The sequence below is a fragment of the Duganella rhizosphaerae genome, assembly GCF_040364205.1.
Classification (GTDB): domain Bacteria; phylum Pseudomonadota; class Gammaproteobacteria; order Burkholderiales; family Burkholderiaceae_D; genus Rugamonas; species Rugamonas rhizosphaerae.
In genome coordinates this window covers 505891-563561 of sequence record NZ_BPWK01000002.1, presented here as the reverse complement: position 1 = coordinate 563561, position 57671 = coordinate 505891, and the positions used below count along the sequence as shown (strand labels likewise).

Annotated in this window: 40 protein-coding genes (2 of these 40 only partly in view); 8 read left to right on the top strand and 32 right to left on the bottom strand. The window is 63.4% G+C overall.

Going from position 1 to position 57671, the window contains the following annotated elements; all coding sequences use genetic code 11:
• The 7 genes from tssF to RUGAMON1_RS06310 all read right to left on the bottom strand — a co-directional run.
• On the bottom strand, window positions 1–1507 hold the 5' portion of the coding sequence (gene tssF, locus RUGAMON1_RS06340) for a type VI secretion system baseplate subunit TssF (protein WP_445229693.1). Its footprint begins 245 nt before the window's first position; the window shows 1507 of its 1752 coding nt (coding positions 1–1507); it begins with the start codon at window positions 1505–1507; its stop codon lies off the left edge, out of view.
• A gap of 25 nt (window positions 1508–1532) precedes the next feature.
• The gene (tssE, locus tag RUGAMON1_RS06335; protein ID WP_445229692.1) at window positions 1533–1991 is read right to left on the bottom strand and encodes a type VI secretion system baseplate subunit TssE; all 459 of its coding nucleotides are present in this window, start codon (window positions 1989–1991) and stop codon (window positions 1533–1535) included.
• 72 nt (window positions 1992–2063) lie between these two features.
• Window positions 2064–2549, bottom strand: coding sequence for an Hcp family type VI secretion system effector (locus RUGAMON1_RS06330; protein WP_036623157.1), 486 nt, complete (start codon window positions 2547–2549; stop codon window positions 2064–2066).
• An 84-nt stretch (window positions 2550–2633) separates the two neighbouring features.
• Entirely contained in the window at window positions 2634–4127 is a 1494-nt protein-coding gene (tssC, locus tag RUGAMON1_RS06325; RefSeq protein ID WP_445229691.1) for a type VI secretion system contractile sheath large subunit, read from the bottom strand.
• Window positions 4128–4176: 49 nt separating this feature from the next.
• Window positions 4177–4710, bottom strand: coding sequence for a type VI secretion system contractile sheath small subunit (gene tssB / locus RUGAMON1_RS06320; RefSeq protein WP_445229690.1), 534 nt, complete (start codon window positions 4708–4710; stop codon window positions 4177–4179).
• Window positions 4711–4965: 255 nt separating this feature from the next.
• Window positions 4966–8961, bottom strand: a complete 3996-nt coding sequence (locus tag RUGAMON1_RS06315) for a coiled-coil domain-containing protein (protein WP_445229689.1) — start codon at window positions 8959–8961, stop codon at window positions 4966–4968.
• Window positions 8962–9600, bottom strand: a complete 639-nt coding sequence (locus tag RUGAMON1_RS06310) for a hypothetical protein (protein WP_445229688.1) — start codon at window positions 9598–9600, stop codon at window positions 8962–8964. It lies immediately after the preceding gene.
• Window positions 9601–9763: 163 nt separating this feature from the next.
• On the opposite strand from RUGAMON1_RS06310, the gene RUGAMON1_RS06305 reads away from it, so the two are divergent.
• Genes RUGAMON1_RS06305 through RUGAMON1_RS06295 form a run of 3 tightly spaced genes read left to right on the top strand, consistent with a single transcriptional unit; the run spans window position 9764 to window position 13608 of the window.
• Window positions 9764–11371, top strand: a complete 1608-nt coding sequence (locus tag RUGAMON1_RS06305) for a transporter substrate-binding domain-containing protein (protein WP_445229687.1) — start codon at window positions 9764–9766, stop codon at window positions 11369–11371.
• Window positions 11364–12032, top strand: coding sequence for an ABC transporter permease subunit (locus RUGAMON1_RS06300; RefSeq protein ID WP_445229686.1), 669 nt, complete (start codon window positions 11364–11366; stop codon window positions 12030–12032). The genes RUGAMON1_RS06305 and RUGAMON1_RS06300 overlap by 8 nt, the downstream gene beginning before the upstream one ends.
• Before the next feature lie 13 nt (window positions 12033–12045).
• Window positions 12046–13608 carry a hypothetical protein gene (locus RUGAMON1_RS06295; protein ID WP_445229685.1) on the top strand — a complete coding sequence of 521 codons (1563 nt, stop codon included), beginning with the start codon at window positions 12046–12048 and terminating at the stop codon, window positions 13606–13608.
• 14 nt (window positions 13609–13622) lie between these two features.
• On the opposite strand, the gene RUGAMON1_RS06290 is transcribed toward RUGAMON1_RS06295, so the two are convergent.
• The 7 genes from RUGAMON1_RS06290 to RUGAMON1_RS06260 all read right to left on the bottom strand — a co-directional run bounded on the left by RUGAMON1_RS06290 (window position 13623) and on the right by RUGAMON1_RS06260 (window position 19603).
• Window positions 13623–14012 carry a hypothetical protein gene (locus tag RUGAMON1_RS06290; protein WP_445229684.1) on the bottom strand — a complete coding sequence of 130 codons (390 nt, stop codon included), beginning with the start codon at window positions 14010–14012 and terminating at the stop codon, window positions 13623–13625.
• A 138-nt stretch (window positions 14013–14150) separates the two neighbouring features.
• Window positions 14151–14498, bottom strand: coding sequence for an energy transducer TonB (locus RUGAMON1_RS06285; RefSeq protein ID WP_445229683.1), 348 nt, complete (start codon window positions 14496–14498; stop codon window positions 14151–14153).
• Between the two features lie 66 nt (window positions 14499–14564).
• The gene (locus RUGAMON1_RS06280) at window positions 14565–14903 is read right to left on the bottom strand and encodes an energy transducer TonB (RefSeq protein ID WP_116993398.1); all 339 of its coding nucleotides are present in this window, start codon (window positions 14901–14903) and stop codon (window positions 14565–14567) included.
• 103 nt (window positions 14904–15006) lie between these two features.
• Entirely contained in the window at window positions 15007–16755 is a 1749-nt protein-coding gene (locus RUGAMON1_RS06275) for a methyl-accepting chemotaxis protein (RefSeq protein ID WP_445229682.1), read from the bottom strand.
• Window positions 16756–17102: 347 nt separating this feature from the next.
• Window positions 17103–18128 (bottom strand): tRNA dihydrouridine(20/20a) synthase DusA, encoded by a 1026-nt coding sequence (dusA, locus tag RUGAMON1_RS06270; protein WP_445229681.1) that lies wholly within the window; start codon window positions 18126–18128, stop codon window positions 17103–17105.
• Window positions 18129–18449: 321 nt separating this feature from the next.
• Window positions 18450–18935, bottom strand: a complete 486-nt coding sequence (locus tag RUGAMON1_RS06265) for a GNAT family N-acetyltransferase (RefSeq protein ID WP_445229680.1) — start codon at window positions 18933–18935, stop codon at window positions 18450–18452.
• Between the two features lie 92 nt (window positions 18936–19027).
• On the bottom strand, window positions 19028–19603 hold the full coding sequence (locus tag RUGAMON1_RS06260; protein WP_445229679.1) for a helix-turn-helix domain-containing protein: 576 nt from the start codon (window positions 19601–19603) through the stop codon (window positions 19028–19030).
• Between the two features lie 53 nt (window positions 19604–19656).
• Here RUGAMON1_RS06260 and RUGAMON1_RS06255 point away from each other — a divergent pair, with 53 nt between their 5' ends.
• Entirely contained in the window at window positions 19657–20112 is a 456-nt protein-coding gene (locus tag RUGAMON1_RS06255) for a GNAT family N-acetyltransferase (protein ID WP_445229886.1), read from the top strand.
• Here RUGAMON1_RS06255 and RUGAMON1_RS06250 read toward each other — a convergent pair whose 3' ends face one another.
• The 11 genes from RUGAMON1_RS06250 to RUGAMON1_RS06200 all read right to left on the bottom strand — a co-directional run bounded on the left by RUGAMON1_RS06250 (window position 20113) and on the right by RUGAMON1_RS06200 (window position 39331).
• Window positions 20113–22350, bottom strand: coding sequence for a DUF3141 domain-containing protein (locus RUGAMON1_RS06250; protein ID WP_445229678.1), 2238 nt, complete (start codon window positions 22348–22350; stop codon window positions 20113–20115). It lies immediately after the preceding gene.
• A gap of 142 nt (window positions 22351–22492) precedes the next feature.
• Window positions 22493–25609, bottom strand: coding sequence for a TonB-dependent receptor (locus tag RUGAMON1_RS06245; protein ID WP_445229677.1), 3117 nt, complete (start codon window positions 25607–25609; stop codon window positions 22493–22495).
• A 574-nt stretch (window positions 25610–26183) separates the two neighbouring features.
• Window positions 26184–28016 carry a translational GTPase TypA gene (gene typA / locus RUGAMON1_RS06240; protein ID WP_445229676.1) on the bottom strand — a complete coding sequence of 611 codons (1833 nt, stop codon included), beginning with the start codon at window positions 28014–28016 and terminating at the stop codon, window positions 26184–26186.
• Between the two features lie 190 nt (window positions 28017–28206).
• Window positions 28207–29130: a tRNA pseudouridine(55) synthase TruB gene (gene truB / locus RUGAMON1_RS06235; RefSeq protein WP_445229675.1), complete on the bottom strand. Its 924-nt coding sequence runs from the start codon at window positions 29128–29130 to the stop codon at window positions 28207–28209.
• A 13-nt stretch (window positions 29131–29143) separates the two neighbouring features.
• On the bottom strand, window positions 29144–29560 hold the full coding sequence (gene rbfA / locus RUGAMON1_RS06230) for a 30S ribosome-binding factor RbfA (protein ID WP_116993391.1): 417 nt from the start codon (window positions 29558–29560) through the stop codon (window positions 29144–29146).
• 90 nt (window positions 29561–29650) lie between these two features.
• Window positions 29651–32521 (bottom strand): translation initiation factor IF-2, encoded by a 2871-nt coding sequence (gene infB, locus RUGAMON1_RS06225; protein ID WP_445229674.1) that lies wholly within the window; start codon window positions 32519–32521, stop codon window positions 29651–29653.
• Window positions 32522–32567: 46 nt separating this feature from the next.
• Window positions 32568–34133 (bottom strand): transcription termination factor NusA, encoded by a 1566-nt coding sequence (nusA, locus tag RUGAMON1_RS06220; RefSeq protein WP_116993389.1) that lies wholly within the window; start codon window positions 34131–34133, stop codon window positions 32568–32570.
• Complete coding sequence (gene rimP / locus RUGAMON1_RS06215; protein ID WP_445229885.1) at window positions 34130–34618, bottom strand: ribosome maturation factor RimP; 489 nt, start codon at window positions 34616–34618, stop codon at window positions 34130–34132. Before rimP ends, nusA begins: the two co-directional genes overlap by 4 nt.
• A 353-nt stretch (window positions 34619–34971) precedes the next feature.
• Entirely contained in the window at window positions 34972–37218 is a 2247-nt protein-coding gene (locus RUGAMON1_RS06210; RefSeq protein ID WP_445229673.1) for a pseudouridine synthase, read from the bottom strand.
• Window positions 37205–37984 carry an SMC-Scp complex subunit ScpB gene (gene scpB / locus RUGAMON1_RS06205; RefSeq protein WP_116993387.1) on the bottom strand — a complete coding sequence of 260 codons (780 nt, stop codon included), beginning with the start codon at window positions 37982–37984 and terminating at the stop codon, window positions 37205–37207. Before scpB ends, RUGAMON1_RS06210 begins: the two co-directional genes overlap by 14 nt.
• 321 nt (window positions 37985–38305) lie before the next feature.
• Window positions 38306–39331 carry a glucokinase gene (locus tag RUGAMON1_RS06200; RefSeq protein WP_445229672.1) on the bottom strand — a complete coding sequence of 342 codons (1026 nt, stop codon included), beginning with the start codon at window positions 39329–39331 and terminating at the stop codon, window positions 38306–38308.
• A gap of 250 nt (window positions 39332–39581) precedes the next feature.
• On the opposite strand from RUGAMON1_RS06200, the gene RUGAMON1_RS32800 reads away from it, so the two are divergent.
• Together RUGAMON1_RS32800 and RUGAMON1_RS06195 are read left to right on the top strand one after the other, a co-directional pair.
• Window positions 39582–39959, top strand: coding sequence for an aggregation-promoting factor C-terminal-like domain-containing protein (locus tag RUGAMON1_RS32800; protein WP_510167296.1), 378 nt, complete (start codon window positions 39582–39584; stop codon window positions 39957–39959).
• An 11-nt stretch (window positions 39960–39970) separates the two neighbouring features.
• The gene (locus tag RUGAMON1_RS06195; RefSeq protein WP_445229671.1) at window positions 39971–40441 is read left to right on the top strand and encodes a hypothetical protein; all 471 of its coding nucleotides are present in this window, start codon (window positions 39971–39973) and stop codon (window positions 40439–40441) included.
• On the opposite strand, the gene RUGAMON1_RS06190 is transcribed toward RUGAMON1_RS06195, so the two are convergent.
• Genes RUGAMON1_RS06190 through RUGAMON1_RS06170 form a run of 5 tightly spaced genes read right to left on the bottom strand, consistent with a single transcriptional unit; the run spans window position 40438 to window position 46987 of the window.
• Window positions 40438–41394, bottom strand: coding sequence for a VTT domain-containing protein (locus RUGAMON1_RS06190; RefSeq protein WP_445229670.1), 957 nt, complete (start codon window positions 41392–41394; stop codon window positions 40438–40440). The genes RUGAMON1_RS06195 and RUGAMON1_RS06190 overlap by 4 nt on opposite strands.
• A gap of 25 nt (window positions 41395–41419) precedes the next feature.
• Entirely contained in the window at window positions 41420–43159 is a 1740-nt protein-coding gene (locus RUGAMON1_RS06185; protein ID WP_445229669.1) for an ABC transporter ATP-binding protein, read from the bottom strand.
• Window positions 43159–44265, bottom strand: a complete 1107-nt coding sequence (locus tag RUGAMON1_RS06180) for an ABC transporter permease (protein ID WP_445229668.1) — start codon at window positions 44263–44265, stop codon at window positions 43159–43161. The genes RUGAMON1_RS06185 and RUGAMON1_RS06180 overlap by 1 nt, the downstream gene beginning before the upstream one ends.
• A complete protein-coding gene (locus tag RUGAMON1_RS06175) occupies window positions 44262–45200 on the bottom strand; it encodes an ABC transporter permease (protein ID WP_445229667.1) in 939 nt (312 codons plus the stop codon). Before RUGAMON1_RS06175 ends, RUGAMON1_RS06180 begins: the two co-directional genes overlap by 4 nt.
• Before the next feature lie 2 nt (window positions 45201–45202).
• Window positions 45203–46987, bottom strand: a complete 1785-nt coding sequence (locus RUGAMON1_RS06170) for an ABC transporter substrate-binding protein (protein WP_445229666.1) — start codon at window positions 46985–46987, stop codon at window positions 45203–45205.
• A gap of 558 nt (window positions 46988–47545) precedes the next feature.
• Here RUGAMON1_RS06170 and RUGAMON1_RS06165 point away from each other — a divergent pair.
• The gene (locus RUGAMON1_RS06165; RefSeq protein WP_445229665.1) at window positions 47546–50350 is read left to right on the top strand and encodes a TonB-dependent receptor domain-containing protein; all 2805 of its coding nucleotides are present in this window, start codon (window positions 47546–47548) and stop codon (window positions 50348–50350) included.
• 448 nt (window positions 50351–50798) lie between these two features.
• A complete protein-coding gene (locus tag RUGAMON1_RS06160) occupies window positions 50799–53468 on the top strand; it encodes a TonB-dependent receptor (protein WP_445229664.1) in 2670 nt (889 codons plus the stop codon).
• Between the two features lie 80 nt (window positions 53469–53548).
• On the opposite strand, the gene RUGAMON1_RS06155 is transcribed toward RUGAMON1_RS06160, so the two are convergent.
• On the bottom strand, window positions 53549–56461 hold the full coding sequence (locus RUGAMON1_RS06155; RefSeq protein WP_445229663.1) for a TonB-dependent receptor domain-containing protein: 2913 nt from the start codon (window positions 56459–56461) through the stop codon (window positions 53549–53551).
• 279 nt (window positions 56462–56740) lie between these two features.
• A protein-coding gene (gene aroG / locus RUGAMON1_RS06150) for a 3-deoxy-7-phosphoheptulonate synthase AroG (protein ID WP_445229662.1) crosses the window boundary here: on the bottom strand, window positions 56741–57671 show its 3' portion. The gene runs 149 nt beyond the window's last position; 931 of the gene's 1080 nt are visible here — the last part of the coding sequence; its start codon lies off the right edge, out of view; the stop codon is at window positions 56741–56743.

Here is a 57671-nt window from a genome sequence, read left to right as displayed (position 1 = left end):
CCGCCATGCTCTTGACGCCGCGCACCTGCGCCTGGTCGCGCGCGCTGTCGCCTGCGAACAACATCAGCATCTGCTGCAAGGTCTGGACGCCGGTGGTGCCGTCCACCAGCGAGCGGTGGTTCAGCCTCAGCAACGCCACCAGCGACCACAGGGCCTTGGCTTCCATCACCGGCGGCCGCTGGGCGCTGGGCTGATACAGCGCGCGGATGTCGGTCGAGGTGGAAATGCCTTCGCCGTAGAAACGGGTGCCGGGCGCGATCTGCTCGGCCAGGCCGCGATTGGTGCACAGCAGCTGCGCGTACACCACCGGCTCGTCCGGCGTGCTGTGGACGTCGGTGCGGTCGACAAAGCTCAGGTAGACGTCGGTGCCGGTGATGCCCTTGCGCATGCTCATCTCGCGCCGCAGCGACCAGAACACCTTGGCGTCCTCGACATCGGCGGACGATTCGGCGAACACGCTGGGGATGATGGTGGGCCGTTCGGCGCGCGGATCGGAGGCCGTGACCGACACCACCGAGTGCACTTCCATCACCGCCTCGCGCTGGTAGTCCGGCACCAGGATGTACTCGTAGTGGCGGCGGTGCAGGCGGATCGGCTCGCTGGTGACGGGGAACAGGTTGACGGCGGGCACGCAGCCGAGCAGGAAGTTGTCGGCGCTCAGCTGCGACAGCACGCGCGCGCTGCGGTTGAACACGAAGCGCAGCGAAAAGCCCTCGCCCTGCCCCAGCAGGCCGCGCAGGCCGCTCAGGTCGAAGAACTGGAACTTGCGCGGGAAGGCGAAGTATTCCTGCAGCAGCGCGTAGGCCGGATGGGCGTGCGCCGGCTGTGCCAGGATCGCTTCGTTTTCGTCGAAGCCCACTTCGCTCAGGCTGTTGGGGCCGAGGCGGTGCAGCGCGCCGCCGCCGGCCAGCAGTTCGATGCGCTCCAGGCCGCTGATCAGCAGCTCGTGCAGCGGCATGGTCGTCATCAGGTCGCCGGACAGGTGCAGGCGCAGGCGGTCCAGTTCCAGTTCGGAGACGTCGAGGCCGGCGTCGCAGCGCAGGTCGAGGCGCAGGGTGCGCGTGTCTTCCATCTTGATCGCCGCCACTTTCAACGGCCACAGCGTGGTGCTCCACGCCACCTGGAAGCGGCAGTTCTCGCCGCTGGCGGCGGTGGTCGACAGCATGGCGCCGCGCGCCACCGGCATGCCGGCCATGACCTTGCCTTGCGAGGAGTCCAGCTTCATCTGCACCACCGTCATGGCCGGCACCGGCTGCGTCAGGCTCGGGCACAGGTTGTCCAGCATGGCGCCGGCGATGGTGGGGAAATCGCGGTCGAGGTCGCGGTGCACGCGGGCCGTCAGGAAGGCCACCGATTCGATCAGGCGTTCGGTGTGCGGATCGGCCGATTCGCCGCCGCTCAGCACCAGCCGCTGCGCCACCTTGGGATAGCGCGTGGCGAAGTCGGCCGACTGGGTGCGCAGGTAGGACAGTTCGCGCCGGTAGTATTCCAGGATGTCGTCGCTCACGGCATGGCCTCCCGCTGCCCGACCGTCATGCGGCCGCCTGCATGGCGGCGGAACGGGCATCGAGCGCGACGTCGAAATTGACCCGGCACAGCTGCTGCCCCAGCAGCACCACGGCGGCGATCGCGGCGCGCGCGGCGAAGGGCTTGGCCGGATCGGCGCTGACGTGCACCTTGACGTGCGACAGCCGCGGCTCGTACAGCGCCAGGCTGCGCTCGAGCACCTGCGACCAGATGAACAGGTCCTGGTCCGATTGCGGCGACAGGCCCAGCATGTCGGGCAGGCCGTAGTCGAGCACGGTGGGATCGCCTTCCAGATACGCGCGGATGCTCAGGGCATTGCGCACGTTGAACAAGCGCATCAGGTCCAGTTGCAGCGAGTGCTGCAAGCCGCCGCCATCGAGCAACCTGCCGTCCGGCGAGGCGTGCAGCACGCCGGTCAACCGGTCAAACAGAGGCACAAGCGACGCCGTGATGGCTTTAGACATAGTTTTCTATACGAGCAGCGGTCGGGATGGGATGACAGGCGGGCCTCCTCGGACGCCCGCCGCAATGCCGCATCAATCCGCTTTCATCGTCTCCAGGTTCCAGTTCCAGGTGCCGGTGCCCTTCGCGGTCGAATCCGACTGCTGCTGGGTGTAGTCGCACTTGATCTTGGTGAAGCTGATCGAGAACGAATCCGATGGAATGCCGCCGCCGCCGGAGGTGCTGATGTTCGAGATCATGGCGTTGGTCATCTCGTACGTGAAGAAATTCATGTACTTGCCGTTTTCCACGCGCCCCACATGCAGCTTGGCGGAGCCGATCTTGGTGCCCTGGGTACAGGCCTTGTACATTTCCGTGGTCGACAGGTCGGACATTTTCGAGAACGAAATCTCGGAAAACACCGGACGGCCGGAGGTACGCTCGGTGTTCGAAGCGTCCATTTGCAGCGGCATCGAGGCGCTGTGCGAATACGACAGCACGATCACCTTGTCGGCATAGCCGGTGACCATGCAGTTGCCCTTGATGGTGGTGCCCAAATCCAAAATGAGTACGTCAGACATTGCTGGCTCCAAATTTTATGGGCCCACCCGGCGCTTGCGCCGGATGGGCGGGGACATCAGTGTAGTGTGTAGCCTGGCCCGGCATCAACCGACGGCGGCCGGCAGTTCGGCCACCAGGCGGATCGACGTGGTCAGTTCCTCCATCTGGAAGTGCGGCTTCAGGAACACGGTGGCCGAATAGGCGCCCGGCTTGCCCGGCTTCTCGGTGACGTCGACCCGGCCTTCGGCCAGCGGGAAGCGGGCCTTCTCGCCCTGCGTCGCGTTCGGGCTCAGCAGCACGTAGCCGCTCAGCCACGAGTTCAGGTAGTTCTCCACGCTCTGGCGGGTCTGGAAGCTGCCGACCTTGTCGCGCATGATGACCTTGATGTAGTGCGCGAAGCGCGAGGCCGCCAGCACGTACGGCAGGCGCGACGACAGCGCCGCGTTGGCGTTGGCCGCATCGAGGTTGTAGAGCTTGGGCTTGTTGACGGTCTGGCCGCCGAAGAAGGCGGCGAAGTCCGAACCCTTGGAGTTGACCACGGCGATGAAGCCGAGGTCGTTGAGCTCTTTCTCGCGGCGGTCGGTGATCGCCACCTCGGTCGGGCACTTGAGCACCACGTCGCCTTCGTCGGTCTTGAAGGTGTGGGCGGTCATGCCCTCGATCTTGCCGCCGCCTTCGACGCCGCGGATCGCGGTGGTCCAGCTGTGCTTGGCGTAGGCGTCGGTGATGCGCAGGCCCAGCTGGTAGGCCGAGTTGGCCCACAGGTATTTGCTGTGGTCGCGGCCGTCGACGTCTTCCTCGAAGCTGAAGCTTTCCACCGGGTTGGTCTTGGCGCCGTACGGCAGGCGCGCGGAGTAGCGCGGCAGCACCATGGCGATGTAGCGCGAGTCTTCCGATTCGCGGAAGCCGCGCCACGAGGCCAGCTCGGCGCTTTCGAAGATCTTCGACATGTCGCGCGGCACGCCCAGCTCGGTGAACTCGGTCATGTCGAACAGCGACGGCGCGGCGGCCGTGATGAACGGCGCGTGCGCGGCGGCGGCCACCTTGGACAGGCGCTGCAACAACGCCACGTCCTGCGGATGGCGGCCGAAGTAGTAGTCGCCGATCAGCACCGAGTACGGGGCGCCGCCGAAGGTGCCGTACTCTTCTTCGTAGATTTTCTTGAACAGCACGCTCATGTCGTGGTCGACCGCGCTCTCCAGGTCTTTCAGCAGTTCCTTCTTCGACACGTTCAGCAGCCGCAGCTTGAGGGTGGTGCTGGTTTCGGTGCCGTACACCATGTCGTGCAGGCCGCGCCAGGAGCCTTCCAGTTTCTGGAATTCCTCGTGGTGCATGATGGCGTTGAGCTGGTCGCTGAGGATGCGGTCGATCTCGGCTACGCGTTCGTTGATCATTGCGACCACCCCCTTGTCGGGGGCGGTCTTCATGCCTTCGTCCAGCACCTGCGTGGCGAACTGGCCCAGCAGTTTTTTGGCGTAGGCGTTTTGCGACGGTTCGACCGCCATCTTGCCTTCCTGGACGATGCGGTCCAGTAAGCTCAGCTCGCCGGCGGATTCCGTCGACTTGGCGCCGCCCTTGGCGGATTGACTAGTAGCCATGATTTAGCTCTCTCTTAAACGATGAGGGGAAGCACGCGCGGGCGTGCTATCAGGATGGGGTCGCTTCCGCGTCCGCTGCCGGCGCCGCGTCGGCGGCCGGTTCCTGGTCCTTGAGTGTTTTCAGCTCTTGCGTGTTCTGGACGATGTCTTCCAGCAGCGCATCGAGCTCATCGTTGCCATCGAGCTTGCCCAGCAGGTCGCGCAATTGCTGGCGCACTTCCAGCAGCTTGGCCAGGCGCGGCACTTGCGTGACGATGGATTCGGGATGGAAGTGGTCGAACTCGGTGAAGTTGAGCTCCACCTTGAGATTGCCTTCGCCCTTGAGCGTGTCCGGCACGGACAGGTCCAGGCGCGGGGCGATCTTGCCCATGACTTCGTTGAAGTTGTCGCGATCGATTTCGATCAGGCGTCGGGCCTTGAGCTTGGGCGGCGCCACCAGCGGCTGGCCGGACAGGTCGGCTAGCAAGCCGACCACCAGGGGCAGCTCTTTTTTTTCAGTGGCGTCACCAATTTCGACGTCGTACGTGATTTGCACACGAGGGGGACGATTGCGTCCTACCCATTTTTGTAAGCTATCTGACATTCACATCCTCACATTATGGTGACTAGCGGCCGACGATACATCTATTTCAAAAACAGGCGGACTGAGCTCTAAGCTACTTCTCGTGTTACCACCATTTCGCGGAGCCGCAACGTAATTGATAGGTACAAAGATTTCCGATACTCAATTGATATTAAATGTAAATTCTTTTGCTCACAAGCTTTTTCAAAATTTGACGCGTTATATTTTCGCCACGGAGACAAGGAACATCAACGTGACAAATTCGTGACGTCGTAATCAGCCGGCAGGCGGCGTGGTTGGCGGCGGGGAGATTGCATCCTTGAAGTTTTGCAGTGCCGCATTCGGATCGTGGCCGGGGAGTTTGGCGGCGGCTTCTTTTGCGGCATTGAGTTTGTCAGCCAGCGCTTTTGCTGAACTTGCCTTATCGGCTGCGGCGGCGCTGCCTGCAGCGTCGGCGGCTTTGGCTTTGGCGGCGGCCTCGGCGGCGGCTGCTGCTTTGTCGGCGGCGGCTTTGGCGATCGTGGCGGCATCGGTGGCGGCTTTGCTTGCTGCGGCTTGCTCGCGCGCGGCAGCGAGTGGGTCGAGTTCTTTTGCGGCGTCTGCAGGCTGGATAGTTGGAGCTGCCATGCCGTCGGGAGTCGCTGGCATCTTGCCAGTTGCGGCGTCAGCGCCAGCAGGCATTGCGGCGCCGGCTTTCGGACGCGGCGCCGGTGCGGCAGGCGAAGGCGGTTTGGCGGGGTCGATCGCTGACGTGGATGCCGTCGCGGCCGGTGCTGTTGCGGCGACATCGGCGGCAGGCGCGGCATCGGGTTTGGCGGCGTCTGCTTTCGCGTCGGCGGTTGGCGCGGCTTTAGATTTCGTTGCGTCCGCAGGTGGCGTTTCGGCTGCTGGCACATCGGCTGCCGGCGCGGCGGCTTTCGGTGCGTCCGCAGCAGATGGTTCGCCTGTCGGCGCATCGGCTTTGGGCGCGTCCGCTGCTGGCGTATCGCCTGTTGGCGTAGCAGCTTTGGCGGCGTCCGCAGAAGGCGCGTCGCCTGTTGGTGTTTCGGACTTCGGCGCAGCTGCGGTGGAGGCTTCGGTAGATGGCGCGTCTGCGGTTGCGGGCTTGTCTCCAGTTGCTTGTTGAGTGTCGGTGGCGGTAGCGCCTGGCGCGCTGGCTGCATCTTTGTCTGCGGGCGCTTTTGCCGACGCGTTCGCGGCCTCATCGGCCGATCCGGCTGGGGTGGCAGCGGCGGACGTCGCATCGCCTGCGGCAGTGTCACCCTTCGCAACAGCGGCTGGCGCTGCGCCTGAAGCGGCGGCGCTGGCGGCTGCGTCGGTGGTGGCGGCCGCAGCGGTCGCGTCAGCGTCGGTGGCGGCGGCGGTCGGGGCGGCAGCGTCGGCGGCGTCGCTCTTGGCGGCGTTGGTCGCGGTTGCGTCGGCTGCGGCGGCTGCGGCGGCGGCTTTGGCATCGGCGTTCGCTGATGTGCCGCCGTGCTTGACCACTTCCGCATCGACGATCGACTCCGCCTTGATCGCCTCGCTGCGCGCCGCGTTGACTTGCGCTTGCACCGCCTCCACCTGCGCCACCGTCTTGTTGATGCCTGCCTGCGCCTCATCCTTCATCGCCGTCGTGCGCGATGCCGCGTCGTCCGCCGCCGCGCCCACGTCCTTCTCGCTGGCCACCACCTGCGCCGCCAACGCCTGCTCCGACTCCTTGGCCGCGTTGGCCGCCTGCTCAGCCTTGTCCGCCTCCGCCTTCACATCGGCCAGCATGGCGTCGGTATCGGGTACGTACGGATCGGTCGCCGTTTCCGATTCCTTCTGCGCATCGTCCAGCGAACCGGACATGTCCGCCAACGCCGCATCGGAGTCCGCCGCCACGCTCTGCGCATCCTGCTTCATGCCATCGAAAGAAGCCTGCACCTGCTCCGATACCGGGCTATCCACGATGGACTCGCCCGCACTCTGCGCGCCGGACGCCGTGTTGTCGGCCGCCGTCTGCACCTCGCTCGCGCCCTGCTTCGCCTCGTCCGCCGCCTGGCGCACGCGATCCAGCAGATCATTGGCCGACTGCTGCGCATCGCTCTTCCAGCTGTCCACTTTGCCGGCCACATCGGCGGCGCTCTGCACCTGCGATTGCACCTGGCTGAACGTGCCCGCCACGTCGTCGTAGAACTGCGCATACGGCGCGATCTGGTCACCCACCGCGCGGATGTTCAAGCCGGAGATCGCCTGCGACGCCTGGTCCACATACGACAAGGCCTGGTCCGCCGCCTGCCGCACCTGCTGGCGCGCGGCGCCGCTCACCGTATCCACCTGGCCGCGCGCCGAGGTCAGCGTATCGGTCAGCTTCTGCAATGGCTGCATGGCCTGCTGCTTCACCGACGTCAATGCCGCGCTGAGCTTGCCCAAGCCATCCTGCGCCATCGCCGCCGCCTTGCCGACCTCCGCCTTGCCCTGTTGCAGGACATTTTGCAACGGCGCGCCGGCGGCCTGGATCTGCGCCTCCAGCGGCTTGAAGGTACGGTCCAGCAAATCCGACAGCTCCTGCTGCAAACGCTTGACCAGCGGTTCGCATTGCAGCTTGGCCAGGCACTGCTCGGCGGCCGCGCGCACCTTGTCCAGGATTTGCTGGAGCGCCGCGCCGGCCTTGTCCAGCTGCTCCTGCATCTGCGGCGGGATTTTCCCGGCGGCGTCCGACACTTGCTGCAAGGCCGCCTGCATCTGCTCCAGCAATTTCACCAGCGCGTCGATGGCCTCCTGCACTTTGGCGATGGCCTGGTCCAGCAAGGGATTGAGGGAATCGACCAGCGTGATGGCCTGCTCCATCAAGCCGGTGGCCTGGTCGCCCGCCGCCTTCACCGCCGTGCGCGCGCCGGCGATCGCCGTCTTCACGCCGGGGATCATGGCCTTGACGCCGACGAACAGCGTGCGCGCCATCATCAGCGGCGGCGCCTTCATCATGTAGCGGGTGCAGATTTCTATCGCGCCGGTACACAGCGCGTCGGCCTGATCGAGCTCGCTGGAGGCGGCGTCCAGCGTGCTATTGGCCTCGGAAACGAACACGGGAATGTTGTCCTTCACCTGCGTCAGCATGGCGATGGCGTCCGCGATCATGGTGCGCACCGGAACGAAATTCTCCGGCAGCTGGCGCAGCACGGTCTTGGCGTTTTCCGCCTCCCCGTCCAGCTCGGTCATCAGTTGCAGCACCTTCTCCACTTCGGCGCGGACCGCGTCCAGCACTTCCTGCAAGGCTTGCTTGATGGCTTCCACCCGCCGCTCCAGCGCGTCCAGCGGCTCCATCGCCTTCTTCACCATGCCGTCCACCGTGGCGGCCGCCGCGGCCAGCTGGTCGATCACGGCGTCGACCTGCGCGCGGGCGGCGGCCAGCGGCTTGATCAGGATGTCGCTCAAGTGACTCAGCTGCGACGACGCTTCATCAAACAGCGCATCGCAGTTGCTCGCCTCGTCGCCCAGTGCGCTGTTGAGCTGGTCCACCAGATCGATCTGCGCCTGCAACGGCGCCAGCAGCGCATTGCCTTTCTCGTTGAGCAGGTCGGATATGCCGCCGATGGCTTGCGTGGCCTGCGCGGTGGCGTCCTGCATCGCCGTATCGAGATCGCCGACGTTGCCGTCCAGCGTAGCGCGCAGCGCCTTCACCTGCGCCAGGCTGTCGTTTTGCAGCTGTTCGGCGCGCGCCAGCACCGCCTGCATGGCGTCGTTGCCGGCGCCGGGACCACCCTGCATGGTGGCCAGCTGCTGCAGCTGCCTGGACAGCGGCAGCAGATCGCGCCCGTATTGCTCGACCATGACGCCGGTGCGCTTGGCCAGCTCGGCCAGCGCCTGGCCCCGTCCCGGCAGGCTGTTGAAGAAGGTCATCTGCGCGCCGAAGTCCGGCACCAGGCCGGACAGTTCAGGCAGCAAGGTGCTCATCGCTTGGACCGCGCCGTTGGCCGAGTCGACCACCGTCTGCACGCCGGCCGTCTGCGCCAGCAGGCGCTGCGGAATGGCGGCGGCGTCGCTGGCCAGCCTGCGCAGGTCGCTGGCGGCCTGCTCCAGCACGCCGGTGCAGCAGTCGATGATGGGCTGCGGATTGAGCAGGTCCGGGATGGCCTTCATCTGCTCCGCCACCTTCTGCATGTCCTGGTTCAGCGAGGTGGCGGTGGCCGTGACTTCGGTGGCGAAGATCTTGCCCTGGTCGACGATGGTGTCGGCCGCCTTCTGCACCGCCTTGGCGATGTTGACCGGGCATTGCGGCAGCACTTCGATGGAGTGGTCGATGACTTTCATCTACAGCGCGCCCAGCGTGGAGGTGGTGCGCGAGGTGGCGTCGCTGAGCGCCGTCTTGATCGCCGCCACTTTGCTCGGCGCCGGCTCCAGCGACAGCGAGGCCGAGCCCACCGTCGAGATGGTCGCGTTGACCTCGGCCAGTGCCTGGTTCAACTCCGGCAGCACCTCGGCGCCTTCGATGCGGATGTCCTCCAGCACCGGCAGCAGGTCGGGCACCACCGGGATGGCCGGCGCCGCGCTCAGCGCCGGCAGGGCCGACAGCGCGGCGGCCGACGCCGCCGCCGTGGACGGCGCCACCAGCCGCCCCGGCTGCGCTTGCCGGCTGAGCTCTTCCAGCACGATGACGGCGCCGCTCACCAGGCGGCCGGCCAGCGCGTTCAGCCAGCCGTCCGGGCCCCCGTGGGCGCCCGCCAGCGAGGGGCCGGAGCGTTGCAGTATCCATTTGAGTTCGGCGCGCGCGGCCGGTTCGCCCAGCCAGAAGCGCAGGTAGGTGCAGGCGTCGTCGGACGACGAGAAACGCCGCCGCGCACCCGGCATCGTCGCGCCGCTGTGCGGCAATGACTGCCCGGCCTGGCCGCCAGATTCGTAGAACGTGACGCGGCTGGAATGGCGCCATAAACTGGCCAGGGGATGCAGCATGGATGTCTCGGGAGGACAAGTGTCGAATGACAATATCATGAGCAGCTTGATAACGCAATCGACCGCCGGCCCCCGCCACACCACAGTCGGCAGCGCCGTCGTTGCGCGATGAGCCTGCCTTGGGGTAGCATGAACCTCGGTCTGCGGCCCAGAGAAAACGACAATGGTGAATAGCGCTTTTTTTAGAGTACTGGGTCTCATCGGTCTGCTGCTCCTGGCGCTGAAGGCGCAGGCGGCCGACAACAGCCCGGCGCTGGACAGCATCCGCAAGAAGGGCGTGATCCGGGTCGGCGTCAAGACCGACTTCAGCCCCTTCAATTCGCTCAACGCCCAGGGCGAGGTGGTCGGCTTCGAAAGCGACATCGCCGAGCTGATCGCCCAGCGCCTCGGCGTGGCCCTGAAAAAAGTCAGCATCACCACCGAGAACCGGTTTCAGAAGCTGGAGCTGGGCGATGTCGACATCCTGATCGCCACCGTCGGCGACACGCCGGCGCGGCGCAAGATCGCCACCGCCATCGAGCCGGGCTACAACGAGACCAGCGTCAACGTGCTGTTCAAGCCGGGCGACGCGGTCGACGCCTGGCCCAAGATACGCCACGAAACCATCTGCGCGGTGCAGGGCAGCTACTTCAACAAGCCGATGAGCGAGCGCTATCTGCTGGAGCTGCAAAACTACAAGACCGTGCGCGACGCCCAACTGGCGCTGCGCGACGGCCAGTGCTCGGGCTTCCTGTACGCGACGGCGGCGCTGGCCAACACCAGCAAGCTGCCCCAGTGGCAGGGCTACACGATGCCGCTGCCGAACGCGCTGATCACGCCGATGGCGATCTTCATCTCGCGCAACGAGCGCGGCAGCGAACTGGATCTGGCGCTGGGCAATATCGTGGCCGAGCTGCACCGCACCGGCTGGCTGCTGGAGGCCAACAATCGGTGGGGCATCGCCTCCACTTCCTGGCTGACGGCGCAGAAGGCGATCTGGTCGGAGCGCGACCAGGGCGGGCTCTACAAGTGCGTGCGCAACAGCAGCGGCAACTGGATCGCCGCCTGCCGCAGCGCCGAGAACGTGTCCAGCACCGAGGCGGCCGGCGTGCAGGCGGTGGGGCTGTGGATCAAGGAGCAGCTGGGCGTGGACCTGAACTTCGTCTACGACCCTTACGACCGCACCCAGTTCCTGCAGGGCATAGCTTATACGATGCTGCTGATTACCGCCGGCGTCGGCGTCAGCCTGGCGCTGGGCGTGGCGGCCGCGGTCACGGTCGACGGTCGCGGCGGCGCGGCCACGCGGGCGATCCACGCCATCATGGCCTACGGCCGCCTGACGCCGCCGTTGCTGATGATGTACCTGATCTTCTTCGGCTTCGGCAGCTGGACCATGCACCAGTTCGGCGTCAAGCTGCCGGCGTTCGCGGTGGCGGCGTTCTGCTCCGGCTACTACACGGCGGGCATGGTGATGCGCGCCCTCCTCGAGGCCGCCGCCCATGTGCGCACCAGCGAGGCCGGCTACCGGCTGCGGCTGAACCATCTGGCCCCCACCGCGCGGTACGCCAGCTGGCCGGTCAAGCAGGCGCTGATCAACCTGACCAAGCAGACCATGATCGCCTCGGCCATCGCCATCCCGGAACTGCTGAGCGCGAGCAGCCTGCTGATCGCGGAAAAGGGCAACATCTTCGTGACCATGACGGTGCTGCTGATCACCTTCTACCTGATCACCAGCCTGTGGACGCGCCTGTTCAACTACGTGGAAAAAACCTGGCTGCCGACCCATGAATAACGAGACCCTGGCCTTCCTGCTGACGTGGACGCCCTTCCTGTTGCAGGGCTTCCTGTGGAATATCCTGATCGCGGTGTGCGCCGTGGCGCTGGGCTCGCTGATGGGCGCCGGCCTGGCCTGGCTGCGCGTGACCCGGCACGGCCGCACCGCCATCGTCGCCGAGCAGGTGTCGACTTTTTTCCGCGGCGTGCCGACCTTGGCGCTGATCTTTTACGCGGTGTTCGTGCTGCCGGCCGAGTTCACCTTGCCGGGCAGCGGCGTGACGCTGCATATACCGCAGTGGGTCAAGGCGGTGATCGGCTTGTCGGCGGCGCCGCTGTCGTTCACCTCCGAGAGCCTGGTGGTGGCGCACCGCGCCTGGAAGCGCGGCGACATCGGCGCGGCGCTGCTGTTCATCCCCACCTGGATTAATGTGTTCCTGATTTCCTTCATCGCCTCCAGCGCTTCGTCGCTGGTGGGCGTGAGCGAACTGGTCAGCCGCTGCAACACCGTGATCGCCGCCACCGGCACCAGCGTCATGGTGCCGGTGTATATTTACTGCAGTTTTTATTTTGTCATCACCTCGCTGGTGTTCACCGCGCTGATCGGCCGCTTCAAGACGTCGGCCTTCATGGCGGGCATCCATCGCAAACTAACGCAGTCCCACGCACAGATATCTTGAGGAGCGTTCCGTCATGCCACTCACTTTCAACGAAGAGATCGCACTGCAAGCGGCTTTCATGCACATCAAGCGTGAGCGCAAGGAATCGCTGAGGGCGATGTTCGGCGGCACCCAGCTGCGCGCCAAGAGCCGGGTGGAAGACGCCAAGACGCTGGCCAAGGATGCCAAGGACTGCAAGAAGAAACTGGGGGCGATACCCGGCGTGGCGGTGCCGCATTTCAGCGTTCCGCAGCTGAACATCGACCTGTTCAAGGGACTGGACCTGCGCGGGCTGGTCGATTTCAGGATACCCGCCATCGGCCTGCCGAACTTCGATATCAACCTGATCCCCGACATCCGGCTGGGCGCCATTCCCGGCTTCAATTTGCCGACGGTGCGGCTGAACCTGAAGGGCCTGATCAAGTTCAAGGACCTGCTGCCGGATATCTCGCTGCGCGCGCTGGTGTTCAAGATCGGACTGACGTTCCCCGAGCTGAACATGCCCTCGCTGCTGTTCGACCTGAGCAAAATACTGAACCTCGATTTCGACGTGGCCTTCCCGCGCATCCGCGACCTGTTCCCGGATTTTTTCAAGATCGACCTGAACGTCAGCTTGCCGCACCTGGCCATCCCGGACATCAGCCTGCCCAACGTCAACCTGCCCTCGCTGGACCTGCCGAACATCAACCTGGGCGAGATCGATTTCAGCAAGATCCACATCCCCGGCTTCGACTTCCCCACCATGCTCAAGGTGCCGGGCTTCGACAAGGTGCTGCGGCTGCTGTTCGAGCTGTTCGATTCACTCGACATCAACGTCATCCTGGCCGAACTGGGCGTGGAGTTCATGGCCGACTTCATCAGCTCCGCGCTGCCGCTGGTGCAGCAGGTCAAGGCCGGCGCCAAGGCGGCCAGCAACTGGGGCACGGCGGCGATGGACTGGCACAAGTCGCGCAAGACCACGGTGCAGCGCGGCTTCCTGCTGCCGGGCGACGCCCGCGACGCCTGCGACGCGGTGGCCGAGTTGCTGCGCACCAGCCGCAACGAACACGCGGCGCTGGCGGCGATCCAGACCACGCAGCTGGCGGTGTCCACGGCCGGCCTGTTCGCCGACCTGGGCGGCGTGACCGGCCCGGCCGTGGCGGCCGCCAGCGCGATCGCCACCACCTGCCAGAAGATCATGATCATGGGAGCGCGCTACAAGGAGATGAAGAAGGTCAACCTGATCCTGAGCAGCTCGGCGATGGACGCGTTGAGCTCGAACATCTTCCTGGTGTCGCCGCTGCTGGGCTGCTACTACCTGGCCAACAACAGCACCAGCAGCGTGCTCAACATCCTGTGCAACAACATCATCGAGGATGGCTGGATGGCGCAATGGGAGCAGAACAAGCGCCAGCACCTGGATCCGCTGCTGACGGAGTGCGCGCGCTTCATTTCGGAGTCGCGCTACGTGCTCGATCCGGTGCGGCAGAACAAGGGCATGTTCGTGGAGAAAAGCGGCATGGACAAGCTGAAGGAAGGCCTGACCCTGTACCTCAAGAAAAAAGCCGGCATGGCGCCGGCTCACGCCCGGGTCGCAACCCACAAGTATGTGGGCTGAGAACCGGCGATCGATCAGCGGCGGTGGTAGCCGCCGCGTCCGCCCCAGCCGCGATGGCCGCCGCAGCACCAGTGGCCGAACGAGAAGTCCAGGCCGATGCTGACCGGCGGGTAGTAGTAGGCAGGCGCAGGCGCGTAGTACACCGGCGCAGGCTGGATGTAGGTGGTGGTGTAGACCGGCTCGCTGGCGTAGACCACACGCGAGCTCGGCGCCGGCGCCTCCTCGTACCAGGTGGACGACGAGCCGCTGGCGTAAGCGCGCTCCGACGGCGCGACCGCCACGGTGTGCCACTGGTACGGATCCTGGACCCGGGTGGTGGTGGCGTAATAGCCGGGCTGCTGGACCGCGCAGCCGCCCAGGCTCAGGGCCGCCACTGCGGCGGCAACGGCGATGATGGTTTTCATTGCACTCCTCCTAGTTTCAGCGTTTACTATATAAGGAAGTTCGCCGCCGCTGGAGCCCGATTACAGCTTGTTACAACGGTTGTAACAGGCGAAAAAAAAGGAAGCGCATACGCTTCCTTTTTTGATACTTCGGGGAAATTAGTCCAGCTTCCAGGCGTAGTCGACCTTGGTCCAGGTTTCGGCGGGGGCGCCGTCCTTGGTGCCAGGCTTGAACTTGCAGGCGCTCAGGGACTTGATGGCCGCCTTGTCCAGGTTCTTGAAACCGCTGCTCTTGTCGATCTTGGAATCGGCCACGCTACCGTCGGCCTTGATCAGGAAAGACATCGACACCGTGCCCTGCTCTTCGTTCATCAACGATGCTTTCGGGTATTCGGCCTTGCAGTTTTTGGCATCAAAACTGGCCGGGACTTCGGCAGCAAACGCCACCGGTGCGCTCGAAACGAGCACTGCTGCGATCACACTCAACCAACGCTTATTTGTAGACATGATTTCCCCAAGTGTAGATATCCGGCACTCAGGCCGCGCGAGTCCGCGCAGCCCGGTTGACACTGATTACAGCTTCCAGCTGTAATCGACTTTGGTCCAGGTCTGGGCGACTGCGCCGTCCTTGGTGCCCGGCTTGAACTTGCAAGCGCTCAGGGCTTTGACCGTAGCCTTGTCCAGGTTTTTGTAGCCGCTCGACTTCTCAACTTTGGACTCGACGACGTTGCCGTCGGCAGCGACCAGGAAGGACATGGTGACATCGCCCTGTTCTTCGTTCAGCAGCGATGCTTTAGGGTATTCAGCCTTGCAGCTCTTGGCATCCAGCGATGCTGGCACTTCGCCGGCGAAGGCGGTCGAAGCGGCGGACAGGATGACGGCGGCGAATACACTGGTCGAAAACTTATTCATTTTTACAATTTCCCAACTAAATTATTATTAAAGACTGGTTTATCGAATCCCACAGCGGACCTACATGCCGCGCAAAAGCGCGACGGCAGACTGCGGCAAAGTTTTAAAACTCTTCCCACTCATCGCTGCCGGCTGCGCTAGCTGCCGAGGCGACTTTCTTCGGTTTGGCTGCTGCGGCCGGCGCTGGCGCGGAGGCCAGTTTCTTGACAGGAGCACGGGCGACGATCGGCTTGACCGCTGCCTTGGCGGCGGCAGGCTGATACACCGGAGCCGACACGCGCTCCTCGCCTTCCACCAGTTTGAAGATGCTGACCACGCGCGACAGTTCGGCGGCCTGGTCCTGCAAGCTTTGTGCGGCGGCGGCGGCTTCTTCCACCAGCGCGGCATTTTGTTGGGTCATGCTGTCCATCTCGATGATGGAGTGGTTCACCTGCTCGATGCCGGCGCTCTGTTCCTGGCTGGCGTTGGCGATCTCGCTCATGATGTCGGTCACGCGGCGCACCGAGGCCACCACTTCGTCCATCGTCACGCCGGCCTGGCCGACCAGCTTGGTGCCGGCGCCGACTTTTTCCACCGAGTCGTCGATCAGCATCTTGATTTCCTTGGCGGCGCCAGCGGAGCGCTGGGCCAGGTTGCGCACTTCCGACGCCACCACCGCGAAGCCGCGGCCTTGTTCGCCGGCACGGGCCGCTTCCACTGCCGCGTTCAGCGCCAGGATGTTGGTCTGGAAGGCGATGCCATCGATCACGCCGATGATGTCGACGATCTTCTTGGCCGAAGCGTCGATCGAGCTCATGGTGTTGACCACTTCCGACACCACTTTGCCGCCCTTGATCGCCACGTCCGACGCTGCCGAAGCCAGCTGATTGGCTTCGCGGGCATTGTCCGCATTCTGTTTCACGGTCGAGGTCAGTTCTTCCATCGCCGAGGCGGTTTTTTCCAGCGAGCTGGCCTGCATTTCGGTACGCGACGACAGGTCGATATTGCCGGCGGCGATCTCACGCGAGGCGGTGCCGATGGTTTCGGTGCCGGAGCGGACCTGGCCCACGATGTCGACCAGGCTGTTGCGCATTTCCTTCATCTCGGACAGCAGGCTGTCCTTGTCGTTGCCGTTGGTGTCGATGGCGATCGACAGGTCGCCGTTGGCGATGCTGCCGGCGATCGAGGCGGTGTAGTCAGGCTCGCCGCCCAGCTGTTTCAGCAGGCCGCGGGTGATGATGTAGGCGGCGGCCACCGAGATAGCGACAGCCAGCACGCCCAGGATGATCATGAAGCTGCGGGCAGCCGAAAAGCCGGCGGCGGCGTCGGTCTGCACTTGCGCGTTCAGCTTGTCTTCCAGCGCGCCCAGCTGATCCAGCGCGGCCATCCATTTTTTCTGGGCCGGACGGATTTCCTTGATCAGGACCTTGGTCGCTTCTTCGGCCTTGTTGGCCAGCCACAGTTCGGACGCCTTGGCGATGGCCGGCATGGCGATCGCTTCCTGCTCCTTGACCGTTGCCAGCAGCGCTTTTTCTTCAGGGCTGGCTTCGGTGGCGAACTGCGCGCTCAGTTTATTCTGTGCATCGGCGTACTTGCCGGCCAGTTCCTTGATGCGGTTCATTTCCGGTTCCATGTCGCCGGCATCGGTCATCAGGGTCAGGATGCGCAGCGAGGTCACGCGGTCGCCCACGTTCGAACGCATGTCGACCACCAGGCGCGACACCACGTTGTTCACCGAAATCACGTGATCCAGGCGATCCTGAATCTGTGCCATGCGGAAGATACCCACGGTGGTCACCGCCACCAGGAATAACAGAACCAGCGCGAATCCAAGACCCAGGCGCGTTCCGACTTTCATTTTTGCTAAATTCATTTCGTCTTCTTCGTAAATGACACAGTTGATAAGAGTGCCCTGGAAAGTCTCGTCTCGTGCACGACACCATCCACCCGGCCCTTGCTGCTAGGTAATATCTATGACAGTAGCAAACAATGACTGCGAATGCAAAAACTTGCGGCTCCACCAGCAGCATGCATGTAGCTTTACCGCACTATACAAACGTGAAATAAAGGTGGATATGTGTGTATATTCAGGAATTATAGATGCAAATTTTGCCTCAAAGCAAGCAAAACCCGCCTAAAAAATACGCAAACGAACTTTCTGCGTGGAAATACCAACAGTCCGATATATTGTTTGCCAGAAACGTCAGTTTGTGCTGTGAACTACGCAGCAATACGTAGGCGGGCGGCAGCTTCGCGCAGCAGATCGGCGTCGCCGAGGGCGAGCTTTTTGGAGTCAGACAGAACCTGACGGAATGCACGGGCGCCGGGCAGGCCGGTCATCAGGCCCAGCATGTGGCGGGTGATGGAGTTGAGCTTCAAGCCGCGGGCGCCGTGCTGGGCCAGTTGGGCTTGGATATAGGGGATCATCGCTTCGAGCACTTCGTCGCGGGTCTTGGGGGCGCGCGCGTCGCCATAGTAGCGCTGGTCGAAACCGGCCATCACGAAGGGGTTGTGATAGGCCTCGCGGCCCAGCATGACCCCGTCCAGGTGCTTCAAATGTTCGTCGATCTCGGCTTCGGTCTTGATGCCGCCGTTGATAATGATTTCGAAGTCAGGAAAATCGCGCTTGAGCTGATAGGCGAATTCATACTTCAGCGGCGGCACTTCGCGGTTCTCTTTGGGCGACAGGCCCTTCAGGATGGCGTTGCGCGCATGCACGATGAAGGTCTTGCAGCCGGCCTCGGCCACGGTGCCGACGAAGTCGCGCACGAAGTCGTAGCTTTCGGTCTGGTCGATGCCGACCCGGTGCTTGACGGTGACGTCGATGCTGACGGCGTCGCGCATGGCTTTGACGCAATCGGCCACCAGTTGCGGCTCGGCCATCAGGCAGGCGCCGAACGCGCCCTTCTGTACGCGCTCGGACGGGCAACCGCAGTTGAGGTTGATCTCGTCGTAGCCCCACTTCTCGCCCAGCTTGGCGCTGGTGGCGAGGTCGGCAGGATCGCTGCCGCCCAGCTGCAGCGCCACCGGATGCTCTTCGTCATTGAAGCGCAGGTGGCGTTCGACGTCGCCGTAGACCAGCGCGCCGGTGGTGACCATCTCCGTGTACAGCCAGGTGTGCTGGCTGATATGGCGGTGGAACACGCGGCAATGGCGGTCGGTCCAGTCCATCATCGGCGCGACGGACAGGCGGCGGCTCGCTTTCACGGGCGCGGTGTCGGTGGTCGGCAAAGTGATGATGGTCATGGCGGCAACTATGGGAATCGCTTGGGGGTCGTCATTATACAGCGGAGTGTGCGGCTGTGCCCGGTCACCACAGAAGCTGTTTTTCCGATGCCGGACGACGCCAAAATGACAAAAGCCACGGAAACCGTGGCTTTTTGCGTTAATGCTCGACAACCCGAGTCTTGGGAGTGGTCGTCACTGTCACGCCCCGTTTCCTGCGATATACATCGGTCTGAAAAGCAACCGCGCCCCGAGGAGGAGTTTCTGACTTATTACGCTCATCGCGCACTTGGCTAGACGAAGACGGCTTTAGCTTCGCCAACGCTTGCAAAAATTTAGTGGTCATATTGAAATCCCCCTTGCCTCAGCATACTCATTGAGCAGTTGCCAGCTCACACTATCGTCCTGAAGATCAAACGACAGGTGAAGTGCTATGCCGTTATCGTACCACCAATCGGGTCCTTCATCCGTCCTCATGAGGTCAGAAAGCAGCACGCACCCATGTAGCTCCTGCGGAAGCCTTCCAAGTATTTGACCAGTTAGTGGCGCATCAAAACCCAAGGTCGGCCACACGTGGTATCCAAAAAACATACTACGATTCGTAGCGCTGCCAGCCGCATCTAGCGTTACGAAGCGAAACCCCAGCTCCTTGGCCTGCTGAATGCTGAACATAACCGACCTGACACCAATACCTTGATCCTGGAACTCCTCCCGCACATAGATCGAATCAACTGACAATTCAAAATTCAGTTCCCCGCCACCGTTGATAATGAAATATTCAGACGGATACTTGAAGAACTTCTGAGAAATTAGATCGCGCTTATCCATGCCGTATCTTATCAGTCAGTCTTGCCTCTTACGGCGATCGGCACGTTGATGACGGTCATAGCGACAACGAACGGAATCGCTTAGGGGGGGCATCATATCGCAAACGGCAGCGTCACCAAGCCGACCAGGTAGCGCGCCGGCATCTTGCCGGGATTGGCGTAGCTGATGTGCTGGTCTTCGCGGATGGCCAGGCAGTCGCCCGCCTCCAGCCGCCAGTGCCGGTCGCCGGCGCTGATGTCCATCACGCCATTCAGCAGCCAGACTTGCTGGTGGACGTCGGCGTCGCGCAGCACTTGTTCGTAGGTTACGCGCTGGCCCGGCGGGAACACCACCTCCACCAGCTGCAGCGGCGAGCGCGCGGCCGGCGACAGTTGTCGCCGCACATAGCCGGAGGCCGGGTCGGTCCACACCGGCTGGTCGGCGGCCCGTTGCAGCGGCGACGGCGCGGCCGGCTCACCCTCCCCCGCTTCGAACAGGGCCGCCAGCGTGACGCCGAGCGCGCCGGCCAGCTTGTCCAGCACGGTGGCGGTGGCGCTGCTTTCGCCGCGCTCGATCAGTGAAATATTGGAACGGCTCACGCCGCTGCGCTCGGCCAGCGCGGTCAGCGACAGCCCACGACTGTCGCGCAAGGCCAGCAGGCGGCTGGCAATGAGTTTGTTGATATCCATAAAATCCATTATACTGGATTTTCTCATCCATTAAAATGTCCGACGCCACCACCATGCAAATCGCCTTTGAATCCCCCGACCAGCCCGAAGTCATCGCCCTGATCGCCGACCTCGACGCCTATCAGCTGAGCCTCTATCCGCCGGAAAGCGTGTACGCGCTGGATTTGCCGTCGCTGATGCAGCCGCACGTCAAATTTGCCGTGGCGCGCGACGCCGCCGGCGCCATCGTCGGTTGCGGCGCCATCGTGCTGACGCCGGAATACGGCGAGATCAAGCGCATGTATGTGCAGCCGGCATCGCGCGGACAGGGACTGGCGCGCGGCGTGCTGGCCTTGCTGGAGCAGGCCGCGCTGGACCACGGCTGTGCGCAGATGGTGCTGGAATCGGGCCCGTCCCAGCCGGAAGCGCTGGGCCTGTACGAGCGCCACGGTTTCCAGCGCTGCGGCCCCTACGGCGATTACCCGGACGATCCGCTGAGCGTCTTCATGCGCAAGCCGCTCAGCCGCTGATCAGGCCTTGCTCTTCTTGCCCACCACCGCCAGCTTCGGCGCACGCGTCTCGAACATCGCCGCGATGCGCTCCAGCCGCACGGCGCCGTCGCCGGTCAGCGTGCCGGTGGCGCCGGCCACCTGGCGCACGATGGCCAGCGCCGTCGCGCGCGCGTGCGGATCGTCCGGCAGCAGCAGCGGCAGGTCGCGCACCGCCGCCTCCTCGTCCACCTGCAGCATCAGGTACTGCTCGCGCAAGATGGCCTTGAAGTGGGTGACGCTGAGCTCCTTGTCGTCCGAGGTGCGCAGGCGCAGCTGGCGGATGGTGGCGAAGGCGCGCTCGTCGGCGGCGCTCATTTCCGGGCTGCGGTAGATATACAGCAGGCCGCGGATGATGGCTTCGGTGACGCCGCCCTCGGCCGTCTTCAAGGCCGCCGCCGCGCGGTGCGCGTTGAGCATGGCCTCGCGCGCGATGTCGCGGCCGATGCGGCGCGGACGGCCGCCGTCGGTGCGCAAACCCACCAGCGCCTGCAGCAACGGCGAGCCGTACATGTCGAGGAAGATTTTTTCGGTGGCTTGGTCGCGCAAGTCGCGGTAACGGTCCAGCGCATCGACGATCTGCTGCGACATCGCTTCCTGCATCTGCATGAAGACGTTGTCCGCCGCCACCGGACGGCGTTCGGCGCGCACCTTGGCGGCCATCTCCGGTATGCCGTCGAGCAAAGGGTTCTTGCTGGAGAACATGCGGTAGCGCATGCGCAGCGGATGCGTCTCGCGCTGCTGTTCGGCGCTCGATTCGGTGACCATGGCCTTGACCAGCGGACTGGCGAAAGTACGGTACAGCCCGGTGTTGATTTCCGACAGGCGGGCCACGGTGGCGAAGCGGCGCTCGTCCTCGATATCGTTGCCGCCCAGCGCGCGCAGCACGTCCAGGCCGCGCCGCTCGAAGCGCATCACGTAGTCGCCGGCCGACATGTCGCCGGAGGCGATTTCCGCCTGCAGCATTTCCTCGTCCTTGTCGAGGAACACCGCCTCGTACAGGCCGGGCGGCATGACGTCGATCATGTCCATCGCCGCCGTGAATTCCTCGTGCTCCTTGTTGGCCACCGAGGCCGAGACGAAGATGCCCAGGTGGCCTATGCTCTGGTGCATCGAGTAGATGATGGTCTGGCCGCCGGCCACCAGCGCGGCGTCGTCCTCGTACAGGTCCAGCACCCAGCCCAGCGCCTGCTGCGGCGGCGTGATGTCGTCGCCCCACGAGCAGAACACCACGATCGGCGATTTAATATTGCGCAGGTCGATGCGGTGGCCGTTGCTGTCCATCAGCGCGGCGTCGCTCAGGCGGTTGCCGACAAACAGCGAGTCGGCGATGTACTGCATTTCGCCGGCGTTCAGCAGCACCGGGTTGCCCCACCACTTTTCAAATTCCAGGAAGCGCTCGGCCTCGGTGTCGATCTTCGAATAGACGTTGTAGTTCTTGCTCCACAAGGTGTTCGACGGATTCATTTTCTCGAAGTTGGCGACCAGCTGCGCGCCGTCGAAAATGCCATTGCCGAGGTCGCCCGCCAGCGCCGTCAGCCAGGTGCCGCCGAGCACCCCGCCCAAGTAGCGCAAGGGGTTCTTGCCGCGCACGCCGGCCCAGTACGACAGCGGCGCGCCGGCCAGCACCAGCGGGCCGACCAGGTCGGGATTGAGGGCGCTGGTCATCATGATCTGCCAGCCGGCCTGGCAGTTGCCGATCAGCGCAGGCTTGCCGTCGGCCAGCGGGTGCAGCTCGGCCACCTTGGCGATGAACTGCGCCTCGGCGCGGCACACGTCCTCGATGGTCTGGCCCGGCACCGGTTGCGGCAGGAAGCCGACGAAGTAGCAGGGATGGCCGGCCTTGAGCACCACGCCGATCTCGCTGTCCTGCTTCATGCCGCCGATGCCGGGGCCGTGGCCGGCGCGCGGGTCGAACACGATGAAGGGACGCTTGTGCGGATCGGGCGCGACGCCGTCCGGCGGCGTGATGTACAGCAGGCCGTAGTTGACCGGGCGCGCCAGGTGGCGGCCGTCAAGAATGGTGTCGAAGTCAAAGCTCAGCACATGCGGTGCGATCTGTTCGTGGCGGTGGTTGCGCTCGTCGCCGCGCTGGCGCAGCACGTCCATGAACAGTACGCTGCGCTGGCAGGCGTCGACCCAGTAATCGGTCGCCTGCTGGGCCAGCGCAAAGGGATTGCCGGGCCATTGCGGCCACGGGTTGGTCTTGTCGTCGCTCACGGCACTTCCTCCATGCGGTTTATGCTGCCATGCGTCAAAGTACCCTAGCGACAACGAAAACGCAAACGAAACCCACGTCACGGCGGCGCATAAAAAAACCGCAGCCTGAGCTGCGGTTTCGGGCCGGACTGCGATGCCGGGCTTAGAACTTGTGGTTGTACTCCACCGTGAACTTGGCATAACGCGGCGTCTGGTAGTTCTGCACTTCGCGGTAGGTCGACGAAATCACGCTGCTGTCGCCATCGTCATAGGTGGCGTTGGTGGTGATCGGCGCTTGCTTGTTGAACACGTTGAACACGTCCAGCTTCAGCGACAGTCCCTTGATGAACTGCGGCGTGTAGGCCAGGTTCAGGTCCAGGCGCTTTTCCCACGGCATACGGCCGAGGCTGCCGCGTGGCGTGGACTTGCCGCCGCAGTTGTAGTACTCGGCGCCGTAGCCTGGGCCGAAGTACTCCTGGCCCTGCGGATAGGCAGGATCGGAGCCGTTGTCGGCCGCGTCGTTGGTGCCCAGGCACAGCACCGGACGGCCGGACTGGATCAGCGCGAACGCGCCGACGGTCCACTCAGGCGTCAGCTCGTAGTAGCCGTACATCTTGAGCTGGTGCTTGCGGTCGTTCGGCAGCAGGCCGTTGCTGCCCGGCGCGAATTCCGGGAAGTCCCAGGCGGCCGAGGTGCCGACGTCGGTCTGGCCGGTATCGGAACGGGTCTGGCCTTCCATATTGCCCTTGCTGCGCGACAGCGTGTAGTTCACGCGGCCATACCAGCCGTTGCGCGCCGGGTGCTCCAGGAATACGTCCAGCGCGGCGTAGGTGCGCTCGGCCTTCGGCTCGCCGATTTCGGCGGCGGTGAAGTGCGCCAACTGCCCCTTGCCGGTGACCACGGGATTGCCGTCCGCGTCGTTGCCATCGATCCAGACCGTGACGTCGCGGCCAGGGTTGTAGATGAAGCAGTTCACCGCGCCCTGGTTCTGGATGTCGATGCCATGGTCGGCGGCGAACTTCAGCAGCGGACGGGTGTCGCAGCTGTCGTCGATGCCGGCGCCCAGTTTGCGATAGGTCACCTTGCCGCCGAAGTTCAGGCTGGGGCTGTAGGCTTTTTCGAAGCCCAGTGTCAGCTCGTCCTGGTAGTTCGGCTTGAGGTCGGCGGCCACCACCGACTGCGGGTTCTTGGCCTGGCCGTATTCACCATCCGACGACACCGGGGTGTTGACCGCTTTCAGGCCCAACGGCACGCCGGTGGTCGGATCGATGCCGGTGTAGGTGAATTCCTGGGTGGTGTACGTCGAACGGCTGGCGGCGCGGGCCGCCACCTGGGTCGGCAGTTGCAGGTAGTAACGGCCGGCGCTGCCGAACACCTTGAACGAGGAGTCGCCATACACGTCCCAGGCCGCCGATGCGCGCGGCGCCACTTCGCTCTTCATGTCGAGGAACTTGACGCCGTCGCCGGTCGAGTTGCTGTAGGCGTCGTTGCGGATGCCCAGCGTGAGCAGCAAGTCCTTGCGCACTTGCCAGCGGTCTTCCAGGTACTGCGCCGACTGCTTGGACGAGGCCGAGGTCAGCGAGTTGAAGATCGACTGCGACACATAGTAGCCAGCGGCGCCCGAGCCGCCAAAGTCGGCGACGTTGCCGGGACGGCCGCCCGACAGGTTGATCGGCTGACCGACATTTTTATCGCCCACGTATTTGTACGACCACGACGAACCGCCGCTACGGATCTGGCCAGCGGCCGACGAGGTGATGTTGCTGGCGTCGATACCGGCGCGCAGCGTGTGGTTGTTCAGCTTGTACTCAAGGTCGAAGCGGCCCGATTTCACTTCATCTTCGCCAGGGCTGCTGATGTAGCCAGGGAAGACGTTGTAATTGCGGTAGAGCGAGGAACTGAGCGCAGGCCACTTGGCGGTCGAGCCGTACAACACGGTGGGCGGCACGCCGCCGGTACCGGTGTTCGCGCCCAGCGCCTCGTAGCTGACGCCGTGCTGACTCTTCAACACGCCATACAGGCCGGTGATCACCAGGTCATCGGTGATGTTGCCGGTGTACTTCAGCATGTTGACCGTCGAACCCGGCGTGCCCGGGAACTCAGGATCGGTGGGCCCCAGGTTCTTGCCCACGGCCGACGAGTACAGCTGGCTGTTCGGCACGCCGTCCAGCTGTTCGGCAGCTTTGGGATTGTTCGGGTTCAGCGTATAGCCGTATTTCTGGTAACGGGTCTGGTAGCTGTCCCCGGCGGTGGTGAATTCCAGGCGGTGGTCATCGGTGATGTTCCAGTCGAGCTTGCCCAACCAGCGGTTTTCCTGCGAACGGTTGTAGTTCCAACCGCTTTGCGCGATGGTCGCCACGTTGGTGACCGAACTCGAGCCCACGTAGGAATCCTTGCCGATGGTCTGGTCGCCGGCAACGAAGATGAACAACTTGTCCTTGATGATAGGGCCGCCCAAATAGGCGCCGTACTGGGTGTTGGAGATGCTGCGGTTGTCGCGGCGCAGGTCTATCTTGCCATCGGTTGCGGCGTTGTTCGGGTCACCGGTCACGGCGTAGTTGATGTTCTTGCGCGCGGCGCGGGCGCTGGCCGGTTCCAAACTGTAGGTCGCTCCACCTTCCCAAGTGTTGGTCCCGCTCTTGGTGGTGACGCTCAGCACGCCGCCGATCGAACGGCCGTACTCGGCGCCGAAGCCGCCGGTCAGCACCGAGGCTTGCTGGATGGCGCCGAACGGCAGCTCCATCGAACCCAGCTGGCTCAGCGGATTGGTGATCGGGAAGCCGTTCAGGTAGAAGGCGTTTTCCGACACGCCCGAGCCGCCGAAGGAGGCGGTATTGCCGTAGGCCGAGTCGCCCTTGGTGGTGTTGGGCGCCAGCAGCGCAATGGCGGTCAGCGACTGCGCCACCGGCAGCTTGGACAGCTCCTTGGACGTGAAGATGGCGCCGTTGTTGGTGTTGGAGACGTCGATGGTGGCGCGGCGGCCGGTCACCTGCACCGTTTGCAGGGAGCCGGTGAACGAGGCATTGGCGCCCTGCCCTGCGACCACATCGACCTCCAGCTTCTGCGCGACCTTGCCGTCGCGGTTCAGTTCAACGCGGTAGTGGCCGGCCGGCAGCGCGGTCACCTGGTAGCGGCCGCCCGCCTCGGTGCCGACGCTGCGCTTCAGGCCGGTATCGACGTTGGTCAGGGTGATGCTGGCGCCGGCCGGCGTGTCGACCACGCCGTAAATGGTGCCCGTGGCATTCGACTGCGCCATGGCCGGCTGGACCACGCCGGTCATGACGACCGCCGTGCCAAAGGCAATGGTTAACGCGCGAGCGATAACAGTTTCTCTTAGCATGTGATTTCCCGATTTTCCGATTTGAAAAAAGCTTGGTTGACGGCCGGTACGTGGGTGAGCACGTCCGACCGCCACCAGCTATGTTTTATATTTGCCCCAACTTTTTTCCAGTCACGGAAACGCCTGTTTGACGCCACCGTTGAAGCTTGCTTGCGGTTGGCAAGGCAAGCTCAAGCTTCGATAAAACCACGTGGCCTAAAATAGTGTCAATTGCGCACTCGGAGTTTCATCAACAAAACAACGTTTATTTTTATGTCATATTGTAACGCACCATTTTGGTGCAAAACTCCCTATGATGGGGCAGGCAAATCCCGGTTTTTGCGAAACTATATTAACTAAATTTGCTTTTCCGCCGCATAAAGATATATTGATTTCTCATGTCGCTGAATTTTGCTCTGATGGACCGTTCCCTGAAATCGCCTCTTTCATAGGGCCGAAATGACAAAAAGCCGCCCAGTTTGCACTGGGCGGCTTTCACGCCAGAACGGCGGTTTGGACTGCTACGGAAGCGGGATTACGCTTCGCGCGATGCCTTCTTACGCTCGTGCTCTTTCAGGAAGCGCTTGCGCAGACGGATCGATTTCGGGGTGATTTCCACCAGTTCGTCGTCGTCGATGAATTCCACGGCGTATTCCAGCGACATCTGGATAGGCGGCACCAGGCGCACTGCTTCGTCGGTACCCGACGAACGCACGTTGGTCAGCTGCTTGCCCTTGATCGGGTTGACGACCAGATCGTTGTCGCGCGAGTGGATGCCGATGATCATGCCTTCGTACACCGGGTCGTTGTGGACCACGAACATACGGCCGCGATCCTGCAGTTTCCAGATGGCGTAGGCCACGGCGGCGCCGTCGTCCTGCGAGATCAGCACGCCGTTGCGACGGCCGCCCAGTTCGCCCTTGGTGTTGTCCACTGGCGCGTATTCGTCGAACACGTGCGACATCAGGCCGGTACCGCGGGTCAGGGTCATGAATTCGCCCTGGAAGCCGATCAGGCCGCGCGCTGGGATCTTGTATTCCAGACGCACACGGCCTTTGCCGTCGGATTCCATGTTCTGCAGGTCGCCACGACGACGGCCCAGTTCTTCCATCACGCCGCCCTGGTTGGCTTCTTCGACGTCAACGCTCAGTTGTTCGAACGGCTCATGGCGCACGCCATCAACCATCTTGAACACCACGCGCGGACGCGATACGGCCATCTCGAAACCTTCGCGACGCATGTTTTCGATCAGGATGGTCAGGTGCAGCTCGCCGCGGCCCGATACTTCGAACGTGGTGTCGTCGTCGGTTGGTGCAACGCGCAGAGCGACGTTGGCTTTCAGTTCTTTGTCCAGACGATCGCGCAGTTGACGCGAGGTGACGAACTTGCCTTCGCGGCCAGCCAGCGGCGAGTTGTTGACCATGAAGTTCATGGTCAGGGTAGGCTCGTCGACGGTCAGCATCGGCAGCGGATCCGGGGTGTCCAGCGCGCACAGCGTCGAACCGATGCCGATTTCGTCGATACCGTTGATCAGGCAGATGTCGCCGGCGACAGCTTCGTTCACCAGCACGCGCTCCAGGCCCTTGAAATTCAGCACCTGGTTGATGCGGCCTTTGATCGGGGTGGCGCCTGGGCCATTGATGACCAGAACGTCCTGGCCGACCTTGACGGTGCCGCGGTTGACGCGGCCAATGCCGATCTTGCCGACGTAGGACGAGTAGTCCAGCGACGTGATTTGCATCTGCAGCGGGCCTTCCGGATTGTCGTCGCGTACCGGCACGTGTTCCAGGATGGCGTCGAACAGCGGCTTCATGTCGCCATCGCGCACGTCTTCGGTCAGGCCGGCGTAGCCGTTCAGGCCCGAAGCGTAGACGACCGGGAAGTCCAGCTGTTCATCGGTCGCGCCCAGCTTGTCGAACAGTTCGAAGGTCTGGTTGATCGCCCACTCAGGACGTGCGCCCGGACGGTCGACCTTGTTGACGACGACGATAGGCTTCAGGCCCAGCGCCAGTGCCTTGCGGGTCACGAAGCGGGTCTGTGGCATCGGGCCTTCCTGCGCATCGATCAGCAGCAGAACCGAGTCCACCATCGACAGCACGCGCTCCACTTCGCCGCCGAAGTCGGCGTGGCCTGGGGTGTCGACGATGTTGATGTGGGTGCCTTCGTACTCAACAGCGCAGTTCTTCGACAGAATCGTAATGCCGCGCTCCTTTTCGAGGTCGTTCGAGTCCATGACACGGTTGTCGACCGCTTGGTTTTCACGGAAGGTGCCGGACTGACGCAGCAGTTGATCCACCAGGGTAGTTTTACCGTGGTCAACGTGGGCGATGATGGCGATATTACGAATTGCGCGTTTTGTAGTAGACATGGTCGTTATATTTGCTGAAAAACTGCGGGTGCGTACATGACGTACGGGAGTGGCCAATTTCTGGAACCGCGTAGTATAGCATGTTGCGGTGCAACTCCCTCTGAAATCCTGAATATTTTCAAAGAGTTGCTTGTACCCCGCAAAACGCTACGGCCGGGGTCTGACCCCGTATGGGGTCAGACCCCTTGCTTTAGGGGTTGACGAAGGCGATCAAACGTTCCGGCGCCAGGATGCTGTACTCGCCCAGCTGGGCGGTGCCGAGCAGTTTGTCGTCCAGATAGACGCGCACCCTGCCCTGTTCGGACGGCACAGCCACGGGCTCCTTGCCCAGCGCCAGGCGCTGGCCGTTGAGGAAGCGCTTGGCCAGCTCGGCGTTCAGCTGCACGGCCGGGAAACTGGCCAGCAGCGCGTCGACCGGCGCCAGCAGGCTGAGCGGCGCTGCATGCGCGCCCAGCTGTTCCAAGGTCAGCATGCCTTCCATGGTCAGCGGACCGACCTGGGTGCGGCGCAGCGCGTTCAGGTGGGCGCCGCAGCCAAGCGCTTCGCCGATGTCCTGGCCCAGCACGCGGATGTAGGTGCCCTTGCTGCAGGTGACCACCAGCTTCAGGAACGGCGCCTCGTAGGACACCAGCTCCAGCTTGTGGATGATGACGTTGCGCGCTTCGCGCTCGAGCGTGATGCCGGCGCGGGCGTACTCGTACAGCGGCTTGCCGTCGCGCTTCAGGGCCGAATACATCGGCGGCACCTGCGCGATCGGGCCGCGGAATTTTTCCAGCACGGCGTGGATCTGCTCCAGCGTGACGTTGACGTCGTGGCTGGCGATGACTTCGCCTTCGGTGTCGCCGGTGTCGGTGGTCTGGCCCAGGTGCACCGTGGTTTCGTAGGTCTTGTCGGCTTCCAGCAAGTCCTGCGAGAACTTGGTGGCCTCGCCAAAGCACAGCGGCAGCAGGCCGGTGGCGAACGGATCGAGGGTGCCGGTGTGGCCGGCCTTCTTGGCGTTCAGCACGCGCTTGGCCTTGATCAGTGCATCGTTGCTGGAAAAGCCGACCGGCTTGTCGAGCAGCAGCACGCCGTCGACCAGGTCGCGGACTTTTTTAGGATGGTTTTGCTTCATCGGTGCAGCGTGCTTACTCGCCGTCCTTGTTCTCTTCGGCCGGCGCCTGGTCGTCGTCCAGCGAGCGGGTGCTGTTGGCCTGGTCGATCAGCAGGGACAGTTCCATGCCGCGCGCGGTCGAGGTGTCGTGCACGAAGTGCAGCATCGGCAGCGTGTGGATGTGCAGGCGCTTGCCCAGCTGGCCGCGCATGTAGCCGGCCGCGGCGGACAGGCCGTCGACGGTGTTCTTGACCTGCTCCTTGCTGTCTTTCAGCATGGTGAAGAAGATCTTGGCGTGCGCGTAATCCGGGGTCACCTGCACTTCGGTGATGGTGATCATGCCGACGCGCGGGTCCTTCAGCTCGTAGGCGATGATTTCGGACAGGTCGCGCTGGATCTGGTCGGCCACGCGCTGACCGCGCTGGGGTATGTTTTTACTATGTTTAGCCATGATATACGGTACTGCTTTCCATAAACGCCAAGTGGACGGTAGCAAGTATGCTCCCGTCCACCCGGTTAAAACTACTCTAATCGCAACTGATTACAGCGTACGAGCGATTTCCTGAACTTCGAACACTTCCAGGGAGTCGCCCACCTGGATGTCGTTGTAGTTCTTCAGCGACAGACCGCACTCCAGGCCGGCGCGTACTTCTTTGGCGTCGTCCTTGAAGCGTTTGAGCGAGTCGATCTCGCCGGTCCACACCACGATGTTGTCGCGCAGCAGGCGTACCGAGGACGAACGCTTGACCACGCCATCGGTGACCAGGCAACCGGCAATCGCGCCGACTTTCGAGACCAGGATGACCTGGCGAATCTCGACCTGACCGATAACGGTTTCGCGCTTCTCTGGTGCCAACATGCCCGACAACGCCGATTTGATCTCGTCGATCGCATCGTAAATGATGTTGTAGTAGCGGATGTCCACGCCGTTCGACTCGGCCAGCTTGCGCGCCTGTGCATCGGCACGGGCGTTGAAGCCGATGATGACCGCTTTCGAGGCCACCGCCAGGTTGACGTCCGATTCGGTGATGCCGCCGACCGCTGCGTGCACAACCTGTACGCGCACTTCGGAAGTCGACAGTTTCTGCAGCGAGCTGACCAACGCTTCCTGCGAACCCTGCACGTCGGTCTTGATGATCAGCGGCAGGTTCTTCACTTCGCCTTCGGCCATCTGGTCGAACATGTTTTCCAGCTTCGCGGCTTGCTGCTTGGCCAGTTTCACGTCGCGGAACTTACCTTGACGGAACAGGCCGATCTCACGGGCTTTACGCTCGTCAGCCATGACCATGACTTCTTCACCGGCTTGCGGCACTTCGGTCAGGCCCTGGATTTCGACCGGGATCGAAGGACCGGCTTCGTTGATCGACTTGCCGTTCTCGTCCAGCATCGCACGAACGCGACCGAAGGAGGAGCCAGCCAGGATCACGTCGCCGCGCTTCAGCGTACCGGATTGCACCAGGATGGTCGCGACCGGGCCCTTGCCCTTGTCCAGACGTCCCTCGACCACCAGACCGCGCGCAGGCGCATCGATCGGGGCTTTCAGTTCCAGTACTTCGGCTTGCAGCAGCACCTGTTCCAGCAGGGCGTCGATGCCCTGGCCGGTCTTGGCCGATACCGGCACGAATGGCGATTCGCCACCGTATTCTTCCGGCACCACTTGTTCGGCAACCAGTTCCTGCGTTACACGGTCAACGTTGCCGCCCGGTTTGTCGATCTTGTTGATCGCGACAACCAGAGGCACGCCGGCCGCTTTCGCGTGGGCGATCGCTTCCTTCGTCTGCGGCATCACGCCGTCGTCCGCCGCCACCACCAGGATGACGATGTCGGTTGCTTTCGCACCGCGGGCACGCATGGCCGTGAAGGCTTCGTGACCTGGGGTATCGAGGAAGGTGATCATGCCGCCCGGCGTATCGACGTGGTACGCGCCGATGTGCTGGGTAATGCCGCCGGCTTCGCCCGACGCCACTTTGGCGCGGCGGATGTAATCCAGCAGCGAGGTCTTGCCGTGGTCGACGTGACCCATGACGGTAACGACCGGTGCGCGCGGCAGCGATTCGAAGTGAGCGTGCTCACCCTGGTCGGCCAGCAGTGCTTCCGGATCGTCCATCTCGGCGGCGAACGCCTTGTGGCCCATTTCCTCGACCAGAATCATCGCGGTTTCCTGGTCCAGCACCTGGTTGATGGTGCACATCTGGCCCAGCTTCATCAGTTGCTTGATGACTTCGGAGGCCTTGACGGACATCTTGTGCGCCAGTTCGGCCACGGTGATGGTTTCCGGCACGTAGACGTCTTTGATGACGGCTTCGGTCGGCGCCTGGAAATTGGTTTCGCGGTCATCGGCGTGCGAGCCACGACGGCCGCCACCCTTGCCGCCACTGCGCCAGCCGTCACGGCCACCGGAACCGGTGTTGCCACGGCCCTTGTTGGCGGTGCTGCCAGGTGCGCCGCGTTTCTTGGCGTCGTCCTGCCAGGTCGACGAGACGTTGGCCGACTTGATCGACTTCTTGTCCGCGGTGACAGGCTTCTTGTCGCCAGGCTTGTCGCCCGGTTTGGCGACGGCGCCGGTGGCCGGCTTGTGCAGCGTGCCTTCGGCAACCTTGGCCTTGACCGGCGCAGGCGCTGGTTCAGGGGCTTTGATGGCGCGACGCGGCGCGTTCATCATGGCCTTGATCTGGGCGACTTCGTCAGCCACGGCCTTGCGCGCCAGCTCGGTGGCGGCCGCTTTGTCGGCGGCTTCCTTGGCGGCGGCGGCAGCCTTCTTCTTGGCTTCGTCGGCAGCGGCTTTCTTCTTCTCTTCGGCGGCGGCATCGGCCACAACCGGCGCAGCGCCGGCAGCGGTGGCGGTCGCGGCGGCAGCAGCCTTGGCGGCGGCTTTCTTCGCTTCGGAGTCGGCTTCCTTCTTGGCTTCGGCTTCGGCGGCGGCGGTGGCTTTCGCTTGCGCTTCCTTCTCCGATTCCAGCTTGGCCAGGCGCTCCTGCTTCTCGCGCAGTTCCGCTTCCTGACGTGCGATCAGTTCTGCTTGCTTACGTGCTTCTTCTTCACGGCGAGCGACTTCGGCGGCGTCGACCACCGGGGCGGCAGGCGCCACCGGCGCGGCGGCGACCGGCTCGTCGCGCTGGACGAAGGTGCGTACCTTCTTCACAGCGACCTGAATCGTGCGGGCCTTGCCATTGGCGTCGGCCTGCTTGATTTCAGTGGTTTCTTTGCGCGTCAGCGTGATCTTCTTCTTTTCGGTATCAGCCGATGCACCGTGGGTACGGCGCAAGTGATCAAGCAGCTTATCCTTATCATCTTTCGACAATGGATCTGACGTCGAACTTTTTTCGACGCCGGCAGAACGCAGCTGCGTCAGCAGCAAATCTGCAGGCATCTTCAGTTCGGTGGCAAATTGGGCTACGTTGTTACTCGCCATTCAGTCCTCTTTTCTATGTGTCGCGGAGATGATAAAGATACTCAAATTAAGCCTTTGCGGATTCGGCAAGACTCCATGCCTTGGCTTGCAAGCCTTTGGCACGATCGTCGTACTTTGAGTCAACCAACTTCATCTCATCGTCGGTCACATCTTCAAATTCACTCTTAATCAGTTCTCGTGCACGGTCGGCGGACAGGGCCAAAATGGCGCCAAATTCGTCGTAAGCCAGTGCAGCAAATGCTTCTACAGTCTTGATACCAGCCAGGCCCAGCTTGCCGGCGGTGACGCGGTCCATGCCTTCCAGACCGACCAGCGCCTCGTCCATGCCTTCCAGGCCTTCTTCCGAAGCGATCGCTTCGGTGACCAGGGCGTCACGGGCGCGGGTGCGCAGTTCGTTGACGGTATCTTCGTCGAACGATTCGATTTCCAGCATTTCGGAGATCGGCACGTAGGCGATTTCTTCCAGGCTGGCAAAGCCCTCTTCCACCAGGATGTCGGCGACTTCCTGATCGACGTCCAGTTTTTCCATGAACAGTGCACGCACCGCCGCGGTTTCCTGGGCTGCCTTGTCGGCCGATTCTTCGGCCGTCATGATGTTGATCTTCCAGCCGGTCAGGTCGGAAGCCAGGCGCACGTTCTGGCCGGAGCGGCCGATGGCGATTGCCAGGTTTTCTTCGTCGACCACGACGTCCATCGCATGCTTCTCTTCATCGACCATGATCGACGAAACGTTGGCCGGAGCCAGCGCGCCGATGACGAATTGCGCCGGGTCTTCGGACCACAGCACGATGTCGACGCGTTCGCCGCCCAGCTCGCCGGTCACGGCCTGCACGCGCGAACCGCGCATGCCGACGCAGGTGCCGATCGGGTCGATGCGCTTGTCGGCCGTGTAGACGGCGATCTTGGCGCGGACGCCGGCGTCGCGCGCCGCCGATTTAATTTCCAGCATGCCTTGCTCGATTTCCGGCACTTCCAGCTCGAACAGCTTCATGATGAAGTCTGGAGCGGTGCGCGACAGGATCACTTGCGGGCCGCGCATATTGCGGTCGATGCGCAGGATGAAGGCGCGGACGCGGTCGCCGATACGCAGGTTTTCTTTCGGGATCATCTGGTCGCGTGGCAGGCGGGCTTCGATCTTGCCCGACTCGACGATCGCGTCGCCGCGTTCCATGCGCTTGATGGTGCCGGTGACGAGCGAGTCGCCGCGCTCCAGGAAGTCCACAAGGATCTGTTCGCGCTCGGCGTCACGCACGCGCTGCAGGACGACCTGTTTGGTGTCTTGCGCAAAGCGGCGGCCGAATTCGACGGATTCGATAGGTTCTTCGATGTGGTCGTCCACTTCGATGTCCGGAATCTGTTCCTTGGCTTCGAAGTGCAGAATCTCCTGGTCCGGCAGTTGCAGGCCGGCCTCGTCGGGCACGACGTGCCAGCGGCGGAAGGATTCGAACTCACCCGACTCGCGGTCGATCGAAACGCGGATATCGACTTCACCTTCATAGCGTTTCTTCGTGGCTTGCGCCAACGCGAACTCCAACGCGCCGAAAACCACATCTTTATCGACGTTTTTCTCACGCGCCAGCGCGTCTACCAATAACAAAACTTCGCGACTCATGCTTTGCGTCCCTTAAAAACCACCTGTGGCACCAAGCGTGCCTTATCCATATCGGCGAGCGTAAACTCCAACAGCGCCGGACCATCAGTACCTTCAAATTCCAACGACAAATTTTCGCCCTGGGGTTCTTGCAGAATCCCCTGGAACGATTTCCGGTTGTTCGTACCCGGCATCGCGGTGCGCAGTTTGACGATTGCTTCGCAACCGGCAAAGCGCACGAAATCTTCCAGCTTGCGCACCGGGCGATCCAGCCCTGGCGACGAGATTTCGAGACGCTCGTAATTCACGTTCTCGACCGTCAGCACGTGCGACAGCTGGTGACTGACCGTAGCGCAATCTTCTACGGTGATCGGGCCTTTTTCTTCGGCATCGGCGGCGGTGAAATCGATAAACACGCGCAGCACTCCGCGCTCGGCCCGTTCGACATCAACCAGCTCATAGCCCAGACCGGCGACGGTCTTTTCAATTAAATCCGGCAGCTGCAAGAAATTCTCCAAATCAAGGCCTGTTTCCAACTTATTAAAAACAGGCCGTTCAAAACGGTTCACCAAAAAAAAAATGGGCATCTGCCCATCTTCTTGTAATACCAGCCAGATGAAAGCATTCTTAGGGAAGTAACCCGAGAAGAACTTTTACTAGGCTGGTTATTATAACCTTATATGATCTGCGCTGCAATGCCGCACGGGGCGGAAAAGCAGGCTTACAACAATTCATAAACGGCTACAAGCCCCGAAAACAGGGGCGATGCGGCGTTTTACCCCGCACTGCGCAACAGGGGTCTGACCCCGCTTGGGGTCAGACCCCGCGGCGTCATCGCCTTGCGGGGTAAGGCCGGCAATTAACCCTTGCGGCGGCGCGGCATGCCATGATCGATGGCGCCGCCACGCGGTGGCTGGTTGCGGCGCGGCGCGCTGGCGTTACCAAAACCGAAGGTGGTTTGCAACGGATCCGGCTGACGCGGACCGCGGCTCGGACCCTTGGCAGATTGACCGCCGCCCTGACCACCTTGACCGCCCTGACCGCCTTGGCCACCCTGACCGCCTTGCGGACGACCCTGGCCTTGCGGACGACCACCCTGGCCTTGCGGACGCGCCGGGCCTTCGCCCAGCGGACGGCCGCCGGCGTAACCGCCGATGCCTTGCGGACGACCGCCTGGACGGCCGGAGGTCTGCGCGCCGGCCGGACGGCCCTGACCATTGCCATTGCCGCCTGGACGGCCGCTGCCCTGGGCGCCGCCCGGGCGCCCCTGGCCACCACCACCCGGACGGCCCTGGCCGCCACCGAAGCCACCCTGACCACGACCATTGCCGCGTGGGACCTTGGCGAATGGCATGGCGTTGTCATTGCTGACGTCGGCGCGGTTGAAGTTCGGTTCGTCGTGATCATCCTCGTCGTCGTCGAAATCGCGGTCGTCGCGCTCGGCGTCGCGGCCGCGCTGCGGACGCTTTTCCGGACCCTTGTTCTGCGCCGGCTTGGCTTGCTGCGGGCCTTTGGCGCGCGGCGCGACCGGGGCATCGCTGCCCTTCTTGTCGACGCCGTACGCGCTCAACATGTCGCGCACGGTGTTCTCTTCCAGCTCTTCCCAGCGGCCGCGTTTCAGGCTGCTTGGCAAGCTCATCGCGCCGTAGCGGGTACGGATCAGGCGCGACACGGTCAGGCCGATCGCTTCGAACATGCGGCGCACTTCGCGGTTGCGGCCTTCGCCGATGATCACGCGATACCACTTGTTGATACCCTCGCCGCCGCCGTCGGCGATCTTGGTGAATTGCGCCAGGCCGTCTTCCAGCTCAACGCCGGCCAGCAGCTTCTGGCGCATGCCTTCTTCCAGCACGCCCAGCGTACGCACCGCGTACTCACGGTCGATGTGGTAGCGCGGGTGCATCAGGCGGTTGGCCAGGTCACCGGAGGTGGTGAACAGCAGCAGGCCTTCGGTGTTGAAGTCCAGGCGGCCGACGGCCAGCCATTTGCCGGCCTTCATGGTCGGCAGGCGGTCGAACACCGATGGGCGGCCTTCCGGATCGTCCATCGAGACGATTTCACCGGCCGGCTTGTGGTACACCAGCACGCGCGGCGGCTTCTTGCTGACGCGGCGCTGGATCAGCTTGCCGTTGATGCGCACGGCATCGGTCGGCAGGATGCGCTGGCCGATGTGGGCCGGCTCGCCGTTGACCGACACACGGCCGGCAACGATCAGGTCTTCCATGTCGCGGCGCGAACCCAGGCCGGCTTCGGCCAGGACCTTGTGCAGCTTGGGCGCGTCGTCGTCCGAGGTCAGGTCGCGGCGCACCACTTTCGGCGCGGCGTGACGGCCCTTGGCCGGCTCGTCGCTGTCGAAGGCGTCCGAGGTGACATAGGAGAATGCGGCATCCGCATCGTTGGGCTTGACGCCGCCGGCGTTCGGGCCGCCGCGTTGCGGCTTGCCGTTCTTGCCTTTGCCGCCGCCGGCATGCGGCGGCTTGCCGTTGCGCTGGCCGTCGGGACGCGGGCCGCGCTCGTGGCGTGGCTTGCCGCCTTCGGCCGGCGCTGCGCCGTCGACTGCGGGAGCGGCTTCGCCTTCGGCCGTAGCTGCCGGCTCAGGACGCGGAGGCATCAGGGCTTCACGCACGGCGCGTTGCTCGCGCATCTGGCGTGGGCCACGCGGACCGCGCGGACCGCGCGCTGCGCGTTCGCCTTCAGCAGGAGCGGCTTGCGCTTCAACTGCTGGAGCCGAGGCTGCGGCCGGGGCGGCTTGCACTGCCGGCGCGGCGTCTGCTGCCGGCGCGGCAACTGGTTTCTTGGCGCGCGGGGCCTTGGCTGGCGCTTCGGCTGTCGCAGGCGCGGCGGCTTGCGGCGCGGCTTCGACGGCCTCGACCGACTTGGCGGCCGGCTTGGCGCGCGGCTTCTTCACCGGGGCCGGCGCATCGGCGGCGGCGACGTCGGCTTCCGCCTTGGGCTTGCGCTTGGCCTTGGCGGCGACTGGCGCATCGCCGGACGCGGCGGCTGCCGTATCGGCTTCGATCTGGGCTTTGGTGCGACGCTTAGGCTTGGCGGCCACTTCGGCCGGCACTACGTCGTTGACTGTCTCTGGGGAATTAGGATTGTTCATTATTCGTTTCTTGGTTGTGCTCAGCGTCAACCGTTACATCGGGCGCGGGTTGTGTTTGTGCTTCGTGGCCGGCTTCCGGGCTAGTCGCGGCTTCTGCTTCGGCCACTGGCAACTCGCTATCCGTACCATCTGTTTGTTGCGCGGCATTGTGTGCCGCCTTGTCAAAGTTTTCCTGCAAGGCCGCTTCCAGCGCGGCCATGTCCGGGCCACCGCCTTGCGTATCGCTGATTTGCTGCAAAGGAGGCAGCTGGGACAGCGAATTCAAGCCCAAATCATCTAAAAACTGCTTGGTGGTGCCCAGCAATGCCGGGCGGCCGACGACGTCGCGGTAACCGATGGCGTCTACCCAACCACGGTCTTCCAGCATCTTGATCGTCTGCGAATTGACGGCTACGCCGCGTATCTCTTCAATATCGCCCCGCGTCACCGGCTGCCGGTAGGCGATGATCGCCAGTGTTTCCAGCGTCGCCCGCGAGTACTTGGGCGGCCGTTCCGGGTTCATGCGGTCGAGGTACAACTTCATCTCGGGGCGACTCTGGAAGCGCCAGCCGGTCGACAGGCTGATCACTTCAACACCCTTGCCGGCCCAGTCCAGCCGCAATTCTTCGAGCAATTCCTTGATCGTATCGGAACCGACTCCGGGTCCGCGCGGCCTGTCCTGGTCATCCACCTCGACAAACAGCTTCTTCAGACTGTGGATCGACAATGGCTCACGAGCGCATAGCAAGGCGGTTTCGAGGACTCTTTTAGCCTCTGCTGTATCCATAACAATCTTGTGGTTGCATTTTCATGCAAGAAAGAATTCAATCACATTCAGTGAGGCAATGGCCGGCATCGATGATGCTGCCTGCTGGTATAACTCGCTGAAGCTGTTTTTCCGACGCCTGGGCCGATGTGCGCCAGGCGGGAGAGAGAGACATGCCGGCAATGGCCGAGGCCCTTGCTTTCTACGTGAAACGTGGCCGGGGAGCGCAGTTTTCGGGCGAAAACACACGTGACCGATCAAAGACATTTCATCCAACAAGCCGAATTGTACCTGATAAAACGGCAAAAAGCGCATTTCGCCGTCATCGAAATGTAACTTGGCTTACGCGGCAGCAAGTCTTTCCGACAAGATTGCGGAAACGCCCACAAATGCCGGGTACTCGGCGGTGATGACCCAGGTCGGCACTTCGGACAGATAATGGCAGAAACGGCCCTTGGCTTCGAAGCGGGCGCGGAAGCCGGAACGGTCGAAACGCTCGCCCAGGCGCGGGACGATGCCGCCGCCTATATAAATGCCGCCCTGCGCGCCGAGGGTGATCGCCAGATTGCCGGCGACGGTGCCCAGCATGCAGCAGAACGCTTCGATGACTTCGTCGCACAGCGTGCATTCGCCGGCCAGCGCACGGCGCGAGATTTCGGCGGCGCTCAGCTTTTCGGCCGGCATGTCGGTGTGGTCGGCCAGCGCGCGGTAGATCAGTTCGATGCCGGCGCCGGACATCAAGCGTTCGGCGGACACGTGATCGAATTCTTTCCAGGCATATTGCAGGATGGCGACTTCGGTGGCATTGGCCGGCGAGAAGGTGACGTGGCCGCCTTCGCTCAGCAAAGCGGTCCAGCCGTCCTTGCCCGGAATCAGGCCGGAAACGCCGAGGCCGGTGCCGGCGCCGATCAGGCCCAGCGGGGTGCCGGCGATGCCGTTGCCGCCGCCGACCTGGTGTTTCTGGGTTGCCGACAGTTGCGGCAGCGAGCTCGCCAGCGCGGTGAAGTCGTTGACGACGACCAGGATGTCGAAGTTGACTTCGCGGCGCAGCGCCTCGATCGAGAATTCCCAGTGGTGGTTGGTCATGCGCACCATGTCGCCGGTGACCGGATTGGCGATGGCAATCGCGCCATTCCGGATGCCGGTGACGCCGGCCTGGGCTACGGTCGGCGAGGCCAGATAGGCAACCAGGGCGGCGGCCAGGGTTGGATATGCGGCGCAAGCCAATACTTCGATCGCCTCAATCTTGCCCGGGGCGGTCTCCAGCGCAAAGCGCGCGTTGGTACCGCCGATGTCCGCCAGCAGACGCGGGCCACCAGGGAAAGCAGTGGTCAGGGAGGGAGGCGTTTGGAGAGACTGAGCTGTCATGATAGATCGAAAATAGTTGAGGCCTAAGCTTAAGGTATTTTCACTCAGCGAGGCAAGCGAAGTTTGTAGTTTTAGTACACATGCAGCAGCTTTGCCACATGAAATTACAAATTAGAATTTTTTTTGCGTAGTATGACTACGATTTTTATAAGCAATATCGCCGATAGCTTAACGGTTGCGCCCGCTCAAAACCGACAGGGAGAAATGCACACAATCTGGAGTCTGCATTGTTTTTCGAGGGAGGGCTACCATGACAAAGCACGCGACACGCAAGAAAAGAGTTGCACACGGGGATACGTCGGAGCGCAATATATCTGTGGTCCCAGAATCATCTAAAAGCGCTCTGCGCGAGGCAATGAGGTTGGAAGACGTTCCAACAACTCAGTTTCAGGACCTTTTATGGATCATGGCGCAGGAATCCAGTGGCGAAGTCGGTGCGCGCAACCCCCACTCTTCGGCACGGGGGTTGTTTCAACTCTTAAGAAACAACTATGAGCTCAATCCTCACGGTACAGATTCGTTCGGCGATGGAGTGGAAGAATGCCAGGGAGGGATACGATATATCAGGCAGCGTTACCACAGCGCATCCAGGGCCCGAAAATTCTGGCAAAAACACCACTGGTACTAGCCATGAGACCTATGCTTTTCCCGCTAACCACAGCCATGCTTGTCCTGAGCAGCATAATCGGGCGAGCGGAGCCGGCGACACCACCTTTTTCCCGGTTCCACACCAGCGAACACTACTCCGGCCCCGTTGCCAAGCCAATACTGCGCACCAAGATGGACCGGGAATTTCGCACCAGGCTGAACGCGGCCGCGAAGCAACCAGTTAATTTTGCTGGGCATTATGTGCTGAGCGTTTGGGGTTGCGGAGCCGAGTGTTTGATGGGGGCAATACTGGATGCGCGCAACGGCACGGTGACTTGGCTGCCATTTACCGTCTGTTGCGGCCGGGACTATGACGCGGTACCTATCGAGTTTCGTCCCGATAGCAAGCTGCTCGTCATCCGGGGGGTGCGCAACGAGCAAGGGGCGAATGGCACTTTCTATTACCGCTACGAGCAGGACAGCCTGAAGCTGATTGATAATCAGCCTCAGGCCAAAAACTAGCCCACCGACGCGGTATTGCCCTCGCCCACCTCGCGGGGCGTGCCGAAGGCGGCGTTCCAGGCGTCGAGGCCGCCGTGCAGCGGCTTGGCGCGGGTGTAGCCGTGGCTGATCAGCTGCTTCGCCACGTGGGCGGCGGTGACGTCGTTGGGGCAGCTGCAATAGACGATGATGTGGTGGTTCTTGTCCAGCGCGATCAGTTCCGGGATCGGCTCGCCGCCGTTGAACAGCAGCGCGCCCGGCACGGCCGGCTCCAGCATCTGCGCCGTCGCGCTGCGGGCGTCGACCAGCACCGGCGCCTTGCCCTGCTCCAGCAATTTCTTCAGCTCGTCGATGGTGACGCGGTCGATCTCCACCGACTGGCGGAAACGCTTGCGCTCGACATATTTAAAGGCGATGAACAGCACCAGCAACACGCCCAGCACGATCAGCGCGGTGGTGCCCATGGTGCTCAGGATCTCCAGCACCTGGTCGATCTGGGTGTGGAAGCCGGCGCCGATGGCGATGCCGGTGCCGCTCCAGACGATGGCGCCGGCGATGCTGAAGCCGAGGAAGGCGGCGTTGCTGGTGCCCATGGCGCCGGCCAGCGGCGGCGCGATCGTATTAAAACCGGGAATGAACTTGGCCACCACCAGCGCCTTCGGGCCCCAGCGGTTGAAATTGTCTTCGGTCTGGCTGACGCAGTAATCGGGGGACAGCGAAATCTTGCACAGCAGGCGCAGGATGCGCTTGCCGTAGTAGCGGCCGGCGCGGAACCAGAAATAATCGCTGATCAGGCAGGCGATCACGCTCACCGACAACACGGCCAGCCAGTTGCTGTCGCCGTCGATCGACAAGGCGCCGGCCACGATCAGCAGCGGGAACGCGGGAATCGGCAGGCCGATCTGCTCAACCAGCACGATCCCAAACACGATCAGTACGCCGTACTCTTGCAATAAAAGGATTAAATTCGCCATATGGATATCTTATCTTAAAAAACGCTTAACCGTGCCTCGGTATCGCCGCCAGCAGCGCACGCGTGTAGGGGTGCGCGGGATCGCGGTACAACTGGTCCGAATCGGCCATCTCCACCACCGCCCCCCGGTGCATCACCATCACCTGGTCGGCGATGTATTTCACCACCGACAGGTCGTGCGAGATGAAGATGTAGGACAGGCCGAACTCGTCCTGCAAATCCTGCAACAGGTTCAGCACCTGGGCCTGCACCGACACGTCCAGCGCGGACACCGATTCGTCGCACACCAGGATCTCCGGCTTCATCGTCAGGCAGCGCGCGATGGCGATACGCTGCCGCTGGCCGCCGGAAAACTCGTGCGGATAGCGCTGGAAGGCAGATGCGGGCAGCCCCACTTTTTCCAATAGGCCATGGGCGATGGCGGTGCGCTCGCGGTCGTCGGCGCCGATGCGGTGGATGCGCATCGGCTCCAGCAGGATCTGCCCCACCGTGAAGCGCGGATTCAGCGACGCATACGGGTTCTGGAAAATGATCTGGATGCGGCGCTTGTAGGCCTGGAATTCGCGCGCCGGCATCGACAACAGGTCGCGGCCGTCAAACATGGCGCTGCCGCCCGTGGCTTGGTGCAGCCGCAGCAAGGTCAGGCCGACGGTGGTCTTGCCGGAACCGGATTCCCCCACCACGCCCAGGGTCTTGCCGCGCGCCAGCGTGAACGAGACATCCTTGACGGCCCGGAACTCGCGCTTGCCGAACCAGCCTTCGCGCACATAGAAGCTCTTGCTCAGATTGTTGACCACCAGCACCGGCTGGTCATCCGGACGATAGCCGCGCTGGCGTTCCAGCGGATGCAAGGGCGTCACGCCCCGCCCTTCGGCGATGTCGCCCCCGCAGTCGTTGGCAAACCCGCGCTGATGCTCGACGTCGGCCAGGTAATCGGCGATCACCGGCAGATGCCACGGCCGCGCGTCCAGCGAGGGGCGGCAGTGCAGCAGCGCCTTGGTGTAGCCGTCCTGCGGCCGCTCCAGCACTTGCTGCGCCGGGCCGGCTTCGCGCACCTCGCCGTGGCGCATGACGACCACATGGTCGGCGATCTCGGCCACCAGCCCCAGGTCGTGGGTGATAAACAGCACCGCCATCGCGTGGCGTTTCTGCAGGCGCGCGATCAACTCCATGATCTGCTTCTGGATCGTGACGTCGAGCGCGGTGGTGGGCTCGTCGGCGATCAGCAGCTTGGGTTCGCAGGCGATGGCCATGGCGATCATCACCCGCTGCTGCTGGCCGCCGGACATCTGGCTGGGATAGGCGTCGATCTTGACGGCCGGGTCGGGGATGCCGACTTCGTCCAGCAATTCCAGCGTGCGCCGGCGCGCCTGGGCCGCGCTCATGCCCATGTGCAGGCGCAACACTTCGCCGATCTGCGCGCCGACCGTGAAGACCGGGTTCAGCGACGACATCGGCTCCTGGAAGATCATCGCGATGTCCTTGCCGCACAGGGCGCGTCGTTCATCGGCGGACAGGGCCAGCAAGTCGCGGCCGTCGAAGCGGATGCGGCTGGCGGGATCGATGACGGTGGTGTCCGGCGGCAGCAGGCCCATCACGGCGAGCGAGCTGACCGACTTGCCGCTGCCCGATTCGCCCACCAGCGCCACAGTGGTATTGCGCGGCACACGGAACGACACGCCCTTGACCGCCTCCACCGTGGTGCGGCGGTCGGTGCGGAAGGCGATGCGCAGGTCGGCGATCTCCAGCAAATTGGTATCGCTCATTATTTCACCTTGGGATCGAGGGCGTCGCGCAGCGCGTCGGTGAACAACGAGAAGGCCGTCACCAGCAGCGCCATGGCGATGGCGGCGGCGGTCAGCTGCCACCAGCGGCCGAGTATCAGCTCGTTCTGCGCTTCGTTGAGCATGCTGCCCCACGAGACCACGCCGACCGGCACGCCGAAGCCGAGGAAACTGAGGATGACCTCGGCCTTGATGAAGCCCACCACCAGGATCGACGTCTGCACCAGCGCGACATGGCTGACATTCGGGAAGATGTGCGTGAACATCTTGCGCCAGTGCGAGGCGCCGATGGCGTCGGCGGCCAGCACGTATTCGCGCGCCTTGTGCTTGATGTATTCGGCGCGGATCAAACGGTAGGGCCCGGTCCAGCCGGTCAGGCCGAGGATCAGCACGATGGTCAGCACGCCCTTCTGCTGCAACACGGCGGCCACGGCCAGTATCATCAGCACCGACGGAATGGCGGTGAAGATGCTGTAGAACCAGTTGAACAGATCGTCCACCACGCCGCCGAAGTAGCCGGACAAGGCGCCGAACAGCGTGCCCAGGCTGACCGCCAGCAAGGCCGCCACCAGGCCCACCACGATCGACGTCTCGCCGCCCTTGATGGTTTGCTTGATGATGTCGTGGCCCCATTTGTCGCCGCCGAAGGGCAGCGTCGCCAGACGACCAGCGCCAGCAGCGCCAGCTGCGGCATCGCCCGCCCGCGCCCGCCCGCGCAGCTGCGCGAGATCGTCGGCCAACGGATCGGTCACGCCATACATGTCGGGCGCGCCCTCCCCGGCGAGCTGCGCGCGCAAGGCGCGGATGTCGTCGGCCAGCGGATCGAGGGGATTGTCCGGCAAGGCTTGCGCGGCCTGCACCGGCGTGGCGGGCGCCGCCTGCTGCGCGCCGACAAAGCCGGGCGGCGCATAGTTGACGCCGACCTCTTGCTCCCAATCGGCCACGATCAGCCCGCTGGCGGACAGCGCCAGCATCAACAGGAAGGCCGCCACCACGGCCAGCGACACCATGGCCACGCGGTCCGCGCGCAGACGCCGCCAGGCCAGGCGCCACAATCCCGGCGACACGTTATGCACGACGGCCGTCATGTCAGCTGCACCCGCGGATCGACCGCCTGGTACATCAAGTCCGTCAGCAGGTTGAACAGCATGGTGGCCGCCGCCACGTAGACGGTGATCGCTTTGATCACCGGGAAGTCACTGCGCTCCACCGCCAGGATCACCTCGCGCCCGATGCCGGGAATGCCGAAAAAGCGCTCCAGCAGGAAGGCGCCGATCAGCAACGCCGGCAGGTTGGCCATCACATGCGTGATGATGGGGATGGCCGCGTTGCGCAGCACGTGCACCCACATCACACGGCGCTCGCTCAGCCCCTTGGCGCGCGCGGTGCGCACATAGTCCTGGCCCACCTCGTCCAGCACGAAGCTGCGGTACAGCCGCAGGGTCGGCGCGATCGACACGGCCAGCCCGATCAGGATGGGCAAGGTGGCGTAGCGCAGCAGGTTCTCCCGGAAGCTCTCGCCCCAGCCCTGCACCGGGAACAAGCCCAGCTTGTAAGCCAGCCCGTACTGGAACACGATGATGTACACCAGGATGCTGATCGACATGCCGACGGTGCAGGCGATCATCACCGCGCGGTCGGTCAGCGAGCCGCGCACGAAGGCCACCGTCAGCGCCAGCGCGATGCCCAGCAAGGTTTCCAGTACGGTCAGCGGCAGCAGCACCGTCAGCGACGGCCCCAGCCGCGTGGCGATGATGTGGGACACCGGCTCGCCGGTCGCCCAGCTCAGGCCGAAATCGAAGGTGGCGATCTGCTTGATGAAGATCCACAGTTGCACGTAGGACGGCTCATCGACGCCCAGCTGGTGGCGGATGTTGGCGATGCTGTCGGCGTTGGCCATCTTGCCGGCCAGGATGAAGGCCGGGTCGCCGCCCACCCAGTTGAACAGCACGAACACCAGCAGCACCACGCCCAGCATGGTCGGCAGCATCTGCCACAGGCGGCGCACAATATATGCAAACATTCCTAATCCTTGCGCTCGATATCGATGTACTTCCATTCCTGATGCAGGATGGGATGCTTCTTATACCCCAGCACGCCCGGTTGCGCCAGCATGCTGCGGTAGCGCGAATAGGCCGGCATGGCCGCCGCCTGCACTTCCAGCAGCCTCGCCATCTTGCGGTACAGCGCGTCGCGCTGCGGTCCCGGCGGCATGCGGTGGCTGGCCTCGTACCACTGGTCGAACTGCGCGTCCTGGTAGCAGCCGTTGTTGTTCTGGTTGATGTTCTTCCCGTAGAACAGCTGCATGAAGTTGTCGCCGTCCGGGTAGTCGGCCATCCACTGGTAGGTGCGGGTCTGCAGCTTGCACAGCAGCTCGGCCTGCTGGATGTCGCTGAAGATCATGCGCTGGTTTTCCATGCGGATGCCGAGCCGGTTGTAGGTCTTGCGCCACAGCTCGGCCATCAGCACGCCGGCCGCCTCGTTGCGCGAGGTGTAGTGGATCAGCAGCGGCTTGCCGTCCGGCAGGGTGCGCCAGCCGTCCGCGCCCTTCTTGTAGCCGTAGCGGTCCAGCAGCTGGTTGGCCAGCACCGGATCGTAGCGCAGCAGGCCGCGATACGCCGGATCGTGGCCTGCCACGCTGGGCGGGATCGGGAATTCCAGCCGCCGCGCCTCGCTGTTGAGCACCAGGCGGATTTCCTCGTCGACGTCGTGCGCCATCGCGATCGCGCGGCGCAGGGCGATCTTCTCCTTGCCGAAGCCGCCGACCACCGGGTCGCGCATATTCCAGTAGTAATAGGTCAGCACCGGATCGACGATGCGCGACAGCTGGATGCCGCGCGCCGCCAGCTCCGGCCGCAGCTTGCCGTCGACCAGGCCCTTGGGCGACAGCGGGCCGTCCAGCCAGAACAGGTCGGCCTCGCCGCTGGTGAAGGACAGCCAGCGCGACTGGTCCTCCAGCTGGATGCTGATCTCGATGCGGCCGATCTGCGGGATCTTCTTGCCCTTCATCTGGCGCACGATGCGCTCGTCGTCGGCGCGGTCCTCGGCGCTGGGCGCGAAGTCCCACACTTCGGCGCGATGGCCGGGGTTTTCCTCCAATACGATGCGGCTGCCGCGTATCCACTGCCCCAGCCGGTAGACGCCGGTGCCGACCGGATGGCCGGCCACCTCGCCCTTGCTGTCGCCGTATTTCTCCACCACCTCGCGCGCCACCGCCGCCATCGGTTCGTAGGCCAAGATCATGCCCAGGCTGAAATCGGTATGCGTAAGGTGGATGCGCAGCGTGTAGCGGTCGACCTGCTCGAAGCCGGGCACCGGTGCGTCGTAGTCGAAATGGCCGGTCTTTTTAGCTTGCTCGGCCAGCGCGTCCAGGCCCACCACCTTGCCTTCCAACAGCCAGCTGTTGGGCGAGGCCAGCTTCGGGTCGAACAGCCGCTTCCACGAGTAGACGTAGTCGGCCACGGTCAATTCACGCGGCTTGCCGCCGAACGCCGGGTCGGGCGTGAAGTGGATGCCCGGCTTCAGGCGGATCAGATAGCTGCGGCCGTCGGCCGACACTTCAGGCAAGGCCGCCGCCGTCTCCGGCGCCAGCTTGACCGGCCGCGCCAGGTAATCGTAGGTGTACAGGGTTTCGAAGATCGCTTCGGTGATGTGGCCCGTATAAAGATCCCGTCCCAGCGCCGGATCGAAGCTCGCTTCGGCGGCCGGCAAGATGTAGCGCAGGGTCTTGGGCGGCGTCGGCCCGGCTGCCGGCGCGGCCAGGCACCAGCTTGCGGCTGCCATTGCGGCGGCGAATTTAATGCACTGCATACGCTTCCTCAAGCCGCTGGTAAGTGCCGAAACAATACAACAAATCTTCCGTGGCCGAAATGGGGGCTTGATAGCGATTAACTAACGGCGTTTTGCCAAAGACCGGCAGTTTGTCGCATAAATGTAACGCTACATTTCAGGATGAACGTAGGTTCATTGAATTGCAATGCACCAACTTGTTACGTCCCGTCAACGAGTTCACAAGATATTCGTTTCTTTTTTGATCCTTGTGCAATGTTTCACGTCTTTTTTTTGCTGAGCGCACCAAATTAGAGCGTTTTTCAGGGCGCTTTTGGAGCATTATTGATAATAGGTAAACAATAATCTTTAGATATCGATTTGAAAGTTTGTCCGTTGACAGCAAATGTCGCCGAGTGATCTGATGACCAAATGAAAAGAACGTCAGTGTTTTTTTCGAACGGCAAAACATCGCCGATAAAAAAAACAAATCACAGTGTGTATTTCTTCGTTTTGAATTGGGAGCAGAAAATAATGATGGTTGAAACTGTATTGTCCCGCTCTGTGCGCCTGATGTGCGCCGGCGGTCTGGTTTTGGGTATGCATGCCGCAGTGGCGCAGACCGTCGACACCGACAACGTCGCCCGCGTAGAGATCACGGGTTCGTCCATCAAACGTATCGCCAAGGAAGGCTCGCTGCCAGTGCAGACGCTGACCCGCGCCGATATCGAGCAGAGCGGCGCCAACAACGTGGCCGACCTGGTCGCGCAACTGCCGTCGATGCAGGGTTTCATCACCTCGTCGGCTTCGGTCAACGGCGGCGGCGGCGGCGTACAGACCGCCTCGATCCACGCCATCGGCACCCAATACACGCTGGTGCTGCTGAACGGCCGCCGCATGGCGCCTTACGGCACCGGCAGCGCGGTCAACCTGGCCAGCATTCCGCTGTCGGCCGTCGAACGCGTCGAGATCCTGACCGACGGCGCTTCGACGCTGTACGGCTCGGACGCGATCGCCGGCGTGATCAACTTCATCCTGAAGAAAAACCAGCACGACCTGACCATCGAAGGCACCGTCAACGCGCCGCAAAAATCGGGCGGCAAGAGCACCAACATCGCCATCACCAAAGGTTTCGGCGATCTGGAGACCGACGGCTACAACGTGTTGCTGGCCTACAGCCACGACGAGCAGAAGGAACTGAACGCCAGCCAGCGCGATTTCGCCAACTCCGGCGTGCACAAATTCACCCAGAACGGCAAGCAATACGCCACCTGGCAAACCAGTATCAACTCGACCCCGGCCAACGTCGAAGTGGTGACCGCCGACGACGACGTCGTGCTCAACACCGACCTGCTGAACAAAGGTTCGTGCACCCAGCCGCACACCTTCTCGCGCAGCGGCGCCTGCCGTTTCGACTACGCCTCCACCGTCCAGCTGCTGCCTGAACTGAAGCGCGACAGCGTGTTCGCCTCGGGCAAAATGCGCTTCGGCAAGGAAACCACCGTGTTCAGCGAACTGGTGCTGTCGAAGTTCACCAACACCGCGCGCTACGCGCCGGCCGCCCAACCGCTGACGGTGTTCAGCACCGATCCGGTGTCGGGTGTGAAAACCATCAATAACAGCTACATCGGCGCCTACAACAAGAGCGTCGTGCCGCTGTTGGCCGGCCAGGGCATCAACTCCGCCGACGTCACCGACGCGCTGTGGTACTACCGCGGCGCCGACGCCGGCGGCCGTACCGACGAGTACCGCACCGACGCCGCCCACTTCGTGCTCGGCATCGACAGCTCCTACGCGGGCTGGGATGTCGGCGGCGCCTTCACCCATTCGCAGAACAAGCAGACCGACCGCGCGATGGCCGGTTACATGAGCGGCGACAAGTTCGAGGAACTGGTCCGCACCGGCGCCTACAATCCCTTCGTCTCCACCTCCGGCGCTGCCGCGCTGCTGGCCCCGGCCGTGCTGCGCCAGGAACTGGACGTGACCAAGTCCAAGATCGACGTGGTCAGCGCGCACGCCTCGCGTGAAGTGTTCGACCTGCCGGGCGGCGCCGCGTCGCTGGGCGTCGGCGCCGACTTCACCAAGCAAACCTACCAGGACACGCCAGCGAAGATCGCCATGGGCCCGGGACCTGGCAATCCAGGCTGGACCGACGTGGAAATCGGCGGCGGCACAGGTTCGCAGGCGCTCGACGCCAGCCGCAACAACTGGGGTAGTTTCGCCGAGTTGTTGATGCCAATCGCCAAGAACCTCGAAGCGACCACCGCCGTGCGCTACGACAGCTACGCGGCAGTCGACAAGAACAACGTCAGCTACGACACCACCGGCAAAGCTTCGCCATCGGGCAAGGTCGGCGAAGACGTGGCCAAGGCCACCTACAAGCTGGCCGTGCGCTACACCCCGACCCAGGCGCTGCTGCTGCGCAGTTCCTACGGCACCGGCTTCAAGGCGCCGACGATGAACAACATCGCCGACCCGCTGAAGAACGCCGGCTCGTCGAACGCCTTCCCTTGCCCGATCAAGGCTGCCGGCGATCCGCGCTTCGTCTACTGCCGTCCAGGCTCGTCGGAATACGGCCTGCTCGACAGCGGCAACCCGGCCACCGGCGCCGGCGCGCTGAAAGCGGAAGAGTCCAAGCAAGCCACGCTCGGCTTCCGTCTGGAGCCTAGCACCATGATCTCGTTCGGCGTCGACATGTGGGACGTCAAGCTGAAGAACCAGATCCGCACCTTCTCGCAAGATCAGCTGTTCACCAATCCGGTGCTGGCCAACCAGTACATCACGGTGTACGCCGATCCTATCCAGAAGAGCAATGTGCTGGTGGCGGTGCGCAAGCCGCTGAACCTGGCGTCGTCGCACTTCCGCGGCCTGGACTGGGACAGCACCTTCCGCGCCGCCACGCCGATCGGTAAGGCCAGCGTGAACTGGACCGGTACCTACATGCTCAAGGCTGAGCAGGATGTGCCTGGCGTCGGCACGGAAAAATCGATCGGCCGCTTCGACTCCTACGACGACGTGGTGTTCCGCGTGGTGTCGAAGCTGGTGTTCGCGCTGAAAACGTCCGACAAGCTGAGCAACTCGCTGACCGTCAACTACCGCTCCGGCTACCACGACAAGGTGCTGACTGCGGACGACGCAGCGGTGCGCGTGGTCAACGCCGACGGCAGCATCGGCGGCGTGGCTGGGATGGAACGCGACGTCAAGGAGTACACCACCGTGGATTACCAGGTCAAGGCCAACTACATCAAGAACCTGACCGTGACCGCCGGTATCAAGAACCTGCTGGACCAGGACCCGCCGTTCTCGGTGCGTAACTCGGGCGGCGGCAACCAGGTGGGCTACGACGGCCGCTACGCCGATCCACTGGGCCGTACCTTCTACCTGACCGCGTCGTACAAGTTCTAAGCCCCGACGACCGGCTCACCGCCGGTTGCCGCTCCACCCCGTCTTCTTCGGAAGACGGGGTTTTTAGGTTTCTACCGGCCTGAACTGTCGCATTAATGTAACGTCCGGTATCCGGACTCCCCCCTGCTTTCCGCCCCTCCCCGCGCACCAGCCTGTTGCACGCCCGCGACGCCACTGCAATACTTTCCCTTCTTTTTAACATTCAAACAATGTTTTATGTACTGAGAAGCGTTCCGCACCGAATTAGAGCGTTTTCCTGCCCAAATTTAATGCGGCATGCCTGCTCCCCAAAACACCGCAACTTTGTTCATTCGTAAACGTTTGCTCGTTGACAGTAAAGACGCGCAGATGCTCTGATGAAGAAGCAAGGAACATCTGGTTCTTTGCATAAGACCTAAAAGACAGTACTTACTTGGTGTTCATTGTTTTCAAATGGGAGAGAGAAATAATGATGGTTGAAACAGTATTGGCGCGATCCGTGCGCCTGGTGTGTGCCGGCGGACTGCTGGGCCTGGGCCTGATCGCGACACTGGCGCAAGCCCAAACCACCGACCAGCCGATGCAACGCGTCGAAGTGACGGGTTCGTCGATCAAGCGCCTGGTGTCGGAAACGGCCAACCCCTTGACCGTGTTTAAATCGGACGACTTCGTCAAGCAAGGCTTGACCACGGCCCAGGAAGTGCTGGACCGCATTCCGTCGAACAGCTCCAGCTTCAGCTCCGGCAACGTGGTCGGCGGCAACAGCAGCGGCCTGCCGACCGGCGGCCAGGCCAGCGCCGACTTGCGCGGCCTGGGCGGCGACAAAACCCTGGTGCTGCTGAACGGCCGCCGCATCGCCAACCACCCGTATGACGGCGCCAGCGTCGACCTGAACATCATTCCGGTGTCGGCCCTGGAACGCGTCGAAGTGCTGCGCGACGGCGCCTCGGCGATCTACGGTACCGACGCCATCGGCGGCGTGATCAACTTCATCACCAAGCGCTCGGTCAAGACCACCACCATCACGGCCGAAGCGGTCGCCCCGCGCAAGGTCGGCGCCGACGAGCACCGCCTCAACCTGTCGACCGGCTACGGCGACCTCGATGCCGACGGCTTCAATGTGTTCGGCGTGTTCGATTACCACAAGCTCGACATTCTGACCTCGCAGCAGCGCGAGTTCTCCAAGACCGGCGTGATTCCCGATCGCGGCCTGAACCTGACCTCGGGCACCACCTATCCGGGCAACTACTTCGATCCGACCTCGGGCGCCACCGGCAACCCCGGCTTCGCCAAGGGCTGCGACGCGCCGCTGTCGGTGCCGCGCGCCAGCAACGGCACCTGCCGCGAGGACTACACCCGCCTGATCGACGATCTGCCGGCGCAAAAGCAGACCGCCTTCTTCGGCAAGGCCACCTTCAAGATCAACAATGACCACCAGGCCTCGATCGAGTACCTGCACGCGGAAAACGATGTGGTGTCGCACACCGCGCCGCCGCCGCAGACCGGCCTGATCCTGCCGAAGTCGAGCAAATACTATCCGGGCAACTCGGGCGGCGTGCCGGCCATGCCTGGCCTGTCGGGCGACCCGCTGTCGGTCAACTGGCGTCCGACCGAAGCCGGCCAGCGCACCATCAATTCCAAGGGCGCGGCTGACCGCCTGAGCATCGCCGCCGAAGGCCTGTACAAGGACTGGGACTACAAGGCCGGCTTCACGCTGTCCGAAAGCCGCTCGGCCGAATACTTCACCGGCGGCTACGTGCGCGACGATCGTTTCGCCGCCGGCGTCGCCAACGGCATCCTGAACCCGTTCGGCCTGCAGGACGCGGCCGGCAAGACCTACCTCGACAGCACCGCGCTGCGCGGCCAGGTCCAGAACGGCAAGACCCGCAACACCAGCATCGACGCCAAGGCCAGCCGCGAGCTGATGGACCTGGCAGGCGGCAAGATGGCGGTGGCCGTGGGCGCCGAACTGCGCCGCGAAGAGGCGGACTTCTTCGTCAACCGCGACATCGCCGGCCAGGCCGCCAGCTCCGGCCTGTCGGGTTCGCAGTCGACTGCGGGCGACCGCACCATCAAGGCCATCTTCGGCGAGCTCAACATGCCGCTGATCAAGGACCTGGAAGTGCAGTTCGCCGCCCGTTACGACAACTACAGCGACGTCGGCAGCACCACCAACCCGAAACTGGGCGTGCGCTACCAGCCGACCAAGCAAGTGCTGTTGCGCGGTTCGGCCTCGACCGGTTTCCGCGCGCCGACGTTGTTCGAGAAAAACGCGCCGCGCTCGAAGAACGACACCAACAACTCGTACAACGATCCTGTGCTGTGCCCGGGCGGCGTGCTGTCGACCAACCCGATCGCCAACCCGCTGCGCGATTGCGACTTGCAACAGTTCAAGCTGCAAGGCGGCAATCCTAGCCTGAGCCCGGAAAAATCGAAGACCTTCGCGATGGGCATCGTGCTCGAGCCGATTCCGCAGGCGACCCTGGCCCTGGACTACTGGAACATCAAGCTCAAGGACAAGATCAACGCGCTGCCGGAAGAAGCCATCTATGGCGACTACGCCAAGTACCAGGCGCGCTTCCTGCGCAATCCGGACGGCTCGCCGTTCGCCATCCTGGACTTGAAGGAAAACCTGGGCAAGGTCAACACCGACGGCGTCGACATGAGCCTGACGCTGCGTTCGAACCCTACGGCCTACGGCAACTTCACGCTGACCGTGGACGGCACCTATGTCCACAAGTATGAGTACCAGGACGAGCGCGACGGTCCGTTCATCCAGAACGTCGGCCGCTACGCCGCCAACAATCCTGTGTTCCGCTGGAAGCACAACGCCGCGCTGAACTGGCGCATGGGCACCTGGAGCGCGACGCTGGCGCAATCGTACAAATCCGGCTACACCGACCAGAACCTGGACATCGCGACCAAGTACCTGAACAGCGTGCCGTCGTACGCGCTGTGGAACCTGTCGGGCACCTACACCGGCTTCAAGGGCGTCAGCCTGACCGCCGGCGTGAAGAACCTGCTGGACAAGGAACCGCCGTTCTCGAACCAGGGTACGCTGTTCCAGAAGGGTTACGATCCACGCTACACGGATCCGGTCGGCCGCGCCCTGTACGCACGCGCCAGCTACACCTTCTAAGCCTGCTCAGTTAATCTCAGCATAGCCCTGGTGGCGATGCCCCGGCCGCGGCCGGTGCATCGCCACTTTCTTTTGGGCGTTTAGAACTTGTAGTTGCCGGTGAGGTAGAACGAGCGTCCGGCCGGGTCGGTGTAGCGGCCGTCGTAGCCCAGCTGGTTGCCGCCGCCGGCGTTCTGCAAGGTCAGCGGCGGATTGCGGTCGAACAGGTTCTTGATGCCGCCGGTCAGCGTGAAGCGGCCGAAGTCATACTTGCCCTGCCAGTCGACGGTGGTGTACGACGGCGTCCACAAGCCGCCGAAGGCCACCGAGTCGCCCACGCTGCCGTCCGGGTTGACGGCGAAGATCGCCGTGTCCACCGGATACGCCTGGTCGTGGTAGCCCGACTTGTAGTGCGCCGTCAGCGTGTTGGTCAGCTTGCCGTTGGTCAGGCTCAGCGCCAGGTTGCTTTGCACGCGGAACACCACCCCGTTGTCCGGGCCGAAGCGGCCCAGGTTGGAATTGATGTCGCCGCCGGCCTGGGTGGTGTAGTTCTGCTTGATCATATACGTGCCGGTCCAGGCCGCCTTCCAGTCGCCGACCGGCGACTTGTTGCGGAAGCTGAAGTCCCAGTCCACGCCGCGGTAATTGGCGACGCCGCCGTTGATCGGCGCCTGCAGGTAGCCGATCGTGGTGTAGCCGGCCGGATCGGGATACGGATTGACGAACAGGCGCTGGTACTGCTGCGGATTGGCGAAGCCGACCTGCTCCGGCACGCCGGCCGACAGCACCTGGTTGCGGATCTGCACATTCCACAAATCCAGTCCCAGCGACAGGCCGCGCAGCGCCTCGATGCGGCCGCCCAAGGTCCATTGCTTGGATTTTTCCGGCTGCAGGCCTTCGCTGCCGCTGGCGCCGTTCGGGCCGGTCAGCAGGTCGTACTGCGCCTGGCCAACCTGGCAGCCGGGTGAGCCGGGGAACGGGCAGGCGTAGCTGCCGGCGGTGCTGCCGTAGAAGGTCGGCGCGCCGGCGATGTCGCTGATGTTGGGCGTCTTGAAGCCGGTGCCGTAGGCGGCGCGCAGCAGCAGCGACTCGACCGGGGTCCAGCGCGCGCTGACCTTGTAGGTGCCGGCGCTGAACGAATTGCCCACCTCGCCGGACGCCAGCTGCGGTCGCAGGCCGCTGGCGTCGGCCAGCTTGGCGAAGATGAAGTCGCTATGGGTCTTGTCGTAGCTGTCATAGCGGCCGGAGACGGTCGCCTCGAACGTCTTGGCCAGCGGCAGCAGCACCTCGCCGTAGACGCCCCAGTTGTCGCGGCGGGCGTCGAACGGCACCTGGCCGTAGTTGCCGCCCACCGGGTAGTTGGCCGACGCCGGCTGGCTGGCGTAGCCGGAATTGGCCAGGATGGTCGGATGGTAGGCGATCTGGTAATGCGTCTTCGAATAGTCGCCGCCCAGCGAGACGATGGAGGTGCCGCCCGGCAGGCTGAACAGGTCGTGCTGCGCGCCCGCGTGCAGCGTGTTCAGCTTGGAGGTGTTGGTCGAGAAGGTGGTGCCGTTGACCAGCGCGCCGCGCAGCTGGTCGGCGCCGGTGCCCATCACCGGATCGTAGACGCCCGACGCCACCAGCGCGTTGAGCTTGTCGAAGTCCGAGTAGCCGCCGGCCGCGTTGTCCTTGATCTTGTTCTCGGACAGGATCAGGCTGGCGTTGTAGTTCCAGCCCCAGGCGTTGCCGTCGACGCCGAGCGCGAAGTGGCGGGCGTCAGTGATGTACTCGTCGGCGCGGCCGCCGATCAGCACCGAGCGGTAGCCCAGCGTGCCGTCGCCGGTCGGGTTCTCCAGGTTGTTGGCGTCCAGGTAGGGCTGGATGTAGCGCTGGTACAGCTGCGGGAAGCGGTCGGTGGAGTTGACGCCCATCGGCTGCGCCGACGGCGCGTACTGCGCGGTCATCGAATAGCTCGACAACACCAGTTCGCCCCACAGCCTGGTGTCCTCGTTGAGCTGCCAGGTGCCCTTCAGCAGGCCGCTGTCGCGCCGCGAGCCGGGCACGTCCTCGACGGTGGCGCCATAGTTGAAGCGGCACTGCGTGCCCAGCGGGCCGGCCAGCGGGCCGCCGCAATTGCCGTTGGCGGCCAGGTAGGGATTGATCGCCACGCCGCTGGTCTCGACCGTGCTGGCCGAGCCGCGCGGGCGCACGTTGAAGGTGATGTTGGCCGGTTCGGTATTGCCGGTGCGCTGGTCGAACCAGTACTGCTTGCCGCCGCTGCCGAACTTGAAGAAGGCGCCCTGCGCCGAGAAGGGACGCTGCAAGGCCGTCAGGCGCTGCTGCTCGTCATGGCTGTAGGAAAACAGGATGTTGAATTTGTCGGTGTCGAGATCGCCCCAGCCCTTGGTCAGGCCGGCGCTGGACCAGCGCCCGCCGGACTTGCGCGGCTGGCCGTAGGTGGCGTAGGCCTCGCCCTTGGTCATGTTCTTTTTGAGGATGAAGTTGACCACGCCGGCGATCGCGTCCGAGCCGTACAGCGCGGAGGCGCCGTCGCCGAGGATCTCGACCCGTTCCACCGCCTCCAGCGGGATGCTCTCGATGTTGACGGCGTAACCGCCGCCCTGCCCGGTGCCGAGCAGGCTGGGCGCCAGGCGCTGGCCGTCCAGCAGCACCAGCGTGTACTTCGACGGCAGCGAGTGCAGCGCCGCCGTGGTGACGCCGGCGCCGCCGCCGTTGACCGAACTGGAGGCCGGCACGAAGCCCTGCATCGACGGCAGCATCTGGATCAGGTCGGTCGCGGAGGTGGCGCCGCTCTGCTTGATGTCGGCGCTGGTCAGCACCTGCACCGGCAGCGCGCCCTCCTTGGCGATGCGCTTGATCGCCGAGCCGGTGATCTCGACCCGTTGCATGGGCTGCTTGTCGGTTGCCGTGTCTTGCGCGATGGCCGGCAGGGCCAGCCAGCCCAGGCCGGCGATGGCGCCGCCCGAAAACATCAATCGCAAGGAGCGCGACAGCATTCTTTCTTGAATCATGACTTACCTCCGCTATTATTTTTGGACACACCTGTCCTACGCCCGCTGCCGGAATGGCAACCGGTCGCTCTGAAAAACAGGACAGGTGAATTAACGTGGGAGGGTGTTCGACGACACCACCCCATGCTTTATATAAAAACATGTCCGGAAGATAACGTCAATCGAACTCGTGTCACATTCGTGGTTCTTACAACACTATTGATAGCGATCCGCAAAAACAAAGGGACCCATATAGCCATTGGGTCCCTTTGTATCTTGAATGTAACCGTAGCAGGTCTGTTACTTGGATGCAGACTCCGCCGCCAGGGTGGCGAGACGGCGCTGGCGCACGGCGGCTGCCAGGCCGTGCAGTACCTGCACGCTGCTGTCCCAGTCGATGCAGCCGTCGGTGACGGACTGGCCGTAGGTCAGTTCCTTGCCCGGCACCAGATCCTGGCGGCCCGCCACCAGGTGCGATTCGACCATCACGCCGACGATGCGGTTGTCGCCGCCCGCCACCTGGCGGCCGATGTCGGCGCATACCGGCACCTGGTTCTCCGGCTTCTTCGAACTGTTGGCGTGCGAGGCGTCGATCATCAGGCGCGCCGCCAGGCCTTGGGCCGCGATCGCCTTGCAGGCCTCGTCGACGCTGGCGGCGTCGTAGTTCGGCGCCTTGCCGCCGCGCAGGATGATGTGGCAGTCCTCGTTGCCGTTGGTGGACACGATGGCCGAGTGGCCGCCCTTGGTCACCGACAGGAAATGGTGCGGCTGCGAAGCCGCCTTGATCGCCTCGACCGCGATCTTGACGTTGCCGTCGGTGCCGTTCTTGAAGCCGACCGGGCACGACAGGCCGGAAGCGAGCTCGCGGTGCACCTGCGATTCGGTGGTGCGGGCGCCGATTGCGCCCCAGCTGATCAGGTCGGCGATGTATTGCGGGCTGATCACGTCCAGGTATTCGGTGCCGGCAGGCAAGCCCAACTCGTTGATGTCGCGCAGCAGCTCGCGCGCCATGCGCAGGCCGTCGTTGATGCGGAAGCTGCTGTCCATGTAGGGGTCGTTGATCATGCCCTTCCAGCCGACCGTGGTGCGCGGTTTTTCGAAGTACACGCGCATGACGATTTCCAGGTCGCCGGCCAGTTCGCGGCGCAGCACCACCAGGCGGCGCGCGTACTCCATCGCCGCCTTGGGATCGTGGATCGAGCACGGGCCGACGACGACCATCAGGCGGTCG

What these genes read in the sequence shown, in the direction of transcription:
- rbfA (WP_116993391.1), bottom strand. Translation starts at nt 29,560, where the DNA reads ATGGCTAAACATAGTAAAAACATACCCCAGCGCGGTCAGCGCGTGGCC.
- RUGAMON1_RS06245 (WP_445229677.1), bottom strand. Translation starts at nt 25,609, where the DNA reads ATGACCGGCGTGGTCCAGCCGGCCATGGCGCAGTCGAATGCCACGGGC.
- RUGAMON1_RS06330 (WP_036623157.1), bottom strand. Translation starts at nt 2,549, where the DNA reads ATGTCTGACGTACTCATTTTGGATTTGGGCACCACCATCAAGGGCAAC.
- infB (WP_445229674.1), bottom strand. Translation starts at nt 32,521, where the DNA reads ATGGCGAGTAACAACGTAGCCCAATTTGCCACCGAACTGAAGATGCCT.
- RUGAMON1_RS06280 (WP_116993398.1), bottom strand. Translation starts at nt 14,903, where the DNA reads ATGAATAAGTTTTCGACCAGTGTATTCGCCGCCGTCATCCTGTCCGCC.
- RUGAMON1_RS06315 (WP_445229689.1), bottom strand. Translation starts at nt 8,961, where the DNA reads ATGAAAGTCATCGACCACTCCATCGAAGTGCTGCCGCAATGCCCGGTC.
- RUGAMON1_RS06290 (WP_445229684.1), bottom strand. Translation starts at nt 14,012, where the DNA reads ATGAAAACCATCATCGCCGTTGCCGCCGCAGTGGCGGCCCTGAGCCTG.
- RUGAMON1_RS06275 (WP_445229682.1), bottom strand. Translation starts at nt 16,755, where the DNA reads ATGAATTTAGCAAAAATGAAAGTCGGAACGCGCCTGGGTCTTGGATTC.
- RUGAMON1_RS06165 (WP_445229665.1), top strand. Translation starts at nt 47,546, where the DNA reads ATGCATGCCGCAGTGGCGCAGACCGTCGACACCGACAACGTCGCCCGC.
- tssE (WP_445229692.1), bottom strand. Translation starts at nt 1,991, where the DNA reads ATGTCTAAAGCCATCACGGCGTCGCTTGTGCCTCTGTTTGACCGGTTG.
- RUGAMON1_RS06210 (WP_445229673.1), bottom strand. Translation starts at nt 37,218, where the DNA reads ATGAACAATCCTAATTCCCCAGAGACAGTCAACGACGTAGTGCCGGCC.
- truB (WP_445229675.1), bottom strand. Translation starts at nt 29,130, where the DNA reads ATGAAGCAAAACCATCCTAAAAAAGTCCGCGACCTGGTCGACGGCGTG.
- nusA (WP_116993389.1), bottom strand. Translation starts at nt 34,133, where the DNA reads ATGAGTCGCGAAGTTTTGTTATTGGTAGACGCGCTGGCGCGTGAGAAA.
- RUGAMON1_RS06185 (WP_445229669.1), bottom strand. Translation starts at nt 43,159, where the DNA reads ATGAGCGATACCAATTTGCTGGAGATCGCCGACCTGCGCATCGCCTTC.
- RUGAMON1_RS06155 (WP_445229663.1), bottom strand. Translation starts at nt 56,461, where the DNA reads ATGATTCAAGAAAGAATGCTGTCGCGCTCCTTGCGATTGATGTTTTCG.
- RUGAMON1_RS06200 (WP_445229672.1), bottom strand. Translation starts at nt 39,331, where the DNA reads ATGACAGCTCAGTCTCTCCAAACGCCTCCCTCCCTGACCACTGCTTTC.
- RUGAMON1_RS06255 (WP_445229886.1), top strand. Translation starts at nt 19,657, where the DNA reads ATGCAAATCGCCTTTGAATCCCCCGACCAGCCCGAAGTCATCGCCCTG.
- RUGAMON1_RS06310 (WP_445229688.1), bottom strand. Translation starts at nt 9,600, where the DNA reads ATGCTGCATCCCCTGGCCAGTTTATGGCGCCATTCCAGCCGCGTCACG.
- RUGAMON1_RS06295 (WP_445229685.1), top strand. Translation starts at nt 12,046, where the DNA reads ATGCCACTCACTTTCAACGAAGAGATCGCACTGCAAGCGGCTTTCATG.
- RUGAMON1_RS06265 (WP_445229680.1), bottom strand. Translation starts at nt 18,935, where the DNA reads ATGGATAAGCGCGATCTAATTTCTCAGAAGTTCTTCAAGTATCCGTCT.
- RUGAMON1_RS06305 (WP_445229687.1), top strand. Translation starts at nt 9,764, where the DNA reads ATGGTGAATAGCGCTTTTTTTAGAGTACTGGGTCTCATCGGTCTGCTG.
- typA (WP_445229676.1), bottom strand. Translation starts at nt 28,016, where the DNA reads ATGTCTACTACAAAACGCGCAATTCGTAATATCGCCATCATCGCCCAC.
- tssB (WP_445229690.1), bottom strand. Translation starts at nt 4,710, where the DNA reads ATGTCAGATAGCTTACAAAAATGGGTAGGACGCAATCGTCCCCCTCGT.
- RUGAMON1_RS06300 (WP_445229686.1), top strand. Translation starts at nt 11,364, where the DNA reads ATGAATAACGAGACCCTGGCCTTCCTGCTGACGTGGACGCCCTTCCTG.
- RUGAMON1_RS06190 (WP_445229670.1), bottom strand. Translation starts at nt 41,394, where the DNA reads ATGGCGAATTTAATCCTTTTATTGCAAGAGTACGGCGTACTGATCGTG.
- RUGAMON1_RS06180 (WP_445229668.1), bottom strand. Translation starts at nt 44,265, where the DNA reads ATGACGGCCGTCGTGCATAACGTGTCGCCGGGATTGTGGCGCCTGGCC.
- RUGAMON1_RS06170 (WP_445229666.1), bottom strand. Translation starts at nt 46,987, where the DNA reads ATGCAGTGCATTAAATTCGCCGCCGCAATGGCAGCCGCAAGCTGGTGC.
- RUGAMON1_RS06160 (WP_445229664.1), top strand. Translation starts at nt 50,799, where the DNA reads ATGATGGTTGAAACAGTATTGGCGCGATCCGTGCGCCTGGTGTGTGCC.
- scpB (WP_116993387.1), bottom strand. Translation starts at nt 37,984, where the DNA reads ATGGATACAGCAGAGGCTAAAAGAGTCCTCGAAACCGCCTTGCTATGC.
- RUGAMON1_RS06260 (WP_445229679.1), bottom strand. Translation starts at nt 19,603, where the DNA reads ATGGATATCAACAAACTCATTGCCAGCCGCCTGCTGGCCTTGCGCGAC.
- tssC (WP_445229691.1), bottom strand. Translation starts at nt 4,127, where the DNA reads ATGGCTACTAGTCAATCCGCCAAGGGCGGCGCCAAGTCGACGGAATCC.
- RUGAMON1_RS06175 (WP_445229667.1), bottom strand. Translation starts at nt 45,200, where the DNA reads ATGTTTGCATATATTGTGCGCCGCCTGTGGCAGATGCTGCCGACCATG.
- RUGAMON1_RS32800 (WP_510167296.1), top strand. Translation starts at nt 39,582, where the DNA reads ATGACAAAGCACGCGACACGCAAGAAAAGAGTTGCACACGGGGATACG.
- RUGAMON1_RS06195 (WP_445229671.1), top strand. Translation starts at nt 39,971, where the DNA reads ATGCTTTTCCCGCTAACCACAGCCATGCTTGTCCTGAGCAGCATAATC.
- dusA (WP_445229681.1), bottom strand. Translation starts at nt 18,128, where the DNA reads ATGACCATCATCACTTTGCCGACCACCGACACCGCGCCCGTGAAAGCG.
- RUGAMON1_RS06285 (WP_445229683.1), bottom strand. Translation starts at nt 14,498, where the DNA reads ATGTCTACAAATAAGCGTTGGTTGAGTGTGATCGCAGCAGTGCTCGTT.